The following is a 56,320-nucleotide window of genomic DNA, read 5'->3' as shown; positions in this document are numbered from 1 at the left end:
TTCGGCACCGGGAGGCCGTAGTAGCCCATCCGGAAGATCTGGTACGCCACCGGGAGGAACCCGGCCACGGCGATCACGGCGAGGCGCTGCTTGAGGCCGATCGGCGCGAGCACCATGACCACCAGCACCAGACCGCCCACCACCGCCATCTCGGGGCGCACCAGCCAGGACAGACCGGCGACGAAGGCGGTCGTGAGCGTGATGATCCAGGACCGCCTCACGTCCTTCGGATCGCGCGGATCGCGGTCCTGCTGCGACCAGGCGATCGCCAGCCACCACAGCAGAGCCACCCAGAAGATGGTGAGCGAGACCTCGAGGCCGGACGTCGCGAAGTCCCGCGCGGGTGGAAGCGCCATGTAGACGAGGCCGCCCGCGGGGAGCAGCAGCAGGCCCGAGCCGCGCAGCCCCTTCCATCCGGCACCGCCCTTGTACAGCCGCGCCGTGCCGAGCATGGCCAGCGGGATCGCGGCGACGGACAGCACCAGCGCCACCGTCAGCACCACGTACTCGGTCTGCACACCGCTGATCCAGGAGAAGAACCAGATGATGTAGGTCCAGGCGGCGGAGGTGTTGACCTCGACGCGTTCGCCCATGTTGAAGACGGGACCGTTCCCGGCCAGGAGGTTGCGCACGGTACGCAGCACGATCAGGCCGTCGTCGGCGATCCACCGGCGTTGCCACGCGCCATAGCCGAACAGCACCGCACACGCCGCGACCCCGAGCCACAGGGTGACTCGGGGCAGCGGGAAGGAGCTCGTCGAGGCGGTCCGGCCGACCGCCGAAGCATCAGGCGAAGTAGACCGCGGCAACGACCGTTCCTATCCACATGACTGCGAGGACCTGCAGCACGCGGTCGCCCAGGGCGATCTCCTCGGGCTCGCCGGCCTCGCCACCGTCGACATCGACGGCGTACCGCAGGATGGCGACGGTGAACGGCACCATCGAGAGGGTGTACCAGATGTTGTCCGGGTGCGTGGTCTTGTCGAATGCCCACAGGCCGTAGCAGAGGACCACCGAGGTGGCCGCGAGTGTCCACACGAACCGCAGGTAGGTGGTGGTGTAGTACTCCAGCGACTTGCGGATCTTGGCACCGGTGCGCTCGGCGAGCTGCAGTTCGGCGTACCGCTTGCCGGCCGCCATGAACAGCGAACCGAAGGCCATCACCAACAGGAACCACTGCGAGAGGCCCTTGGGCAGCTCGGCGGCGACCCCACCGGCGACGGCACGCAGGAGGAAACCGGAACTGACGATGCAGATGTCGATCACGGGCTGGTGCTTGAGGCCCAGGCAGTAGCCGAGCTGGATCACCAGGTAGGCACCGATGACGATCGCCAGCTCCTTGTTGGCCAGGAGCGAAACACCGATCGCCCCAGCGGCCAGCAGGAATGCGACGGCGTAGGCGACGTTGACCGGGACCACACCGGCGGCGATGGGACGGTACCGCTTGGTCGGGTGCGCGCGATCAGCCTCGACGTCCAGGGCGTCGTTGATCAGGTAGATCGACGAGGCGGCCAGGCAGAAGGCGATGAAGGCCAGCCCGACGTTCGGGAAGTTGACGAACTCGAGCTGATCGCGGCCCGCGGCGAGCGGTGCGACCACGACCAGGACGTTCTTGACCCACTGCCGGGGTCGCATCGCCTTGATCAATCCGGTGGCGAGGTTCGACGGCACCTTCGGCTCGCCGTGCTCGATCGGCTCCTCGCTCATCAGTTGTCCGACCCCTTCGTCATATTCTTTCCGGCCTTGCGCGCCTCGCGGCGCGTCCACAGTCTCTCACCCTCGATCGCGGCCAGTGCGGTCGCCGCACCGATGGCGGCACCCGCCGCCACGTCGGTCGGGTAGTGCACGCCCAGCACCATGCGCGAGGTGAGCATCGGCGGCACCACGGCCGCGGGCAGCAGCAGGGCGCCTCCCGGTACGCCGGAAGCGCGGCCGAGCAGGATGGATCCGGCGGTCGAGCTGGTGGCGTGCGACGACGGGAAGCTCAGCTTGCTGGGAGTACCCACCCCCACCGCGATCGCCGGGTGATCGGGCCGGCGGCGGCGCACGATCCGCTTGATCACGACGGAAGCGGCATGGGCGACGAACGCGCCGACCCCCGCGGTGACGTACTGCCGACGGCGGTCCTTGCTCAGCAGGGCGCCGAGCGCCGCCAGCCCCATCCACCCGAGGGAGTGCTCGCCGAAATGGCTCAGCCCCCGCGCTGCGGGCAGCACGCCCGGGCGGTCCGCCAACTTCGCCTGCACGGCGACCAGCGCGGCTTCCTCCGGGTTCAGTTCGAACGTCGCCCCCTGTCCGGGCTCGCGGTCGCTCACTTCTGCTCCCCCGCGTTCTCGGGTTCGATTCGCCCCGCTCGCTCCGCTCCCGGCGTCGTGGGCTCGAAGATCTTCGACCACGCCTCGCGGCTGGTCAGGTCGCCGTACGCGGCCCGGTAGCGCTGCTTCATCTCCTCGAAGCGGCGATCGACCTCGCGGTGCACCGTGAGGCTCTCGCGCATCAGCGCGAACATCTTCTCCCGATCGCGCTGGCGATAGACCACGCCGCGACCATCGGCCGTGGTGACGGTGACGCCGTCCACCCGGCCCAAGCTGAACCACCGCGCCTCGAGCGGCGGGTAGTTGGCCTGCGGCACCTCGTGGTTGTGCGGATCGGCAGGGCGCAGGTTGTTGCGCACCGCCGCTGCGAGGGTCTTGACCTTGGTGATCGGGTTCAGCGGGATCTTCGTGCCGAGCGCGGTCGCGGCGCCGGTGGTGCGCGGAAGCTCGGTGGCGCTGGGGAGCACCACGGCATCCGGGTACTCCTTACGCATGGCCGCGACCTTGGGCAGAGCCGTCGGAAGCAGCTCGTACAACGCCTCGGGGCCGCGCAGGAAGTCGCGCATGGCCTCGATCTGAATCGCGACCGTCGAGTACTCCAGGCACAGCAGGTGCTTCATGAGCGCCTTGATCGAGCTGGACATGATGCCGCGGGTGCTGCCCTCGTGGTGCAGCGCCGCGACCACCAGTCGGTTGCGCAGATGGAAGTAGGCCTGCCAATCGATCGCGTCATCCTTATCGGACCAGGCCATGTGCCAGATCGCGATGCCGGGCACCGTCGCCGTGGGGTAGCCGTGTTCGGCGGCCCGCAGGCCGTAGTCCCAGTCGTCCCACTTGATGAACAGCGGCATCGGCAGACCGATCTCTTCGGCGGCGACGCGCGGGATGAGGCACATCCACCAGCCGTTGCCGTCGACATCGATGCGCCGGTGCAGGTTCTTGCTGTTCTCCTTGTCGGAGAGCGGGTACTTCGAGAAGTCGTGGTCGTATTCGACGAAGGGGGCGGCGGTCCACATGAAGGCGCCCCGGTCGATGACCTCGCCCATGCAATGCAGGTGGCTGCGGTCCTGCAGGTTCAGCATCTGGCCGCCGACGAGCATCGGGGTTTTGGCGAAGCGGGCGAATTGCAGTGCGCGCAGGATCGAATCCGGCTCGATGGCGATGTCGTCGTCCATGTACAGCACGTAGGGGCTGTCGGTGAGCCGCAGCGCCTCGTACATGATGCGGCCGTAGCCGCCGGAGCCGCCGAGGTTGCCCTGCTCGAACCGCTGGTACCGGTCACCGAGGGGAGCGATGGCGTCGGCGTAATCCGGGTGGTCGATCACCTTCTTGTTGCCCTGATCGGGCATGAGGACGGCGTCGATCACCTCGTCGACCAGCGGGTCGCTGGTGAGCGCGCGGATCGCGGCCACAGCGTCGTCGGGCCGGTTGAAGGTGGGGATGCCGACGGTGACGCGCTTGTCCGGCAGGCCCTCCTCGGAGACGGTGGCGTACCAGCCTGCGGAGATGATCTCGGTATCGGAATCGGCGGTCACGTCGAACCAGATCCAGCCGCCGTCCTCGAACGGGCCGAGATCGGTGGCGAATTCGGCGACGCCGTAGCCGGTGGCGTCGGTCTCGACGAGGTTGCCGCCCAGAGCGATCCGCGCACCGTCGACCTTGGAGCGGTACAGATCGACCCGGGCCGTGCCCTTGAGCTCGATCCGCAGCACCACGTCTTTCAGGACCGTCCAGCGGCGCCAATACGACGCCGGGAAGGCGTTGAAGTAGGTGGCGAAGCTGACCTCGGACTCTCCGGCGATGTTCAGCGACGTGCGCGTGGGCGCGTGCGAGCGACGTGAGTTGGTCTCGGCCTCTTCGAGATACAGCGAGCGCACGTCGAGCGGCTCACCCGGGCGCGGCAGGATGACGCGCTGCAGAAGGGTTTTCGCCTGAGTATCGGTGGAACTCACTGATTCGCCTCTTCGGTCAGAGCCGCGCCCGTCTCGAGGTGCGGACGCAGGGTGTTGTCGAACATCGACAGTGCGCTGGCGATGGCCATGTGCATATCGAGGTACTGGTACGTGCCCAGACGGCCGCCGAAGAGCACCTTGCGCTCCGCGGCCTCGGTCTTCGCCAGCTCACGGTAGGCCGCCAGCATCTCGCGGTCCGACGGGGTGTTGATCGGGTAATAGGGCTCGTCATCGTCGCCGGCGAACCGGCCGTACTCGCGCATGATGACCGTCTTGTCGGTCGGGTAGTTCTTGCGCTCCGGGTGGAAGTGGCGGAACTCGTGGATGCGGGTGTACTGCACGTCCGCGTCGTTGTAGTTCATGACCGGGGTGCCCTGGAAGTCGCCGGTGGGCAGCACCTCGGTCTCGAAGTCGAGGGTGCGCCAGCCGAGACGGCCCGCGGAGTAGTCGAAGTACTGGTCGAGGGGGCCGGTGTAGACGATCGGGGCGTCCGGCGACGCGGCGGTCAGCTCGTCGCGCACGTCGAACCAGTCGGTGTCGAGTCGCACGTCGATGAGGTCGGAGGCGGCCATGTTCTCGAGCCACTTCGTGTACCCGTCCACGGGTAGACCCTCATAGGTGTCGTTGAAGTAGCGGTTGTCGAAGGTGTAGCGCACCGGCAGGCGGGTGATGTTGCCCGCGGGCAGATTCTTCGGGTCGGTCTCCCACTGCTTGGCCGTGTAGTGCTTGATGAAGGCCTCGTAGAGGGGGCGCCCGATCAGCGAGATCGCCTTCTCCTCGAAGTTCTGCGCATCCTTGGAATCGAATTCCGCGGCCTGCTCCTGGATCAGCGCCTTCGCCTCGTCGGGCGTGAAGTAGCGGCCGAAGAACTGGCTGACGAGGCCGAGGCCCAGCGGGAACTGGTAGGCCTGGCCCTTGTGCATCGCGAACACGCGGTGCTGGTAGCCGGTGAAGTCGGTGAACTTGTTGACGTACTCCCACACCCGCTCGTTGGAGGTGTGGAACAGGTGCGCCCCGTACTTGTGGATCTCGATGCCCGTCTCGGGCTCGGGCTCGGAGTACGCGTTGCCGCCGAGGTGCGAGCGGCGCTCGACGACGAGGACCCGCTTGCCCAGCTCGCTGGCTGCGCGCTCGGCGACGGTCAGGCCGAAGAAGCCTGATCCGACCACGAGGAGGTCATAGGGCTGGGAGGAAGTGTTCGCCACGGGCACTCAGAGTACCGACCGGGAGGGCCTCACGGCGCCACCCGGCCGGTCGCTGTGATCAGGAGGGCGCGCCGGGCACCGTCGGGACGGGCAGCGGCGTGGACCCCGAACCCGCCGGAGCAGCGGGTGCGGAAGCCGCGGGAGCCGGGGCGGCGGGTGCCGCTGCGGGGGCCGACGGTGCGGCCGGCACGGCGGGTGCCGCAGGTGCCGCGGGGGCCGCAGGTGCCGCAGGTGCCGCGGGGGCCGACGGTGCGGCGGGTGCGCCCGGCGTCACCGGCACCGCGGGGACACCCGGCGGGGTGTCGCTCTGTGTGGGGTTGATGCCCAGCACATCGCCCCACCCGGGAATCAGGTTGAGCAGCGGCAGCGGCGGGAGCGACGGTGCTCCACCCGCGGCGAACGCGGTGACCCAGTTCATCAGGGTCGCCGGGGCGGCGATACCCGACGGGACGACCTGCGCACCGTTGGCCGGCGTGTAGTAGATCGTGCCGTTCGCATAGGACTGGAACATCGAGCCGTCCGGGAACGTGATCGGGTTCGCGACCACCGGGCCGAGCGTGCCCTTCTCGCCGCCGGCAGAGCGGTACGCGGCCTCGACCGCGGCCTTGCCGGTGATGGCTCGGCCCTGCAGCGCATCGATACCGGTGCCGGCCGCCGGGGGCGCGGGGATGCCGGGGATCGTCGGCGCAGCGGGGGCGGTCGGTGCCGCCGGAACGGCGGGGGCGGCTCCCCCGGGCGCGGCGGGCACCGTCGGGACGGCGGGCGCGGCCGGAGCAGCGGGGGCGGCAGGCGCCGCCGGGGTGGCCGCGCCGGGTACCGCCGCGGGGGCGGCAGGCGCCGCTGGAGCAGCGGGTGCGGCCGGAACTGCGGGGGCCCCGGAGGGCGAGACCGTCGCCGTGGTCGCACCCGGAGGAGCGATCTGAGACGAGTTCGGCGCCGTCGGCACCGGGTTGAACGGGTCGACCGGGGCCGCGATGATCGGACGGTCCACCACGTTGCCGGGTACCGGCGCGGGGGCGGGGGCCGACGTCGGCGGGTTCTGGGAACCGGCGGCGGGGGCGCTCGGCACCGACGGTGCAGCCGCGGCACCCGGACCGCCCTGGCCGTCGATCACGAACCAGTCCGACCGCAAGCCCAGCTTCTTGCGCACATCCGCGCCCGACGCGGTCACGGTGCGCTCGCTGCCCTTGATCTCGACCTGCGCGACCCGGGGTGCGGCTGCGGACTGCACCTTGGTGATACGGATCGACTCGAGTTTGCCGACCCCGAACTCCGACGCGATCTTCGTGGCGGGCACCGACTGGTTCCAGTTCCGGAACGGGGAGACCACGTCGCCGTCGTCCTTGACCGCGGTGAAGTCGCCGCCCGCGGTGTATCCACCGGTCGAGCTGGAGAACTCCGTGGGCACCGCGAACCCGTCCTTGGCCATCACCAGGCCGGCGGTGGAGCTGACTGCGGCGTCGCTGCGCTTATCCTCCTTGGCGAAACCGCCGTAGACCTGCGAGTCCTGGGTGTCGTTGTACCGGTCGCCGCGCTTGGCGCTCTCGGCCAGCGCGTAGGAGCGTGCGGCGATGGCCTGGGCGCGCAGCGCCTCGGTACCGCCCTGATCGGCCCATTCGACCTTGCTCTCGACGGGGACCACGCTGCGCAGGTAGTCCTCGATGTTGACGGTGTTGAAGACCTTGCCGTCCTGAGTGGAGAGCGCGCCGCGGTAGCTGGCGTTGCTTCCGCAGAATCGCAGGATCTCGTTCTCCGGGCGGCCCGCCGCGGGATTGACCGGACTCACCGTGCCGTCTCCGGCCGGGATCGTCTTGACCACCTTGCCGCCGCACCCCTCGGTGATGACCGCGTTACCACCGTCGATGCGCACGGCCTGGCCGGGCGCCACGTTCTCGTCGCCGACCTTCGCGCCCGCGGGGGCGAAGACGTTGACCGACTTCTGCTGGGTGAGCTGGACCTTGACGGGGAGATTCACATCGACACGGGACAGCACGCTGCCGCCGTAGTAGTGCGCCACGATCTGCTCGGCCTTCCAGCCGGCCTTGGCGTAACCGAAGGCGCCCCACTGGCCCATGCCACGGCCGTGGCCGTTGCCCTGTCCGGTGAAGGTGACGTTGCTGCCGACCGCGAGGGCCGGGTCGTCTGTGCTGGTGGCACCAGTGAACACCAGGGCCGCGCCGCCCACGGCGATCGCCGGGAGCATCGCGATCGCGAGGGTGCGCCGTACGCGGCGGCGACGGGGACCGCCGTCGATCCACACGGGCATGGTTTCTCCTTCAGCTCGACGCGTGTGAGCCACCGTCGGGGTTCTCCGAGGCTCAACGTGAGGTCGAGACTAACACCATTTGCAACATTCGTCACGAGAGCAACTTTTGTCACACCAGTCACATAGAGGGGGTGCGAGTGGCCGTCGCGAGCGGCTGCTCGTCGGGCCGGATCGGGTCTCGACGCTGCGGACAGTCCGGCGTGGCGATGGCGGCACCGTCGTCCCCCACGCCTCCCCCATCCGCGCATCCCCGGCCCCCTCCCCCATCCCACGTCGTTCGCTGCATAGGGGAGGAATCGCTGGGCATGTGGTTCGGCTAGGCGTGGGGGACGACCGGAGCGCTACATCCCGCCACTGAAACTCGCGTCACATACACCGCTCCCGCATCCGGAAGCCGCCGCGCCACCGCTCGTGGCCCGCTTAGACTTCGCGATCGCACACATGCATGGACGGCAACATGACAAGACTTTCTGTCGACGAGTTGCTCGAACTCGGCTATGCGAAGAGACCGTGATCAGTAAGGAGGGGAAGTACGCAATGCCCTGGGAAAGACTAGACGAATTCATCGACACCATGGAATACTGGACCGAGGTTCAAAACTATCTCGAAAGCATTGAAGCTCAGCGTGCCACCGGCACGCGCCTGGTTGCATTCGGCCGCCCCTACCTCAAGGATGAGAACACACTAATACTTCCCAACGGCCCTGCCAGGGACCAGATGGACGACGGAGAGATCCTTCTGTCCATCACCAGAGACGACGACGGTTACAGCCTGCGTCGAACTGGGTACGAGAGAGGTGACACGTTTACCGGACGCCAAGAGTGGAAGGCGTCGAATTTCGACCTCGTGGGAAAGTACGTACTTGTCCGGCAAAACAGTAGGTTCAGGACAAAGATCGGGGTCGGCAGTCCATTTCATCAATGGCTCGACATCGGGCTCGCGTCACAGTGGGAAAAGCGCCACATGAGCCAAGACGAGGTTGGAGTAGATTGGCTGTACAAGTATACAAATTCGTCCTCGCCGAGCGTCTACTACTACGACTACGACAATGGCGACCCACTTACCTTTCCATTCAGTCTAAGCTATCGCGACATAACCGATATCTACATGAAAGGCGTTCCACAACCTCATTGATCGCCGGCTAATCGCTGCGCTGGACAGGAATCGTTAGAACCAACGCTCCAGGATCTGGGCAACGCCATCGTCGAGGTTGGTGGAGGTGACCATATTCGCGGCGTCCAGCGCGACGGGATGCGCGTTCGCCATGGCGACGCCTACACCGGCCCAGCGCAGCATCTCTGCATCGTTGGGCATATCGCCGAAGGCGGCGGTGCGCACATCGTCGGACAGCCCGAGGTGCCGCATGGCGGCACGAATACCGGTGGCCTTGGTGACACCGGGCACGTGGAATTCGATCAGCCCGTTGTTCGTGGCGTACGTGACATCGGCGATGCCGGCCAGGTGAGGCGCGACCCGCGCGTGCATCTCGTCCGAGGTCATGCCCGGCTGCCGGACCAACAGCTTCACCGCGGGATGGCTGAGCACCACGGCGTCCTCAGCGGAGACCGTCTCGGGTTCCAGCCAGGCGTGCTGATACCCCGTCGACGCAGCGAACCGCGGGGTCGCCGCATCGTGCTCTCCCTGCGCCACGCGCTCCGCGGCGAACCCCGCCCCGGGGAGATGCTCGTACACCAGCTCGGCGATGTGGGCCAATAGGTCCGGCGACATGAGCGCCGCCGACACCACCTTCGACGTACCGGTGTCGTAGAGCACCGCACCGTTCGCGCACACGGCCAGCGGCGCGAAGTCCAATTGATCGGCGATCGGATCCACGGCGCGCGGCGGGCGCCCCGTCGCCAAGACGAAATGTCCACCGGCGGCACGGACCGCGTGGAGGGCGGCGTGCGTGCGGGGACTGATCTTCTCGGCCTCGTCGACCAGAGTCCCGTCGACGTCGCTCGCGACCAGGACGGGCCGCTCCCCCAGCTCGGCGTCAGGCATCGTCACCCGAGCCGAGCCGCTCCTCCCGGCGGCGGCGCCGCTCCTCGATATCGGCCGCGTCCAGCGCGTCGGCCTCCTCCAAGGTGGGCGCGCTACCGCCCAGGCGGCGCGGCACCCAGGCTGCGCCCTGCGGATGCGGGCCATACAGGTCTTGCAGTTGGTAGAGCATCGTCTGCATCTCACCCTTGAGCCGGGCGGTGAGCTCGTCGGGCGGACCGACGGGATCGAGCGGATCACAGACGCCGATCAGCACTCGGAACTTGTTCCGGCCCAACTGCTTCGGGAGACCCTTGGTCCAGATCTGCTGCGCGCCCCACACCACGACGGGAACGATCGGGACGTTGGCCTCGATCGCCATGCGCGCGGCACCGGATTTGAAGCCCTTCAGCTCGAAGCTGCGACTGTGCGTGGCCTCGGGGTACACCCCCACCAGCTCGCCCGCCTTGAGCGCGTCCACGGCGGCGGCATAGGCCTCGGCACCTGCTTCCCTATCGACGGGGATGTGCTTGCAGCCGCGCATCAGCGGGCCGGTCTTCGAATTGTCGAAGACCTCCTTCTTCGCCATGAATCGCACCTTGCGATGCCCCGCCTCGTCGGCCGGCTTCCCGGCGAACGGAAAATCGAGGTACCCGGTGTGGTTGATGGCCACCACCGCACCGCCCTCGCGCGGAAACTTCTGGAAGTCCACCTCGGTGAACTGGATGCCCTGGTAGGCCCACATGCCGCGGGCTACCTTGATGATCGTTCCGTAGATGGGTTCCACGCTCGCAAGAGTAGCCGCGGAAGGCCACCCGCGGGCGCGGCCCATTACCCTGTAGCGGTAACTGATGTCAGCGAAAGGCTCCACTGTGCAGGTCACCAGCGTCGGGCACGCGGGTTTCCACATCACCACCACCGCGGGCACCATCCTGTGCGACCCCTGGGTGAACCCTGCCTACTTCGGCTCCTGGTTCCCGTTCCCGGACAACACGCAGCTGGACTGGAAGGCGCTCGGCGACGTCGACTACCTGTACGTCTCCCACCTGCATCGCGATCACTTCGATGCGAAGAATCTGGCGGAGAACATCAACAAGGACGCCACCGTCCTGCTGCCGGACTACCCCGTACCGGATCTCAAGCGTGAGCTGGAGAAACTGGGCTTCACCAGGTTCTTCGAGACCGAGGACTCCGTCAAGCACACGGTGAGCGGCCCCAAGGGCGATCTCGACATCATGATCATCGCCTTGCGCGCGCCCGCCGACGGGCCGATCGGTGACTCGGGGATCGTGGTCGCCGACGGCGAGACGGTGCTGTTCAACATGAACGACGCCCGCCCCGTGGACATGGACGTCCTGGGTGACAACTTCGGCCACATCGACGTGCACCTGCTGCAATACTCAGGCGCCATCTGGTACCCCATGGTCTACGACATGCCGAAGGGCTCCAAGCGCCGTTTCGCCGAGCAGAAGCGCCAGCGCGGCATGGACCGCGCCCGCAGCTACGTCGACCAGGTTGGCGCCACCTGGGTGGTGCCCTCGGCGGGCCCGCCGGCCTTCCTCGACCCCGAGCTGCGCTACCTCAACGACGAGGGCCGCACCGGCGAGGAGACGGTGCTCGGCGACCCGTCGAACATCTTCCCGGACCAGATCACCTTCCTCGAGGAGATGAGCAAGAACGGCAACGACGGGGGCCTGCTGATGATCCCCGGCACCGTCGGCGATTTCCGCGGTACCGAGATGCTCTCGCTCACGCACCCGGTACCCGAGGCCGAGGTGATGGAGATCTTCGAGAACAAGACCGCATACCTCGACGCCTTCGCCGAACGGCAGGCCCCGGTGCTGGCCGCCGAGAAGGCCTCGTGGGCGCCCGACGACGGGGTGCCGCTGCTGGGCGCGCTCAAGGCCAAGTTCGAGCCGATCATGCAGGCCTCGGCCCTGATCAGCGACGGTATCGGCTACGCGGTGGGTCTGGAGATGGGCGACGAGACGGTGGTGCTCGACTTCCCGAACCGCATCGTCCGCGAACCGGCCGAGGGTGACGGCAAGTACCGCTACGGCTTCCGCATCGCGCCCGAGCTGGTGCGCACCGTGCTCCGCGACGACGAACCGGACTGGGTGAACACGATCTTCCTGTCGACCCGGTTCACCACCTGGCGGATCGGCGGCTACAACGAATTCCTGTACACCTTCTTCAAGTGCCTGACCCCTGAGCGGATCGCCTACGCCGACGGCTGGTTCTCCGAGGCCCACGACGATTCCGCGTCCACCGAACTCGACGGCTGGGAGGTGCAGCGCCGCTGCCCGCACCTCAAGGCCGACCTGTCGAAGTTCGGCGTGGTCGAGGGTGGCAAGCTCACCTGCAACCTGCACGGCTGGCAGTGGGACCTGGAATCGGGCCGCTGCCTCACGTCGAGCGGGCACGAACTGCGCGCGAAGAGGTTGACGTGAACTCTCCGAGGTTCCCGCGGAACAACCGCAAGCGAGTGGACGACTACTACGGCGTCCACGACACCGGCATGGCCACGCAGGCCCCGCCGCAGCGGCCCGCAGCTCCTCCGCCGCAGCAGCCCCCGCCGGCAGGTCCCCAGCCGGCAACACCACCGGCCGGCGCACCGTCGCGGGGCCAGCAGGCTCCTCCGCCCACCGCTCCCCAGGCACCGTCGCAGCCCCGGCCCGAGCCCCGTCGGCCCGAACCGGAGCAGCGCAGCAAGCCGGACCCGCTCAACGATCCATTGACCTCGGAGACCTTCCTCGGCGTCCAGCCCGAGTCCGACACCTTCGAGGCGGGCATGTTCGGGTACAGCGCGTCATCGCGGCCGGCGCCGTCCGACGTGCCACCGGAATCGAACGGATTCGACAGCGGCTTCGACCAGTTCGCGCCTCCCCGGTTCGAGCCGCGCGCCGAGAACGGCCGGCAGGAGTCCACCGGATCGGCCGCGGAGCACGAGCCGGTGATCGACCTGGCCGATCACCCGGACGGCTACATCGATGTCGAGGTGGTCGATGTGGTCGAAGTCGACCACGAGCCTCCGCCCGTCCGTGAGACCCTGGCGATCGACGCGTTCCCGTACACCCAGATCGACGAGTCCTACGTGGACCCGACGGTGCTGCCCGAACCGAAGGAGCGCGGTGATATGACCGACTTCAACGAGTCGCTGACGGAGGCGATGAGCATCGAGGGTGCGCTCGGCGTGGCCCTGGTGGATTCGCAGAGCGGCATGGCGCTGGCCACCGCGGGCGACCCGAAGGAGTTCAACCTCGAAGTCGCCGCTGCGGGCAATTCGGCGCTGGTGCAGGCCATGAGCCGCACGCTGGGCGACCTGGACCTCGACGATCACATCGAAGACATCCTCATCACCCTCGGCTCGCAGTATCAGATCGTGCGCCCCATCCGGCAGGGCGCCGAAGGCCTGTTCCTGTACCTGGTGCTGGACCGGGCGCGGGCCAACCTGGCGATGGCTCGATTCCGTCTCACCAAGCTCGAAGAGCAAATCGAAGTCTGATCCTCGTTTGGTAAATCATCGATTTACCATCGATGCGATGACCACCTCTGCATCCACTGCGCTCACGCCCCGGGCGTGGTGGCACCGGCCGCCGGGGTTGCCTCTGGCCTTGGCGAGCCTGATCGCGTGCGGTACGTGGATGGTGGAGGCGAGTACGCCGCAGGACGGGAGTCCGACGCTCGGGGTGGCGATCCTCGCCGGACTGAGCCTGATCGCATTCACCTGGATCGGACGGACGATGATCTCACTCGCACACCGGCCCCGCTGGAGCGTGCGGTACGCGGCGGTACCGCTGATCGGTCTGATCACCCTCGGCCTGGTGTACCTCGACGTCCCCTTCGCTGCGCGCTGGATCCAGGCGAAGCCCGCGTTCGAGCACGCCGCCCACGCTGCGCTCGCTGATGCGCAGCCCACCCCCACGCAATTGCGACTGGGCACTTTCTCCGTCACCCGGTCCACGGTCGAGGGCACCGTCCGATTTCGGTTGGGCACGGGCGCGATCGGCGATACCCACTACATCGTGTTCTCCCCCGCTGGGAGGCCGCACACCTACGGCCCGCCCTCCGAGCACGATCGGGTGGCTCACTTCGATGGTCCGTGGTGGCGGGTCATCGACATGTACTGACCCGCCATCTTCGAGCTACCGTACCTATCATGCAGAACATCGATGCCCCAGTGCGCCCCTGGTGGCAACGACCGCCCGGACTTCCCATGACCCTCGCCGCTACCGCGCTGGTGCTCACCCTGTGCTGGGGGATCTCCCTTCCCGGAGGCGACTTCATGGTGCTGCTGCTGGCGTTCTGACCCACCGTTGCCTTCGCCCTGGTGTGGATCGTCCGGGTCGGTATCGCGCTCGCCCGGCCGATCGGGCCACAGTGGGACTGGCGGTTCCTCGTGATCCCGACGATCAGTGCCCTCGGGCTCACTGCCGCCGTGTTCAATCTGCCCCGGGAGGCCCGCTGGACGTACGCCAAACCGCGCCTGGAGGCCACGTCGGCGGCGATCCGCTCCGGGGCAATGCCGGTGCGGAGCGGGGAGTCGCTGCGGATCGGTAGCTACTCCCTCAGCTACGACGACCGCGCCGACGGCAACATCTGGTTCCGCGTCGTCGACGCCGGGTTCCTCAACTCCGAGTACCTCGTCCACTCCCCTGTGGGGCACGCCGTGCGGCCCGCCGAGGAGCGCCATCGCAACACCGTGGAACACTTCGACGGGCAGTGGTGGCTGGTCAACGAGGTCTTCTGATGTCCGAGCCGGAATTCGACCGGGAACGACGAGCCGCCGCCCGCTCCGTGCGTGAATCACACCTGATGGTCCGGCTCTTCATCGCCCTCGGCGTGCTCACCATCGCCGCGGGTTGTTACTTCACCGTGGTCGACACCATGTTCCTGGCGTCAGCAAGCACCGCCGAGGGGCGCGTGGTGGACTACGAGGAGAGCGCGTCCCCCAAGGAGAACGGGCGAACCGAGTACAGCTACCAGCGCATCGTCGGGTACACCGTGGACGGCGTCGACTACCGCAAGCGGGAATCGGGGGCATCGTCGAGCGAGCCGGCGATCGGTGACGCGGTCACCGTGTACTACGACCCCGACGATCCGCAGCACGCCATGATCGATGCCTTCATGCGGAAGTGGTTGGGCCCCTTGGCGATCATCTTCGGCGTGCTGTGGACCGCACTGTTCGCGGCGATCCAGCGTTGGACCCGCCGCAAGCAGGGCGAGCGGGAGCGGACCGCGTTCCACGGCGCCCGGATCCCGCTGACGGTCACCGATCTCCGCGACAGCGAGTGGCGCGACGACGACGGAAACACGCGCAGGGCCGTGGTCGCCACCATGACGGGAACAGACTCGGGCACCGGCGAGGCCCGGGTATTCACGCGCAGTTACGAGGGCCGGTGGCGGCACCGCCGGGCGCCGGCGCTCGGCGCGCCCTACGTCGCCTTCGTGGACGACTCGGGAGCGATCATCATCCCGGCATGAGGGAACCGGCGGTTTCGAGCGCCGCCCGACGGCCACGATCTATTTGCTATATTGCATTTCGTGACCTCGTCAATGCACTACCCGCCCGGGCTCGCACCCGCTCGTCCGTCGATCACTCGACACCGGCTGTGGGGACTGGACCTGGCGATTGTGATCACCTCCGTCGTGGGCCAGATCTTGTTCTGGGCGGCCTTGCTCACGACGATCGGGCGATCCGACGAGTTGCCCATGGGGACCATCCTCTGCGCCGCGGCCGGGATCGGGCTCGGCGCGATCGCGATCGGGGCCTGGCTGGTGCGCTCGATGCTCCTTCTGACCAATCACACGGTCAGCGTTTGGTACGTGATCGCACCGATCACCGGAATCGTCGGGACGGCGGTCGGCCTTGCGGCAGCCATGGCAGTGATGCCACCGCAGTAGCCCCGGAGTTACGGGCGCAGGACGTCCGTGCCGAGGAACGGCTGCAGGGCGGCGGGGACCCGCACGGAACCGTCGGGCTGCTGGTGGTTCTCCCAGATCGCGACGAGCCAGCGCGTGGTGGCCAGCGTGCCGTTGAGCGTGGCGGCGATCTGCGGCCGACCGTCCTCGTCCCGGTACCGCACGCCGAGGCGGCGGGCCTGGAAGGTGGTGCAGTTCGAGGTCGACGTGAGCTCGCGGTAGCGCTCCTGCGACGGCACCCACGCCTCGCAGTCGAACTTGCGCGCGGCGGAGCTGCCGAGATCGCCTGCGGCCACGTCGATCACCCGGTAGGGCACCTCGACGGCGGCCAGCATCTCCTTCTCGAAATCGAGCAGCCGCTGGTGCTCGGCCTCGGCATCCTCGGGCTTGCAGTAGACGAACATCTCGATCTTGTCGAACTGGTGCACCCGGATGATGCCGCGGGTGTCCTTGCCGTACGAACCCGCCTCGCGGCGGAAGCAACTCGACTGCGCCGCATAACGAATCGGACCATCGTTCAGATCGATGATCTCGCCCATGTGGTACCCCGCCAGCGGAACCTCCGAGGTGCCCACGAGGTACAGGTCGTCGGCCTCGAGCCGGTAGATCTCGTCGGCGTGCGCACCCAGGAAGCCGGTGCCGCCCATGATCTCCGGCTTCACCAGTACCGGCGGGATCATCAGCGTGAAGCCGTGCGCCACGGCCTTCTGCACGGCGAGTTGCAGCAGCGCCATCTGGAACAGCGCGCCGTGACCGGTCATGAAGTAGAACCGCGAGCCCGAGACCTTCGCGCCGCGCTCCATATCGAGCAGTCCCAGCCCCTCGGCGAGCTCGAGATGGTCTTTGGGGTCGGTGATCTCGGGGATCGTGCCCACGTGCTCGAGCACCTCGAAATCGTCCTCGCCGCCGGCGGGCACGCCCTCGATGATCACATTGCCGATCTTGCGTGCCGTCTCGTCGAAGACTTCGTCGGCGCGAGCCTGCTCGGCCTCCGCCTCCTTGACCTTCGCCGCCAGCTCGCCGGCCGCCGCGACGAGCGCGGGGCGCTCCTCGGGTGCGGCTTTGCCGATCGACTTGGAGGACGTCTTGTGCTCGGCACGCAGGTTGTCGGCCGCCAGGACAGCGGCGCGACGGTGCGCGTCGGCCTCCAGCAGGGCGTCCACCAACGCGGCGTCTTCACCACGGGCGCGCTGCGAGGCGCGCACGAGGTCCGGATTCTCGCGGAGCAGCTTGACGTCGATCACCCGACCAGCCTATTACGCCGCCGGTACCGCGCCCCACACGGTATTCGCGCACACGGCCAGGCATGATGGATTCGATGGCCGACGACACCGATACCCAGCCCGAGCCCGTCCAGCCCCCGGACGGGCCGGATCGTCTGGCTTCCGACGACGCCGCTGCCGCGAAGCCCGATCCGCTGGCGGGTCCGGTCGACGCCGACGTGACCGACCTGCGGGCAGGACGGGTGAGCGCGGCGAACCTGCGCGCCGTCCTGATCGCTGTGATCGTGGGAGCCCTCGCGCTCGGTGGCACGCTGTACGCGGCCGGCTACTTCGACCCGGTCTCCGAAGACCACGGGCCGCGACTCGCCGCCAACGGCTCAACCCTCGCACGATCGAAGCCGGGATCCTGCATCACCTGGGACACCGCCGGCGCACTGGCGGCCGTCGACTGCTCGGCGTCGCACAAGTTCGAAGTCGCCGGCGAGCCGGCCAATACCCTGCCACCGGACGCGAAGTACCCGTCGGAGCAGCAGATCGCGGCGCTCCGCGAGCAGGTCTGCACCCCCGTGGTCGCCGAGTACCTGGGGCAACGCCTGGACCCGAAGGGCCGCTACCAGATGGGCCTGCTCACCGCGGGCGAGAAGGCCTGGGAGGGCGGCGACCGCACCATGCGCTGCGGTGTCCAACTGGTCGACGGCTCCGGAGCCGTCGTCGACTCCACCGGCAAGGTGGCCAACCAGGACAAGGCCACCTCCTGGCCGGTGGGCACGTGCATCGGTATCAACGACCGCGGCCAAGCCACCGTCCCCGTCGATTGCAGCGCCCCGCACGCCTTCGAGGTGACCGCCACCGTGGACCTGCGGCAGAAGTTCCCGGATGCGTCCTGGCCGACGCTCGCGCAGCAGGAGGACTACCTGGGCGGCACTTGCCCGGCCCGCACCACCGCGTGGTTCGGTGCGCAGGACGGCCTGCGCAAATCCGGCCTGCAGTTGCAGTGGAACACCCTCTCGCAAGAGGCGTGGACCGCGGGCGCGCGCACCTCGGTGTGCTTCGTCGCCGCGTCCGACGGGAAGAAGTTCATCCCGGTCACGGGCTCCGCGAAATCGCCGAACCTGTTGATCGACGGAAAGAAGCCCGTCATGCCCACCTTCCCGGGTGCCGCTCCGCCGAAGCCGGGGCGCTAACCGTGCACGTCTCCCGTCGTGCCTTCCAGGATTGGGTCTCCGACGCCCTCGATGACGTTCCCCCGCAGCTCGCGGAGGCGATGAACAACGTGGTGGTGCTGGTGCGCGACCGCAACGACGAGGACCCCACCATCCTGGGCCTGTACGAGGGCATCGCACTCACCGAGCGGGACACCAGCACCTACTTCGGCACACTGCCGGACCGGATCTTCATCTACCGCGAGCCGCTGATGGACATGTGCGAGACGGAAGAGCAGCTGCGGCGCGAGATCCGGGTGACGGTGCTGCACGAGATCGGCCATCATTTCGGGATCGACGACCAGCGCCTGCAAGAATTGGGCTGGGCCTAGCCCATCGGGTCCGCGGGCGACGGTGCGTCCGCCCAGCTGACCAGCTCCCATCCGCCGGTCGGTCCCGGCAACGGCCGGAGCACGATTTCGCCCGTGTTGGGTAGGTGATGCTTATGCGCGTATTCCCCGTCGACACCCCCGAGCTGCGCGGCGACCAGCCGAATCGCGGCGCCGTGGCTCACCAGGTAGACGTCGCCCGCGTCGAGGTACTGCGCGCGGACGGCGGCGACCGCGGGCAGGTAGCGGGCGAAGAGATCGTCGGCGGATTCGCCTCCCGGGAGGGCCGCGGCGCGGTCGCCGGAGTGCCAGCGCTCGACCACATCGCGGAACTGCCGCACCGCCTCCTCGTCGGTGCGGCCCTCCAGGTCGCCGGCCTGCACCTCGTGAACGCCGTCGATCACGGTGACGGGTACGTTCCAGCCGGCGCCGATCAGCTCGGCGGTCTGCTGCGCTCGCCGGGCGACGGAGCTGAGCAGCACCGCCGGAACCGTGCCGGGCCGGTCGGCCGCGAACCGTCGGGCCTGGTCGGAGCCCTCCGCGGTGAGTGGCGCACCCGGCGGAAGGGTGTCGAGGGCCTTGGCGACGTTCGCGGTGGTCTGTCCGTGCCGGACCAGGTGCAGCAGCCCCGTCATCGTTCTCCCCTGCGCAGTCGGTCGAACCATTCGGCGGAGTCACCGGGGTCGGTGGGAGCCGTGCCGGGGCCGCCGGGCCGGGGCCAGGAGCCGAGGAAGCGTACGTCGTCGCACACCCGGTGCAGGGCGCGCAATGCCTCGCCGACAGCAGGGTCGTCGATGTGGCCCACACAATCGAAATGGAAGACGTAACTGCCGAAGACGGTCCGTTTGGGGCGCGACTCGATCCGGGTGAGATCGACTCCGCGGAGCGCGAATTCGGCCATGACGAGGGCCAGCGAGCCGGGCCGGCTCGGCACGTCGAGGACGACAGCCGTGCAGTCTTGACCGGTGCGGGCGGGCGCGGGGCCGGGGCGACCGCACAGCACGAATCGGGTACGGGCGTCGGCCACATCGGCGACGCCCGCGGCCAGCTCGGGGACGCCGTGCATCGCGGCCGCGAGTGCGGTGGTGACGGCGACGTCGACGCGGCCTTGCGCGGCGTCGACCGCAGCGGCGGAGTTCGAGGCGGCGGGCACGACGTCGGCCTGCGGCGCATTCGCCGCGAGCCAGCCGCGGACCTGTGCGGAGGCCACCGGGTAGGCGCCGACGGTGCGCGCCTCGGCCAGCGGAACGGTACCGACGATGGAGAAGGACACGGCGAGATCGGTCTCGGCGTAGATCTGCAGCGGATCGCCGCCGAATCCCAGCGTGTCCAGGGTGGGGGTGACAGGCCCTTCGACCGAGGATTCGATGGGGACACAGGCGAGATCGACCACACCGTCGGCGACCAGGCCGAGCGCTGCCACCTGACTGGGCGCGCTGACTCGCTCGGCGCCGGCGAGCGGGACTCCCGGGACATCCATCCGGCCCTGCGCGGCGAGGTCGAGGCACTGCAGCAGCGCCATCTCGGTGAACGTCCCCTCGGGGCCGAAATAGGCGATGCGCGTCACGCACCGAGCCTATCGGAGCGGACCGGTGCGACCGGCGACACAGAGCCGTACCAGCATCTCTTCATTATAGTTATCTCGACGTTGTGGGGGATGGAGGCGAAGCCGCATGGGTGAGTACGACAATCCGCTGGACCGGATCAGTTCCGGTCCCGCGCCGCAGGGGCCGCAGCCGTGGCGGTCGAACCGGCTTCCGACGGGGAGCCCGTACGCGAACGGCCGATACGGCACCGGTCACACGAAGCGTCGCCGCAGTCGCGGCCGCTCGGGGTGGGTCATCCTCGTCGTGGCCGTCGTGTTCATCGCGGGCGCGATCGGGTGGGCGGCGGTCTCCCGACCCGACTCGTCTCCCTCGGCGGTACCACCCCTGACCCGCGGCGCCGATACGGCCGTGCCACCCTCGCCGCCGTCGGTCGATCAGATCACGACCAGTTCGCTGTTCACCACCGCGCTCGTGACGCCGCGCTGCGCGTTGCCTGCCTGGTCGACGGATCCGGCGGCGATCGAAGCCTTCTCCGGCGCAGGCACGCGATGCCTGGAACAGGTGTGGAGACTCCCGCCGAACACGGTGCGCGTCTTCTCCGATCCGAACGGCGTGGCGCCCGGGAACGATTGCCCGGTGGGGTGGACGATTCGCACGGTCTCGTCGTGCGGTTCGGCCACCTTCGTCAACCGCGATGGGATCGTCGCGGCGGCGGGCAATCAGGCCGCGGCGGCATTGCAGTGGCTCTCGCTGTCGGTCGCGAGCCGGGCCGAGTCGCGCAGCGGAGTAGGCACCGATGTCGAGGCTCTGGTCCGCGACGCGGGCGGCGCGCCGAGCCCGCTGGGATCGGAATACCTTCGCCGCGAACACATGCAGACGTTGTGCCTGTCCGGCAGTACCATCGCACGGCTGGTGGGCACGGCGATCACCGAGGGCGATCTGGAGCGGGCCGCGATGGATGCCGCGACCTTCACGATGGTCGCCGACCTACCTGATGCTCCGCAGCTGTCCCGCACGAACACTCGCGCATGGTTCGACCGCGGCTCCCGGTCTCCGAACCAGGGGCCGTGCGGCACGGCCTGGACCGTCCCCGTCGATCAAATCTCCTGACTATCAGCGCAATCCGAGCGCGTGCAGCCGGTCGGTGATGGCCTGCGGGTCCGGGGCGATGAGGTGCCGCAGCCGCTCCCGCAGGGCGTCCTGCGCCATCGGGTTGAGCCCGGCGAGGCGCTGCTCGTCCGGGTCGGCGAGCGCTCCCTCGATGTCGTCGCCCGTGAGCGCGGCAACGGTGGCGCACAGTACGGCGACGGCGGCATCGGGTCCGGTGACCTCGAGCGCGAACCCGGGGCCCGACTCATGTACTCCTCGAACGAGGAATTCGACCAGTTCGCGCGGATCGTCGGGGTGGTAGGCCTGCGTCGTCAACTCCGACGGACCGGCGATCGCCAGGCCGTCGACCAGGGACATCGGCTCGCGCGGCGGCGCCAGCAGCTCCAATTCGATCGCCATCATCCTGACCCTAACTCTTGCCCCGCCTCGCCCGCTCAATTAGGTTAGGGTTACCTTCTACAAACACACCGAGTGAGAGGAGTCGAGATGAGCGCCCCCACGATCGCCGAGCCGACCCCGGCAGAGCGCGTCCGCACCGTCGCCGTCGTGCCCCACGCGGCCGTTCTGGTGGCCGACGGCCACGAACCGATCACCATCGCACTCCACCACGTGCTCGGCGACCGGCTGGTGATCGCCGTCGCCGACGACACCCCCTGGCTCGATGGTGCACGCGCCATGGTGGAGATCAATGACATCTCACCGCTCGCGCTGCGCGAACGCACGCGGTCGCTGGTGTGGCTCTCGGGCAACCTCTCCGAGGTGGCCGACGGTGCCGCCCTCGCCGCGCGGGTAGCGATCGAGAATCCGCTGGAATCACTCCTCGACGTGGGCAATGGCTCCCGCCTGCTGACCATGCCGGTCGAAACCGCGGTGCTCGCGGATACCGCCGGCGCCTCATCGGTGTCGGGTGACGAACTGGCCGCCGCCGATCCGGATCCGTTCGCGGGCTACGAGGCTGCGTGGCTCGCGCACGTCGAGAACGACCACCCGGAGATGGTCGGCCAGCTGGCGCGGCGCATTCCCGGCAAGCTGCGCAACCATCGCATCCGCCTGCTGGGCATCGACCGGTTCGGTATCCGGCTGCGTGCCGAACACCACGAGCTCTCGGATGTGGATGTGCGCCTGAACTTCGCGCAACCCGCCACCGATATGGCCGCCCTGCAGCGGGGCATCCGAATCCTGCTCGGCTGCCCCTTCCTCAACGGCCTGCGCGCTGCGGGCTGAGTCGTTCAGTGCGCCTGCACGGTGATGTCCGTGCCTTTCGGCGTGAGCAGGTAGACCCCCGCAGCCACGGCCAGTAGCAGCACCCCGCCCACCAGACCCGTGGTCTGCAGCGACTCGGTGAACCCGGCAGCGGCGTGTTCTGCCAGCGCCGGCAGCTGCGCCTGCTGCGCGATAGCCATTGCCGCACCGAGCGATTCGCCGGCGGCATCGGCGGTCGCCGCATCCACACCGGGGATCGCCGCGAAATCGGCGTCGGCGGTGTACAGCATCGCGGCGATGCTGCCGAGAACCGCGACACCCAGTACGTTGCCGAGGTCGTACGAGGTCTCTTCGAGTGCGGCGGCATTACCCGCCTTCTCCTCGGGAGTGCCCGACATGACCATCGCGGAGGCCACCGTCATCGATCCCATGCCCATGCCCACCAGCACCAATGGCGCGATCATCGCGGTGTACGTGAGCTGGTCCGCGGCGTCGATCAGCACCATGCCGATGCCGGCCAGAGCAAGCCCACCCGCGAGCACGATCCGCGCGTTCAGCTTACGAGCGAGCCAGGGAGCGGCGATCGACGCGACGGTGGCCGCGACCGCCACCGGGAGCAGCCGGACGCCGGTCTCGATCGGCGAGTAGTTCTCCACCAGTTGCATCCACTGCGCCAGTAGCAGGAGCGCGGCGGCCATGGCGAACATGACACCCAGCGCGGCGAGAATCGCGGCGGTGAACTGGCGACGTTCGAAGAGCCGAACGTCGAGCAGCGGATCCGGGCGGTGCAACGAGCGGTAGACGAAGAGCGACAACGCGATCACCGCGAGCAGCAGCGCCACTAGGGCCGGCGTCGATGCGAAGGTGTGGTCCTTGGCGAACCGCTTGATCGACCACACCAGGGCCACCATGCCGGTGATCGAGAGCAGCGCGCCCACGTAGTCCCAGCGGCCCGGGCTGGGCACCGTCGACTCGGGCAGGATCAGCAGGCCGGCGATCAGCACAGCCGCCATGAACGGCACGTTCACCAGGAAGGCGGCACGCCACGAGAAATTCTCCAGCAGAACACCGCCCGCGATCGGACCGATCGCGGCGCCCAGGCCGGAGACCGCGGCCCACAGGCCGAGCGCCTTCGCCCGCTCGGCGGGATCGGTGAAGATCACCCGCAGCATGGACAGCGTGGTGGGCATGATCATCGCGCCGCCCACACCCAGCAGCGCGCGCAGCGCGATCACCTCTCCGGGCGAATCCGCCCACAGCACGAGTAGCGAGGCCACGCCGAAGACGGCGTAGCCCAGCAGAAGCATTCGCTTGCGGCCGAACCGGTCTCCGAGCGAGGCGGTCGAGACCAGCAGGCCGGCCAGCACCAATGAGTACGCGTCGATGATCCACAGCTGTTGCGCCGCGGTGGGGCGCAGGTCCGCGGAGAGGTCGGGCAGCGCGATGTTGAGGATCGTGAGATCCACGGTGATCACCAGCAGGCTGATCGAGAGCACCGCCGCAGAGGCCCACCGCCGCGCGAAGGGCATCGTGGACGGGTGATCGGTTCTGAGATCGGTCATGTCGCAGTTCCTTTCGTCGCGCCCAGCGGCGCGCTCCAGAGCGCCGCGATGGCGCTTGCGAGGAGGGCATGGTCCAGAGGTCGCTCGGCGATGACCGCGTCCATGGTGGCACCGTCGCTGAAAGTCGCCACAGCACGGGCGTTCTCGACGGGAATGTACCGAGCGAGCGCCTCGACGAGACGGGCGGTCCAGTGTCGCGCCAGCTCTTCCATATCGGGACTCGACGCAGCGGCGCAGGTCATCGCGAAATCGCCGCGAACCAGTTGCGGGTCACTGAGATAGCGATGCAGTGCGCCGGTGTACGCGGCGGATGAGGCCCCGTCACGAACGAACTCCGCCTCCAGATCGGCGAGCCACTGCTCCGCCTCGTCCATCAGGTTGCGCAGCGCAGCCTCGCGGAGGTCGTCGAGGGTGGCGAAGTACTGGGTGGTCGAGCCCAGGGGTACACCGGCACGCGCCGCCACCTTCCGGTGGGTGAGGGCGTCGGCCCCGCTCTCAAGTACGAGTGCCGCCGCCGCGTCGACGATCTCGCGGCGCCGGCGCTCGGGGTCGCGCCGTCGGGGTCCGTCGGACATGGCTACCTCCTTATGTACGTTTGTACATGTACAACTGTACATGAGACACCGGCGTTGTCGATTCTTCACCGTCGTGGCACACGTTTGCAGCCCGAACGGGTTAGATTGGTGCGATGAGCGCCACACCGGACGACCCCACGCCTCAGCAGCACGAGGGCGAGCCGAAGCCCGACCTCGCCTCGCGTACGAAAGCCCACGTCGGCGACGTGACCACCCGCGCCAGGACACACGCCGACGATGCGGCCACCCGCGCCAAGACCAAGGCCGGTGATGCGGCATCCCGCGCCGGTGAGGCGGCGAAGCGGTGGCTGCGCCGCGCGATCGTCGCCGCCATTGTGGTCGCGGTCCTCGTCGCCGCCTACTTCGCGCTCGCCGCGTACCTGCCCCGCAAGTGGGCAGATCTCTTGGTCGGCTGGGTCGGCACCGACGGCGGCACTCTCAAGGGCACCGTCTTCGGGCTGGGCATCGGCTTCCTCTGCGCCGGGCTCCCCCTGCTCCTGCTGTGGTTCGCCGCCAAGCGGGCGGCGAACCACCCGAAGATCGCCACCGTGCTGGGCCTCATCGCAGTGATCGCGACCGTCCCCAATCTCATGACCCTCGCCGTCGCGATCGGTACCGGCAGCGGTGCCAGCTACGCGCGCACCAAGATCGACCAGAACGCCGCCGGATTCCGGTGGGCCACCCTGATCGGTGTCGTGATCGGTGTGATCGCCGCGATCGCGCTCGCGATCTTCCTCGAGGTGCAGCGCCGTAAGCGAGCGAAGAAGAAGCAGCAGAAGGCGCTGGAGAAGGAAGCCAAGGCCGCTCAGAAGCAGGCGGAAAAGGACGCCAAGGCTGCCGAGAAGGCGCTCAAGAGCGGCCACGCAGCGTCCAGCCTCGACGATGAGCCGTCCGCACCGTCCGGCGGCGGTACCGGCCCGAGCGGCACCTAGATCCCGAACAACCCCTCGATCGGCGCCTTGGCGAAGTACACCAGGAAGAGCCCGGCGACGATCCACAGCAGTGGGTGCACCGTCTTGGCCTTACCCTGCGCCACAGCGAGCACGACCCAGGTGATGAAGCCGATCCCGATGCCGTTCGCGATGGAGTACGTGAACGGCATGGTGACCACGGTGAGGAAGGCGGGCAGTGCGATGCCGAACTGGGTCCAGTCGATGTCCTTGAGCTGACCGATCATCATGGCGCCCACGATCACCAGGGCGGGCGAGGCCGCCTCGGACGGCACCACCTCGTACAGCGGCGTGAAGAACATCGCCAGCAGGAACAGCACGCCGGTCACGATGTTCGCCAGGCCGGTGCGCGCGCCCTCGGCGATACCCGCGGCCGACTCCACGAAAACCGTGTTCGACGATGCCGAGGCGCCGCCGCCCACGATCGCGCCGGCGCCTTCGACGGCCAGCGCCTTACCGATGTTGGGGACGCTGCCGTCCGCCTTCATCAGGCCGGCCTCCTTGGTCATGCCGGTAATGGTTCCCATGGCGTCGAAGAAGTTCGACAGCACCAAGGCGAACACGAGCACCGACGCCGCGAGCACGCCGATCCGGGTGAAGGCGCCGAACACATCCACCTCGCCGACGAGCGAGAGGTCGGGCAGGCCACCCAGCGAGGACGGCAGCTCGGGGATGTTCAGGCTCCAGCCGTGCGGATCTTTGATCGACGGTCCGAGGCCCGTCACCTTCTGCACGATGAGAGCGACGATCGTGGTGATCACCACGCCCAGCAAAATCGCGCCGGGTACCTTGCGCACCACCAGGATGCCCATCAACAGCACGCCGAACACGAACACCGCCGTCGGCCACGAGGCGACGGAGTTTCCGATGCCCAGGCTGACCGGCACCGTGGTTCCCGCGGCATCCGGGATGCGCCGCACGAAGCCGGAGTCCACGAAGCCGATGAACGCGATGAAGCAGCCGATGCCCGCGGCGATCGCGGCCTTGAGCTCGGCGGGAATGGCGCGGAAGACCGCGGTGCGGAAGCCGGTGACGCCCAGGATCACGATGATGATGCCGTCGATCACCACCAGGCCCATGGCCTCCGGCCAGGTGACCTGCGGCGCCACGCTCACGGCCAGGAGACTGTTCACGCCCAGGCCCGCGGCAATACCGAACGGGTAGTTCACGATTGCGCCGAAAACGATGCACATCAGGCCCGCGGCGAGAGCCGTGACCGCCGCCACCTGCGCGGTGGGGAGCACATTGCCGAGCACATCGGTGTTCTTGTTGTTGCCGACGATGCCGCCGATGATGATCGGGTTGAGCACCACGATGTAGGCCATCGTGAAGAAGGTGACCAGGCCGCCGCGCACTTCCCGCGAGATCGTCGAGCCGCGCTCGCTGATCTGGAAGTAGCGGTCGAGCGGCCCCAGGCGGGGCTCGGCGGGTGCAGACACGGCGTTCACCTCGGCGTTCGTGAGCGGGACCGGGCAATCGTATAGCCACGTCGCTACAGTGACCCGGTGAGCGCCCCCGAACCCGTTCCCGCGAGCGAGAAGACACCGCTGCGCGCGGAGGTGCTGATCGTTCTGCTCGTGACTTTCGGCTGGTCGGGGATGTATTCGCTGATCCGGCTGATCGGCTACCAACTCGGCCCGGGGGTGGGCGGTACGACGGTGAGCCTCAATCCTTCGCGGAGCCCGCACATCCCGATCGATTTCCTGCTCCAGACGCTCACCGCCGTGCAGTTGTTCGCGTGGGCCTCGCTCGCCCTGTACCTGCTGTGGCGTTCGGGGATCGGGTTCGCCGACCTCGGCTTCGCGCTGCGCGGCTCGCGTCGCGAGTTGCTCAGGAACATCGGTCTGGGCACCGGCCTGGCCGCCCTCATCGGGCTCCCCGGCCTCGTCCTCTACGTGGCCGGACGGACGCTGGGCGTGACCGCGAACGTGCTCCCGGCCGCGGGCGGGGATCCGGGCTGGCGGATGGTGACCTACGTCCTCATCGCGGCGGGGAACGCCGTCGCCGAGGAGGTCGTGGTGGTGGGCTACTTCATGACCCGGCTGCGGCAGCTCGGCGTGGGGCGCGCGGGCACGGTCGCCGCATCCGCGCTGCTCCGCGGCAGCTACCACCTCTACCAGGGCTTCGGTGCGGGCCTGGGCAATGTGGTGATGGGTGTGGTCTTCGGTGCCGCCTACGACCGGTGGCGCAGACTGTGGCCACTGGTCATCGCGCATTTCGTGATCGATGTGGTGGCCTATCTCGGCTATGCACTGCTCAAGGACCACCTCGGCTTCCTGCGCTGACGGCCGCCACGGCGGCTCGGGAAATCACGCGTCCGTGTCGGGGTTCGGTAGCCGCCCGCTCTCAGATACTGCCCGTACAGTCGGAATGCGTGAACGACGAACGACGCCGGGGCGACGAGCGACCGCTCGCCTGGTCCCAGGTGCCCGAGGGGGAACCGTCGGTGACCCGACGCCCCGTCGGCAACCGGCAGGGCCCGCCGCGCCCGCAGCAGCCCGGTCGGCAACCGGGCCAGCGTGGGTCGGGGCCACGCCCCGGTGCCGGCCAGCAGCCCTTCCGACCGCAGAATCCGCCGAACCCGGGCAACCAGCAGCCTCGCCCCACCCGGGTCGAGCGCCCCGCCCCGCAGGGCACGTGGGCACCGCCGCAGACCCCCGAACCGATTCCCGCGAGCACGAGCCGCCGCGCCGGCAGAGTGGGCGAGCGCGGCAGCAGTGGCCGGGTTCCGCCACCCCCGCGCCCTCCTCGCGATCGCTCACGCCGCAGGGCGGCACCGGAGGCGCCGAAGCCCGCCGCACCGCCGAAGGTCAAACGCAAGCGCCGCATACGTCCGCTGCGCTGGCTCACCGCGTTCCTCGTACTGGTGATCGTGGGCACCGCTGCCGCGACCTTCTACTTCGACGGCAAGCTCACACGGATCGACGCGCTCGCCGCCTATGCGGGCCGCATCGCCGACACCCCCGGCACCAACTGGCTGCTGGTCGGCTCGGATGCTCGTGAGGGACTCACGCCCGAACAGCAGAAGGACCTGGCCACCGGCGGCGACCTCGGGGGCGCCCGCACCGACACCATCATGCTGGTGCACATCCCCAAGTCCGGTTCCCCGCTGCTGATCTCGATCCCCCGCGATCTGTACGTACCGGTCCCGGGCCAAGGCAGCTACAAGATCAACGCCGCCTACTTCCTCGGCGGCCCGAAGCTGTTGGTGCAGACCTTCGAATCGAAGGCGAAGGTGCGCGTCGACCACTACGCGGAGATCGGTTTCGGCGGCTTCGCGACCATGGTCGATGCGCTGGGCGGCATCGAGATGTGCCCGAAGTACCCGATCAACGACCCCAAGGCCGGGATCCGGCTGCAGGCCGGCTGCCAGAACCTCAGCGGTGCGCAGGCGCTCGGCTACGTGCGCACCCGTGCCACCCCCAACGCCGACCTCGACCGTGTGGTGCATCAACGCGAGTTCATGACCGCCTTGTTCACCAAGGCGACCTCGCCGACGACGCTGCTCAACCCGTTCGAGATGTGGAGCCTGGCGGATGCGACGGTGGGCGCGCTCACCGTCGACACCGACACCCACCTGTGGGATCTGGGGCGGCTGGCATGGGCACTGAGCAGCTCTCCGGTAACGACCACCACCCCCACCGGCGGCAGCAGCGACACCGACGAGGGCAATGCCCTCATCTGGGGGAAGAACACCACGGAGTTCTTCAGCCTGATCGCCGCCGACCAGCCGGTTCCCGACCGACTCCTCAGCGGGCCTGGGAATTCCGGATAAGGTTGAAGCTATGACCGATGAGCGCGGCCGGATCGGCCGTCCCCCCAAGGTGAACCGCGAGCAGGTCGTCGCCGCGGCAGCGGACATCCTCACCAACGATGGTCCGCTGAAGTTCTCCATGCGCGCCCTGGCATCTCGCCTCGACATCAGCGCAATGGGGATCTACCACTACTTCGACTCGAAGAACGACCTGCTCGGGGCGGTATTGGAGCACCAGGCGTGGAACACGCCGGTACCCGAACTATCCGACGATCCCCGTGAACGGTTGGTGGAACTGCCACTGGCCGTGATCACCCACCTCTCCCGCCATCCGTGGGTGATCGATGTGCTTTCCGCCGACGAGATCATCGACGCCTTCTCCGCCTGGGCCTTCAACGAATTCCTCCTCACCACGGATCGCCTCGGCATCGGCGAGGAGGATTCGCTCCAGCTGTTGTTCGGCATCTGGCGGATCGTGGTCGGTGAGGTGGTGGTGCGCAACAACATCGCGATGCGCAACGAGCGCCCCACCCAGCCGTGGTACGAGCGTGAGGTGCCCGCCCACGTCACCGAACGCGAACGACTGATGCAGGCCCTCGGCAACGTCGACGACGGCATCAACGCCTACGACGTGGAGGTCACCCTCCGTGCGTATCTGGTGGGGCAGCTCGGCCAGCCGGCCTAGATCGATACCTGCCGGTCACGCAGGCCGTCACGTGAGCGTCGCTGTGCCGCAGTGAGTTCGGAATCATCGGCGAGCGCCTCGGCGAGGCGCTTGCCGAGTTCGACGGTGCCCGGCACCCACTCATCCGGATGCGATTCGCGGTCGAGGTCGAAAACCGGGATGAGCAGGCCGTCGGCGCGGAACGAGCCAGCGAATTTCGAACCCTCGCCCAGGGTGAGACCGCCGGCGGCGTGCACACGCGCCAGGGCGGCCATGAGTTCGTCCTCGGGCGCGGGATGCACCCAGCGCAGGTGCGCCTTCGAGCCGGTATCGGCCCACCACGGCGCGCCCACGCCGTCGGCGCCCAGGTCGAGCCGGGCAGCGGGAGTGATCAGCGAGTTGGCGTGGTCCACCAGCTGGCGGGTCTGCGCGTCCGGCTCGCCCGCAAGCCACCAGTTGAAGTCCGTGTGCACCGTGATGTCCAGGGCCGCACCGTCATCGAGCACATCGGTGATGACGCCGCCGGCCGGTTCGGAGAGCACCTCACCGGTATCGGCGTCAGCCGCGAACCGGGCGGCGCCGGCGAGAGCCGCGGCCGGGTCCTCCGGGCGCACGGAGGTCTGTAGCGCCGCATAACCGACGGTGCCCTCGGCCTCGTCGCGCACCAGCGCGAAGGAGGCACCGGGCAGCACCGTCGCGAGCCGGATCTCGCGCGATGAGCCGGACACCGCGAGCGGTGCGGTCGCGCTGGGGACGAACTGGCGCAGCGCGATCAGATCGCATTCCGCGGCGAGGCCTTCGAACGGGCGGCGCGCCGCGGCGGCCGATTCCGCCGAGCGTGCCCGCTGCGCCGCGACCTTCTCGGCCCGGTTCGATCCCTCGCGGGGAGTGGCATTGCGTTCGCGTCTACCCATGCTCCGCAGGGTACCTAGCCGGAGAGCCAGGAGCGGGCGCGGGCCGGGTGATTGGTGGCGATCCACTCCACTCCAAGGCCGTGGCACAGGGCCACGTCGGCCTCGGTGTCGACCGTCCAGCAGTAGGTGAACCGGCCCGCTGCACGCGCCTTGGCCACGGTGTCGGGCCGCTCCCGCAGCGATTCCACCGACGGCCCGATGCCCTGGGCGCGCACTGCCGTGGCCGCACCGCCGCCGAGCAACCGGGAGGCCTCGCCGAGCAAGACGGCGGGGACGCCGGGTGCGTTGCGGCGCACGCGCCACACCGCGGACCCGGAGAAGGAGATCACGGTGACGGGCGCCGACGCGGGATCGTCGGGCCGGGACAGCCCGTGCCGTTGCAGCGTGGCCAGCAGCTTCTGCTCGACCAGGCCACCGAACCGAACGGGGTGTTTGGTCTCGATGAAGAGCTTGCGGTCGGCGGTGCGCGCCAGGTCGATCAACTCGTCCAGAGTGACCACCGGTTCCGGATGGCCGGGCCGTTTCCACGAACCGAAATCCATCGCCTTGAGATCGGCGAGGTCGAGCTCGGAGACGGCGCCGGTGCCATCGGAAGTGCGCTCGACGGTGCGGTCGTGCACACACACCAGGTGGTGGTCGCGGGTGAGCCGGACATCGCATTCGATCGCATCGGCGCCCTCGGCGACCGCCGCCTCGAAGGCGCTCATGGTGTGTTCCGGGTACTCGCCGCTGGCGCCGCGGTGCGCCACGATCCCCGCTACACCGCCAGCCATCGGCCCTCCTCGACCTCGTGTTCAGACCCCGGACCGGCGTCGATCATCCGCACCAACCGCAGCGTGAGCACCAGGAAGGCCGCGCCGAGCACGTACGTGATCGCGGTGTACAGCACCGCGTCGGCGCGATGCTGCAGTCCACCGGAGGCCTGCGCGTACGCCACGCAGCCCACGGTGACGATACTGAGCGCGGCCCAGCCTGCCCACCACCTGCGGATGAATTCCGTGCGGCCATCGGTCGACGGTTCCCGCCCGGCGGCGCGATCCTGCGCGCGCACCAGTTCCAGCGCGAGAACCGGGGCGGCGACCAGGTTCACCACGGGCACCAGGCAGTACACCCACAGCTGCCAGGTGGGTCGCGGATCGAGCGTGCCGAGTCCCTCGTAGGCGGCTGCACGCGCGGCGTGCAACCACCGGGCGAAGGCTACGTACACGCCGATCAGCGCGATCACCGCGAGCCAGCCGAGGGCGAAGACCGAGACGTCGGCACCCCAGGCCAGATACTTCGAGACGGTGCGGGCGCGGTTGATCACCAGGAGGAGATACGCGCCGGCCTCGGCGAGCCCGGCCAGGATCAGGATTCCCGTCGCGCCCTGCAGCACCGAGTAGAGCAGCGAGCTCGCTGCCTCGGCGCGGCCCTCCTCGCGGGTCGGCGCAGGGGCGAACTCTTGGCGCAGACCCCAGCGCGGTACATCGTCGTAGCGGGGCGTGGGCTGCTCGCCCGACGGTGCGCGGCGCGGCTCCGGAAGAGTCTCCGGCGGGCGCCGGGCGAGCCAGCGGATGCGGCGGCCGGGCGGCTGCGTGCGAGAAGCGGGTTGCATCAGACGACTCCCGGGCCGCCGTCCGAGCGGACCACCGGTTTCGCGGCCGCGGCCCAGGCGATCATGCCTCCGTCGACGACCGCGGCCTCGACGCCGACGGTTTCCAGGTAGCGGACGGCGCTCTCGGAGCGGCCGCCGCCGCGGCAGATCACGTACACATCGGAGTCGAGGTCGATCTCCTCGAACCGCAGCGGCAGGTCGGACAGGGGGATGTGCAGGGCGCCGGGGGCGTGCCCGAGCTCCCACTCATCGGGTTCCCGCACGTCGAGCAGGGTGATGGTGGCCACCTCCGGGAGGGCGTCGATCGAGATCAGCCCGTCGTCGGTCGGGAATCCACGCGCGTCCATCATGCGACCAGTCTGGCACGGCCGTAAGCGAAGGCATCGGTTTCATCCACAGTTTCCACAGGCTCATCCACAGCTTGAGGTTGATTCGTAGCGGCGTTCACCAGCGCGGATTCACGACCCTGTGGACCATGTGGAATCACGAACCGTAACTCGCCCACAGGCCTCGGCGGTGCAGGCCGGACAGCGCACCGTCGAGCGCACCCGTGGTGAGGGCGGCCGCGGCGCCCGCGAGCCCACCGTCGGCGATCGACGTTCCACCGCTCAGCAGCCTCGCAAGCAGGGGTTTCGGTGTGTGCATCGTCTCGATCTCGGCTTCCGGGAAGCGGTCGGCGAGGGTGCCGCGCAAGGTGCCCACACCGTCGGCGAGACCGAGCTCGACGGCCTTGGCACCGATCCACACCTCGCCGGTGAAGAGTGCCGGATCGTCACCCAGGCGGGCCCCACGGCGCTCGGTGACCCAGGTGCGGAAGGCGCTGTGGATATCGCCCTGCACGCCGTGCAGCCATTCCACATCCGCCTCCCGCACGTCCTCGAACATGTCGAGTCGGTGCTTGGACTCACCGGCCGTGAACACCCGGCGCTCGAGCCCGATCTTCTCGATCAGGTCCTTGGCGCCGAAGCTCGCGGAGATGACGCCGATGGAGCCGACGATCGAGGTGCTGGTCACGAAGATCTCGTCGGCGGCGCAGGCGAGCCAGTAGCCACCCGACGCGGCGACGTCCTCGCAGAAGGCGAGCACCGGGAGATCGTGTTTCTCGGCGAGCTGCCGGATGCGAGCCCCGATCAGCTCGGACTGTGCGGGCGAGCCGCCGGGGCTGTTGAGCGCGAGAGCGACGGCGACGGCATCGTCGGTCTCGAACGCCTTGCGCAGGACCGTCTCGACGCCGGCGAGATTGAGCACGCCGCGGCTGCTGAGCCCGCCCGACAGGGCAGGTGCGGCGATCGGCCCCTCGAGCCGGACCACGGGCACCACCCCGCCGGCCTGGCCGAGCGCGCTCCGCACGCGGTGGCTGGCGGCCTTGGCCGCGTCCTGCAATTCCGTGACGAGTGCACTCATACCCTCGAAGGTAGCGCCCAGCGCGGGTGAGGTCAGGGCGCGAACGGCGAACCTGGGACGTTGCGGGCGACGCACCAGACGGCGATCGCGACGCCCACCCCGATCCACAGCCACCTGTTCTTCGGTACGGCGGGAACGTCGAATCCCACCGCGCTGCCCAGCCACCGCAACCACAGCCATATCAGGATCCCGGCGATGGGATACACCAACAGGTTCGACGAGAAGGCGCCGGCGAAGTCGAAGTTGGTGAGGTCGTTCACCGCGCGTAACCCGCCGCAGCCCGGGCAGTAGACGCCGGAGATGGCGTACAGCGGGCACACGCCCCAGCTGTATTCGACGTGCGGGTCGCGCAGGTGCAGCGCGAGCACCAGGCCACCGACGCCGGTGGCGGCGAGGATGGGTCCGGCGGCCGCCCGTAGACGGTCGCCGCCGGACACGGTGCCGACGGTCATAGCGTCCAGGCTAGCGTCAGACCGCGGACACCCAGAGCAGGCCGGCCAGCAGGCTGCCCACCGAGATGATCGCGTCGAGAAGCGCATAACCCCAGGCGTTGCGCCGGTTCAGCAGATTGAGCACCGCGTGGGCGCCGAAGGTGGTTCCCACGAGGAGCGAGACCACGAAGGTGATCGCGAAGACGTCGAAGTGTGAGCCGTAGGTGCAGGCCATGGCCGCGCACTCCCGGAACGAGGGGAGCGCCTGCACCGTGAGGTACAGGTTGGTGATGGTGGCACCGATCGAGATGGCGAGGAGGGTGATCGCCACCACGACATCGGTGCGGGTCTGGCGCCCGCCGACGAGGGTCCGAAGCCGGGTCGCCCGACCAGCCTGGGGAGACGCCTCGCGCACCCCGACGCTGAATTCGGTCATGCCAGCAATGATCCGATGCCGGCCCGCGGATTCCAAGCCTTTTCGATAGAGAAGTCGATCGTTTCTATCGCTACCGGTCGTACCGTCCCAGCGTGCGACCGGAAATCGCCCTCGCGGTCTAGTTCGTCACAGCGGCGCACATGAACAATAAACATCGGACATATGACCCCGGACTTTCGCCCCGGCCTCCGATTCGACGATCCGATTTCCTACTCGCGAGTAGGTACGTTATGGTGGTCGCCATCACACTTGTGACCGGATTCACAGCCACGCGCTGGGGAAGGCGAGCAATGACTGTCAAGCACACGAACGCTGGCGCGACCTCGTCTCCCACGCACGCGACCACGGTCCATTTCTCCCGGTCGCTCACCCGCACCAGCCTGACCGTCGCGGTGCTCGCGGCCGCACTGGTGCTCATCCTCCTGCTGCGCTGACTGCGCGCCGCAGAACCTCAACTGCGCTTGATACGCATTCGTCCGTCCTTATTGCGGAACCATTCCAGATAAGAAAGGCTGGAGCGGTACCGAAGGATCACCGAGGGGGCGATCGCTCCCGCAACAGAAGGGAATGCCGTGGCCGTCTACACTCTGCCGGATCTCGACTATGACTACAGTGCGCTGGAGCCGCACATCTCGGGCGAGATCATGGAGCTGCACCACAGCAAGCATCACGCCACCTACGTCGCCGGTGCGAACGCCGCCCTCGAGCAGCTCGCCGAGGCCCGCGAGGACGGCTCCATCGCCACCAAGGCGCCGCTGCTCTCGAAGAACCTCGCCTTCCACCTGGGTGGCCACACCAACCACTCGATCTTCTGGAAGAACCTGTCCCCCAACGGTGGCGACAAGCCGGTAGGCGACCTCGCCGCCGCGATCGACGAGTACTTCGGCGGTTTCGACAAGTTCCAGGCGCACTTCACCGCCGTGGCGAACTCGCTGCAGGGCTCGGGCTGGTCGGTCCTGGCCTACGACCACATCGGTCAGCGCCTGGTGATCCAGCAGCTCACCGACCAGCAGGGCAACATCTCGATCAACCTGACCCCGCTGCTCATGCTGGACATGTGGGAGCACGCCTTCTACCTCCAGTACAAGAACGTCAAGGCCGACTACGTCAAGGCCTGGTGGAACGTGGTGAACTGGGAGGACGTGGCCGCGCGTTACGCCGCCGCGAAGGGCTGATCCCCCGCACCGCCTCCGAAGCCCCGCCCGCGCACCGTCGCCGGCGGGGCTTCGGCGTTCAGGCTCCCGTACCTGTTCCCAGGGGCGCGACTCCCTGACCCAGTACATCGTCACCGTCGACAAGAATCGCGGCTGGCTGATCACCGACGTCGGGGCGCCGGATCGGAAGTAGGCCGCCCGACCTGCGGTTTTCCGGGTACCCGAAAACTCACCACAGGAGCCGCCAACTACCGCTTGCGGTTTCCAAAACTTAAGCAGCGCTTGCAGATTCGGGATTCTCCGACTAATCTGGGAGGCGCACGAAGGGGAGTAGCCCCCAATCGCGCGGTCGACATACTGGCGAATCCGCCCGGCCCGCGAACCGGAACCACCCGAATCGCTGCGCGAGGTCGCGTAGCCGTCACTCCGGTGGGCGAGACCTTTGTGCCATTGCGCGGTCCGACCGTCGGATCCGTGTGGCACAGGTCTTTTCGGGAGGTTCCGCCGTGCTGAATGCATTGCTCGTCAGTTTCGCCGTCGTCTTCGTCGCCGAACTCGGCGACAAGTCCCAACTCATGGCGATGACGTTCGCCGCCAAGTTCAAATGGTGGATCGTGCTGGCCGGCATCACGGTCTCGACCGCGGTCGTCCACATCGCCTCCGTCGGCATCGGATATGCGCTCGGATCCAGCATCCCCACCCAATTGATCACCGCGATCGCGGGCATTTCGATGCTGGTGTTCGCATTCTGGACCTGGCGCGGAGACGCGCTCTCCGACGATGAATCGACGACCGCCGACCGGGTCACCCGCTCGGTGTTCCTCGCCGTCACCTCGGCCTTCTTCCTCGCCGAACTCGGCGACAAGACGATGCTCGCCACCGTCACCCTCACCACGCAGTACAACTGGTTCGGCGTGTGGCTGGGCTCCACCGTGGGCATGGTCGCCGCCGATGCACTGGCGATCGCCGTCGGCGCCGTGCTGGGTTCGAGGCTGCCCGAGCGAGCGGTGGCGATCGGCGCGACGATCCTGTTCTTCGGCTTCGGCGGCTGGCTGCTGTTCGAGGCCTGGCCCGAGCTCGACGGGGTGGCGCGGATCGTGACCGGCGCGGTGGTCGCGGTGACCGTGGCCGCTGGCCTGTTCGTGGTCCGCCGGGCACATCACACCGCTCTCGCCAACCCGGCCACGGCGAAGAACCCCGATTCACTAGTGTGAGGTGCGTCGCGCCCCACGCACCGAGTCGGCGGCGCCAAAGAAGAAGGGAATCGAGCATGGACGTCTCCGGCTCCTCCGTCATCGTCACGGGCGGCGCTTCGGGCCTCGGTGCCGCCACCGCCAAGCGCTTCGCCGAGGCCGGTGCCACCGTCTTCGGCCTCGACCTGCAGCCCTCGATCGATAAAGCCGCCCCGGTCGATAACGTGCACCTCATCGCCACCGACGTGACCAAGGAGGACGAGGTCAAGGCCGCGATCGCCGAGGCCGTGAAGGCGGGTCCGCTGCGCGTGGCCGTCAACTGCGCAGGCGTCGGCTGGGCGCAGCGCATCCTGTCCAAGAAGGGCGTCCACCCGCTCGACCTGTTCCAGACGGTGATCAACATCAACCTGGTCGGCACGTTCAACGTGATGCGCCTGGCCGCCGAACAGATGAGCCAGCAGGAAACCGCCGACGCGCAGGGCTCGCGCGGGCTCGTCGTGAACACCGCCTCCGTGGCGGCGTTCGAGGGCCAGATCGGCCAGATCGCCTACACGGCCTCGAAGGGCGGCGTGCACGCCATGACGATCACCGCGGCGCGCGACCTGGCGCAGTTCGGCATCCGCGTGAACACGATCGCACCGGGCACCATCAACACCCCGATGCTGGCCGGCGTCACCGACGAGTTCAAGAAGACGCTGGAGGCGGGGATCCCGTTCCCGCAGCGCCTGGGCGAGCCCGCCGAGTACGCGCAGCTGGCGTACTTCCTCGCGGAGCACGACTACATCAACGGCGAGACCATCCGCATGGACGGCGCTCTCCGGATGGCTCCGCGCTAACTAGATCTGCAGTTCTTCCGCCGGCGTCGCCCTGACCGCGTCCGAGAGGACGAGGAGTGGGGCGGCGTCGTCGTCGATCGTCGGCCCGTCGGGCGGCAGCACCATGGCCGACGGTGCCGCGGCCCCGTCGGCCTCGGCCCGCAGATCGATCGCGACGAGGAGGTTGTGCACGTTCTCCTCAGGCGTACCGTCACCGAAATCGTCGGGCAGGTACGGGCTCAATTGCACCAGCACGTCCCGGATCTCGACGATGCGCCGCTGGAACTTCAGGTGCGGGTCGCGGCCCGCGCGACCGGCGTCGAGCACCACCTCGGGCACAGCGGTGGTCAGTAGCTCCCACAGCGGTTCGAGCCGCTTGTAGTCTTCGCGGTGCTTCCTGCGCACCGTGAGTTCGACGAAGAAGCCGCGCACACCGGGGTAACTCATACCGAGCACGAACAGCACGATGCCCAGGCCGGTGCACACCTGCGAGACGGTCAGCAGCACCGGCCACGACACCAGTTTCAGCACGCTGGTGATCACGAAGACCACCTGCGTGAGCGAGCCGAGCGCGGTGAAGCCGAGTCCCACCGCCATCATGCGCAGCGAGGTCACGAGGTAGCCGTCGGCGAAGGGCATCAGACGGGTCAGCGAGAGCACGCAGTCGGCCAGTCCGTACATCAGGTAGGCGCCCGCGATGGCGAAGAACACCGCGAACCCGAGTTCCTGCACGGTGAGCGAGTCGAGACTGGCGTCGCGCATCGCGGGTGGGGTGGCCGTCATCGCGACCGACAGTCCGATCACGGCCGCGATCAGCGGAATGGCCTCCATACCAGCCCGCTTCTGCCGCGCCGACTCGGTGGGGCCGTAGAAGAACGCGACGGCGAGCGCCGCGACCCCCAGGGCGAGTCCCACGTAGCCGCCGAGCCGGGAGGCACCCTTCCACAGCGTGCCGTCGACGGTAGAAGCTAGTGGCGATCCGAGCAGCAGTACGGCGAAGGTCAACGCCGCGATGGCCACGGTGACGGCGACCGCCTGTACCCCCGCTTTGGAGCGGTACAGCCGATCGATGCGCCAGCACAACACGATGGTGAAGAATGCGACGCCCAGTACGTTGACGAGCTTCACAGCCACCGGGAGTGGCCCCCCAACGCGCGCTGTATCCCGCGCAGGCTGTCGTGTCTGGCGGTACGGCCCGCCTTGGCTCCGGCCTGCGCGGCCCAGCCGAGAATGATGGAGGCGATCATCTCGGCCTCCCACTCGTTCTCGTCGTCGTAGCAGGTGCGATGCAGCGCTGCGGCGGCTTCCTCAGGCGGCATCTGGGCGGCATCGGGCGCAGCCGAGACATGCTGGTGCCCCGCGATGAGGTGACCGAACTCGTGAATGATGATCTGGTCACGATGCGTCCGGGACGTGTTGGCCTGATAGAAGAAGTAGTCCGCATCGTCGCCGACGAGCCACAGCCCGTTCGGCATGCCGACTGGGAGCGGCTGGCTGATTACCAGGATGTCGCGGCCTCGGCGCCGACCGTACTTCTCGCACAGCTGTACGGCATCGAAGGGCAGGTCGAGATCGAGACTGCGCACTTCGTTCTCGCAGAGACGACGAAGCGCCTTGGCAGTACGCACGCCCCCTCCTTCGTCGTTCGACGGAAGGGCGGCGTCCTCGATGATGCGGAGCGAACTCCGAAGGTTACTGCCCCTCAGCTTCGCGCGAGTCTACGGGAAGCTCGGGCGGATCGGCGGGCAAGCCCTGCTGCACGCGCAAAACCTTGATCAGCTCGTTGACCATGTTCACCGAGTCGGGCGAGAGCCCGGCCAGCCGGAACGCGGCCATCTGCACCTTGGTGTCGGCCTGCAGCCGCATGAGGTGAATCTGGTCACGGGTGCGCTGCGCCGCTTCGTCCTCGAGGAAGTAGTGCACGTCCACGCCGAACGCCGCCGAGATGCCCTCGACGGTGCGGAAGGACGGCGACTTCGCCTTGCCCGAACGGAGCTGGCTCAGGTACGACTCGCCCAGGCGGAAGCCCAGGGCCGTCGAACGCTGAGCGATGGCCTTCGCGGTGAACGCTCGGCCGTTAGGGCCGGGCACCGTACGGAACAGCTCCTCGAGCCGACTTGCGAACAGACCCTGGCCGACCAGAGCCTCGCTGTCGTACTTAGTGTTACCTGCGTCCACTTTGTGCCATCCCTCTCTATTCCGGCACGACCTGCCACCAGTCCGCCGGTGCTGATTGCACGACGTCCAAGCTTGTCTCACACTATAGCGTAGTTTGCCAATACGCACACCCTATTCGGGATCGACTATCGGCTGCGTACGCTTGTGATGTATTCTTACCTACGCGCGCACAGATACAACGGAAGGGGTAGCGTGTCCGCTCCAACGCACCTCTCGGCACGTATCCGTGCCGCCGTGATCGTCTCGCTCGCCGTGGGCACGATGGCAGCCGCTCCGGCCTTCGCCGCACCCGATTCCGACTCCGGTTCCGGCGGCTCATCGTCGAGTGGATCCTCCTCGGTGGAGTCGTCGTCCGACGGCAAATCCATCCATGGCACCTCGTCCAACGGCACCTCCTTCGACTTCTCCATCAAGGACCGGAACAAGGCCGCCGACGGCTCGTCGAAGTCCGATAAGGACAAGGGGAAGGACGGCCGCGATTCCGACGGCTCGACCGGCGGCGCGAAGGACGACAAGGACAAGGACGGCAAGGACAAGGACGACAAGGGCAAGGACAAGCACGGCCTGCCCGGCATCGGCGAGATCCTCGGCGGCATCTTCGGCGGTGCCGGCGGCGGTGCGTCGTCAGGTGCCAGTTCCGCGGGCGGCAGCGCGACCGGTCCGGCCGGCGCCGCCGCCGCCATCGAGAGCCCGGGCACCGGTTCGGGTGGCGCCGCGCTCGAGGGCGCGGGTATCCGCTCCGGCAACCCCGAGCCGCAGGGCGTCGGCGTCCGCGAGGGCGGTGCCAGCGCTGGCGGCGCGGGTGTGCGCAGCGGCAATCCCGCCCCCGCTCCGGCGTCCTCCGCCGGCGGCCGGTCCGTCGACGCGAGCCCGGCGGGCGCTCCCGCCGTGGCGGCACCCGCAGCTCCGGCGGCTCCCGTCGTCGCGGTCCCCGTCATCGCCCCGCCCGTACTGGCCCCGCCCGTACTGGTCGCGGGTCCGCGGGTAGCGCCCGCGGCACCGGTGCCGGCCGCCGCACCGAAGCCCGGCGCCGGCGACGAGGGCAAGGACGCCGCCGATCCCGCCGCGAAAGATCAGCGTGCGGCCGACTCGTCGCGCTCCCAGCCCACGCTTCTCACCGCGGCGTACTCGTCCGCGCAGCGAGTCACTCCGGTGGCCACCGAGACGGCCAAGCAGCTCTCACCTGCCCTGTTCGCCGTACTCGGCGGTGTGGCACTGCTCGGCAGCGGCACGTTCGTCGATTCGCTGCGCCGCGCGCATCTGGGCCAGGCCCAGGCCTGATCGACTGCGCGGCCTGAGCGGCTGCGCCACGGCTAGTGCACGACGGGAAGGTCGTTCACGGCATCACTGGACATGAACGCGCGCAGAGCCGCTGTGGCGCGCACATCGTCCTCGTTGTATTCGAGGATCCGCTGCCGCTGCGTCTCCCGCTCGGCGGCGTCGTAACCAGGGTCCATGCCCACGCCCACCCGGTACCACAGCATCGAGGCCTCGCCCCCGGCTTCCGCATCGCGCCAATGGAATCCGGCCACCGGCGCCACCTTCTTCAGACCGCGTCCCTCCAGCGACAGGAAGGCCTCGCCCACCGCGTCGAACATGTCCACCCACTCCGGCGAGGCGATGAACTCCGCGACGGCGGCGCGGCTGGGCACACCCGGGTCTCCGGCGAAGCGGTCGGCGGACGAGAGCAGCCACTTGTTCTCCGCCTGCTGCGAATAGCAGTACGCCGCAAAGGTCTTCCCCGCCGCGTGCGCCTCGGCGCGGCGGTCCATCAGGTAGGCCCAGAACTCAGCGAAGGAGCGGCCCTCGTCGCGAGTGGGAACCGCCTCCCAGGTGACGAACGGGCGGTAGCCCAGGTCCACACCGTCACGGCGCAGCCAGGTGCCCCACAGGTAGGCCCCGTACTCCTGGTAGCTCTCCATGTCGACATCGACCTCGACATCGGCGCGGCGCACCTTCACCTCGGGGCGCCTGCGCACCAGCACCTGACCACGTTGCCAGGCCCGGGCCATCGCGCGCAGGTCGGCGATCGGCACCGACACCTCGTCGGGCTGCGGACCGGTGTACTCGGCGAGCTGGTCGACGGTGACGATGCCCGCCTCGCGGAGTCCGGGCGCCGACCGGCCGTCCGCCACGAGACTCACATCGCGGGTGGCGGCCAGGGTGCGCTCGCACTCCGGCCACCAGGGACACCGCCGGCACTCCGCGACCCGCACGGGGGCGGTGACGACCGCACCGGAGAGCACGTCCCGACGGTCCGCGAACCGCTCGTCGTAGGCGGGCAGGAGCGGCGCGACATCGTGCACCACGATCCGGTCGCCGCCGATTCCGAGAGAGCCCCCGGACAGCGATGCGGAGGCGTACCCGGCGTCCTGCAGCATCCGGGTCAGATGCGCCAGGCGCATCTGGTCGCCCCGATGTTGGCGGGCGCGGACCGTCTCGTCGGGCACCGGTGCCCAGCGGTCCAGCGGCGACGTGAGCGCCCCGGAACCGGGGTCCGACACCTTGTGGTTGACCACGATCACCGGCAGGTAGCCGTCACGCACCCGGAGCAACAGTTCGCTGTGCCCGCGGCGCCCGTTCGCGGTGGGCAACACGCCGCCCCAGATCCGCTCGGCGCCGGCGCCGAGCGCGGCGAGGGTGCGAGTGACGGCGCCCTCCCCCGGTTCGATCACGGTGAGTGGGCCGAGCGCCGCCAGCCGATCGCGGATCGAGGCCCGGAACACCGCTGCCGCTTCCATCCGCAGGGCCATCGACGGGTCCGGATCGGTCAGCGGTGCCCGAGCGTCGAGTGCCAACCGATGGCGACACCCGGTGAGCGCTCGTGCGCTCACCGGGGGTGCCGTGATGCCCTTGTCGATGTCCACTGCAATGCATTATCGCGGGCGGCACTGACAGCTCCGGTAACGACGCTGTGCAATGCTGTAGGCGAAAGCAGTACTGACCTATAAGGACGTGCACTGATGGGTTTGTTCGGCAAGAAGCAGAAGTCCTCGCGCGCGGAGCGTCGGGCGCAGGCCAAGGCGCTCAAGTCGAAGGCGCGGCTCGAGGCGAAGCTGGCCGCGAAGAACACGGCGAAGAGCGCCAAGCGCTCCGCGAAGAACGCCGTGAAGTCCGAGCGCGGCGCGCAGAAGTCGGATGTGGCGCGGGCGAAAGTGATCGCGCGGATGCAGGGCAAGTCCGACAAGCTCAACCTCAAGATCGCCGAGACGAACGCCCGCGCGGCGGTCGACGGCAAGCTGCTGTCGGAGGCGCGACTGAAGCGTTACGTCTCGACCGCACGCCTGCTGGCGCCCGTCGTGGTGCCGCTCGCCTACCGGGCCGCGCAGGCCGGGCGCAACAAGCTCGACTCGGCGCGGGCCACCCGGCTTGGCGTCCCGGTCGACGAGGTCGCGCAGTTCGCCGGTTTCGGCGGCGGCTTGGCCGCCCGGGTGGCGGCATCACGCCGGTCCCTGGACCAGCTCGCGACCGCACATCCGGACGCCGAGACCAAGGCCTTCGTCGCGGCCGTCGCACAGCGCCTCGACGATCTGTCGGCGGCGATCACCGCGTCCGAGTCCATGCCGCCCGCCCGGCGCCGGCCGGCGCATCAGGCGATCGCGCGCGAGCTCGACGGCATCGACGCCGATCTGCTCAACCGTCTCGGCGTCAGCTCCTAGAACTGCGGGGCGGCCGCGGGGGCGTTACCGTCGTCGAGTGGCTTCGACGATGCGCTTCCGAACGTTGCTCCTCAGTCTTGTCGCGGCCGTCGCCGCGGCACCGGCCCTGCCGGCGAACGCGGCCCCGCCCGCGCCCACGTACGTGGCACTCGGCGATTCGTACTCCTCGCTGCCCGCCGACGCCACCGTCGGCGACTCGCAGCAGGAACGGTCGTGCGGGCGGTCCACGCGGAACTACCCGAAGCTGGTGGCTGATGCACTCGGTGTGCCGCGGGTCCAGTTGCGCGACAACACCTGCGGCGGCGCCGACACCGACGATGCCTTCTCCAGCCAGCGCGCCGGTGACGCGAAGACGGGGTACTACGACGCCGCACCGCAACTCGACGGGATCGTCCCGCAGACCCGATTGGTGACGATCTCGCTGGGCGGCAACGACGGCGACCTCTACTCCAGCATTCTCAAGGCCTGCGCGACGGTGGCCCGCGCCGCCGCACCGCGCTGCACCGCCGATCCCGCGTCGCGTCCGGCGACTCTGTCCGATGCGGCGGTCGCGGACCGCCTGGGGCGCATCACGGCCGCCAACGAGCGGATCATCCGCGCAGTGCGCGAGCGGTCGCCGCAGGCGCGGATCCTGGTGATCGGTTATCCGTCGGTGTTCGGGCCCGACCGCACCTGCGCCGCGATCGCGCCGTACCGGCCGGAGAGCATTCCGTGGATGCGCAGCATCCTCACCGAGCGACTCAACCGGGCGGTGCAGCGAGCCGCCGTCGCCGAGCGGGCCGAGTACATCGACATGGAGCCGGCATCGAAGGGCCGCGACGTGTGCAGCCCGCGGCCGTGGATCAACGGCGTCACCGACGTCCCCCGCGCCGCCGGTATGCACCCGTTCCCCGAGGAGGGCGAAGCGGTGGCGGCGGCGATCACCCGCGCCGTGCGGGCTTCCGGCCCGGCCGTCGGCCGCTGACCGCCGCCGCGGGCCAGGCGACGGTCAGCTCGCCGCCATCGCTGAGCGCGCGCCACCGCGGCGCGAATTCGTCGTAGCGGGCGAAGATCCGCTCGCGCAGTTCGTCGGTGATCTCGGCATCGTCGAGCGAACCCGGCCACGCCGGATCTGGCGCCCGCAGGCCTCGCTCCACCTCCCACAGCGCGACGGTGAGCGAAGCGAGGTACTCCGACCGCGCCATATCGGCCGATTGGGCTGCGCTGGGCTGCTTGCGGTTCCGGGTGGCCCGACGCCGGGCCGCCGGGTCGGCGGGCCAGAACAGGCCGTCGAGGCCGTTGGCGTCGGCGATCCGGCCGTAGACGCCACCGGGCAGCCCCGCCTCGATCTCGACGATCAGATGCGCCGCGTCGTGCGGCACCGTCGGGCTGCCGCCGGGGCCGCCGCGCGGCGCGAGCTCCGGCCCTCTCTCGCGACGCACCCGCACGTCGTACCCGCCGGCGCGCTTGATGAAGGTGACGTCCATACCTTCAGAATCGGACGCCCTCCGCCTCCACCGCAACCGCTTTTCCTCGATTGAACACTGTTACCGCGTCCGCGACCTGGACTTTTCTTCGCGGTAACGGTGTTCAATCGGGGAGGGGTCAGCGACCGATGAACTTGAGGGCCTTGATGATCGGGGGAACCACACCCAGGAAGACGGTGCGCGGGATGCCCTTGATACCGCCGATGCCGATGATCCGCTGCTGCGCGATGGTCTTCGACTCGCAGTACTTGAGCAGGCCCTCGGCGCCGTGCCGGCGGCCCACGCCGGAGATGCCCATGCCACCCATCGGCGCGGCGGTGGAGCCCCATGCCGCGGCGTAGCCCTCGTTGATGTTGACGGTGCCGGCGTTGATCCGGTCGGCGATCTCCTGCGCCTGCTTGGTGCTGCCGGAGAAGACGCTCGCGTTGAGGCCGTACTCGGTGTCGTTGGCGCGCTCGACCGCTTCGTCGACCGAATCCACGGGGTAGATCGAGACCACGGGACCGAAGGTCTCGGAAGCGAAGCAGATCGCCTCCTCCGGCACGTTCTTGAGCACCGTGGGCTCGTAGAAGAAGGGGCCGAGATCGGGGCGGGCCTTACCGCCGGCGAGCACGGTCGCACCCTTGGCGACGGCGTCGTCGACATGCGCGGCCACGGTCTCGATCTGCGACTTGCTGGCGAGCGATCCCATCTCATTGGTGAAGTCGTACCCGGCACCCAGGGCCAGGTTGGCGGTGCGCTCGGCGAAGGCGCGGGCGAACTCGTCGGCGATCTCCCGCTCGACGTAGATCCGCTCGATCGAGATGCACAGCTGGCCCGAGTTGGAGAACGCGGCGCGGGCGGCACCGTCGGCGGTGTGCGCGATGTCGGCGTCCTTGGTGACCACCATCGGGTTCTTGCCGCCGAGTTCGGCGGAGAAGCCGATGAGGCGCTTGCCGCACTGCTCTGCCAGGGTGGCACCGGTCGCCGACGAGCCGGTGAACATGAGGTAGTCGGCGCGCTCGACGATGGCCGTACCCACGACGCCGCCCGGACCGGGCACGACGGCGAACAGGTCGCGCGGGAGGCCGGCCTGATAGAGCAGCTCGACGGCGGCGAGGGCGCAGTACGGAGTCTGGCTGTCGGGCTTGAGCACCACGGCATTGCCTGCGGCCAAGGCCGCGACGCCGTCGGAGACGGCGAGGGTGAGCGGATAGTTCCACGGCGCGATCACACCGACCACGCCCTTGGGCTGGTAGCGCACCCGCGTGTTGGTGAACACCGGCAGCATTCCCGCAGTGTTCTTCTGCTCCAGCAGCTTCGGCGCATTCTTGCCGTACCAGCGGGCGGTCATCGCCACGTCCAGGGTCTCCTCCTGGGCGTACTGGCGCGCTTTGCCGGTTTCCAGCTGCGCCATGTCCATGAGGTCGGCGCGGCGCTCGTTGACCAGGTCGGCGAACTTCAGGAGCACCTTGGCACGGTCCTTCGCGCTGCGCGCCGCCCACTGCTTCTGAGCGCGGCGGGCACGGACGAAGGCCTGCTCCACGTCCTCGACGGTGCCGACGGGAATGGTGGTGACCTTCTCGCCGGTGAACGCCTCGAGCACATCGCGCGACTCGCGCTGCTCGGGGTGATCGATCGCCGCGAGGGCACGGAGACGGTCGAACGTGGCCTGAGTGGGTGCTGGCATGCCGCCAGATTACCCGCTTGTTGATGGTGCCTCAATAGCGGTGACGGTTAGGATCGCCTCATGAGCGACGTTCAGTTCACCCCCACCGCAGACCTCGTCGATGAGATCGGTGAGGAGGTGCGCAGTTGCGATACCCAGTTCCGGCAGTTCGGCGGCCGCCGCGCCTTCGCCGGCGAGGTGGTCACGGTGAAGTGCTTCCAGGACAACGCCCTGCTCAAGTCGGTTCTCGGCGAGCCCGGCGCAGGCCGGGTGCTGGTGATCGACGGTTCCGATGAGAACGGCGTGCCGTCGCTGCACACCGCACTCGTCGGCGACATCATCGCCGAGTTGGGTCGGGGCAACGGGTGGGCGGGCATCGTCGCCTACGGCGCGATCCGCGACGCCGCCGTGATCGGCACCCTCGACATCGGTGTGAAGGCGTTGGGCACCAACCCGCGCAAGTCCACGAAGACCGGTGCCGGCGAGCGCGATGTGCCCCTCAGCTTCGGCGGGGTCACCTTCGCGCCGGGCGATACGCTTTTCAGCGACGACGACGGCATCGTCCTGCGTTGACGGCGACGGCCAGCACGACGATCAGCGAAGTTCAGCCGCACTGATCACGCGCCCTGCACGGGCTGCCACCCAGGCCAGGCCGCCCCGATGTCCCTCCGGCGTCTGATCGGCGACTGCATCGCCGATCACGAACGCCTGGATATCGTTCTGAATCGAATCCGCGGCGGTCAGCAGCACTCCGGTGTTGGCGTAGACACCGGCCAGGACGAGCTGATCGCGCCCCTGGTCGCGCAGGTACTGCAGCAGGTCCGATCGGAAGTACTCGGACAGCTTGTGTTTGGTGAGTACCCGCTCCCCGGGCCGGGGCGCGACAGCGGGCTCGATGCCGCGGTCGGACTCGTCGGCGGTCATCCCGGCGCCGGAGAAGTCGTAGATCAGGCCGCGCTGCTCGCGCGTGGCACCGCCGCGCTGCGCCGAGTAGATCACCGGGACCCCCGACCGCCGCGCCCAGTCCTGTCCGCGCGCGACGTTCCCCAGGAGCTCACCGCGGGTCCGCTCGTCGAAGATCCGCATGAAATAGCGCTGGACATCGTGGACGAGCAGAACCGCGCGGCGCGGATCCAGTTGCCAGGCCACCTTGTTCCTCGGGATCGGTATCTCGCCGATCCGGTACGAGACCGATCCGGGCAGCGCGACCGCGGCATCTGCTGTGCCCGCACGAGCCCCGCCCACGGCGACCGCACCGACGGTGCCCCACGCGGCCGCCTGGAAGAGACGACGGCGCCCGAGCACTTCGGCGGTCGAAACCGCCTCCTGCGGATGCGATTCAGTGACGGAAGGAACTTCGGAAGCTGGATTCTCCATGGCGCGAGGCTATGTCGCAGTGGCGGCACTGCGCACCCGAACGGTTCACACCGCGACGAGCCCGCTACCCGCGCGCGACACGGGCGGAACGCCCGAACACCTCCACCACATCACCCACCGCGAGCTGCCGGCCGCGGCGGGTGTCGACCTCGCCGTTCACACTCACCTCGCCGTCGGCGATCACGCCCTTCGCCTCCGCTCCCGAGTCGATCAGGCCGGCGAGCTTGAGGAACTGCCCCAGCCGGATCACCTCGTCGGAGATCTCCACGTCGATTGCCTCGCTCACTGGTCCATCATGCCGCAGCATGTCACCGGGGTGCCGCTTCGGCGTTCGCGATCGCCGTCGCCAGCATCGCGTCGAGATCCGCGTAGCCGATCTTTCCGGTGGCTTCCACGGTGAAGACCACAGATCGCACCCTTGCCAGGAGCACGCGCGTCACGCCGGCGCCACTGGGCAACGGTTTCCCCGTGGTCGCATCGTCGAGCGACCGGCTGGACGCGACGAAGCGATACGTCTGCACGCCGCTCGTCGTCTGTTCCCGTGTGAACGCGGTGGTCACCCGCTGATTGCGAACCTGCGGATTGGCGAAAGTGGGAAAGGCCCTGTCGTAGGTACCGCAGGTCGACATCCAGCTGGTGGTCAGCGCGACCACGTCCGAGCCCACCCGCTGCCGGTCCACTGTGACCGTGACCCGGCTCCCGTCGGGACCGGTATATCCGACGCTCGCTGCGTAGTACAGATTCCAGTCGGAACCATCGGATGCGCGGGAGAAATTCTTGCCGAACGGCGTGTACAGGCACTGCGGAGGCTTCGTCTCCCCCGCCGTCTGCCCGCGGAGCCCGAGGCCCGAACCGTCTTCAGCCGCCACGTTCGGCGGCTGCGCCCGGCCTTCGGGCGGGAACGTGGAAGACGCCGGAAGAAGTTGCGCCAGTTCAGCATTGCTCCGACCGCCCAGATCCGTGTGGTCGGGCCGGAAACTCGCCCGATACTCGGGACTAAGCCCCGGATACGTCCTCTCTGCGGCGGCGGTACCCGACGAGCCGCTGACCGCAGACGACGGACCCGACGGGGCCGGAGGGTCGGCGGTGGCACACCCCGCCACCGTGACCACCACCCCCGCAACCACCGCACAATGTACGAACCGCATGGTCGTCCTCCCCGCTCACTGGACTACGAAGAGTACTACTCTCGGCTCCGTGTTGTTGGAGCTCGCAAATGTGCGCACCCACGTGGTGATCGACCAACCGACCGGCCCGGTCACCGGGCCTCCTGTCGTGCTGTCGTCGGGCCTCGCGGGCAACTGGTTCGATTGGGATTCGTGCATCGAACTGTTGCGCTCCGAGCGCACCGTGATCCGCTTCGACCGGCCGGGGTACGGGCTCTCCGACCCTTGGCCGGAGGACACCGTCCCCACCCTCGACGGCGAAGTACGCCGCTATCGAGACCTACTGGACGCCTTACAGATCCAGCGTGGGGTGATCTGCGGCCATTCGATGGCGAGCTTCTACGTGGAAGCGTTCGCGCGCGAACACCCCGAGCGCACCGCAGCGGCGGTGATCCTGGACGGCAGCGTGGAGGACTCACCCCGCTGGGTGCTCCCGACAAACCTGCGCGCCGACCTGTTGCTCCGTTCGGCGGATGTGGCAGCGGCGTCGGGCCTGAGCCGGATCGGCCCCGCGGTCCACAAGCTCCTCGTCGATTCCGAACCGCCCGCGGAGCACGCGCAGATCCTGTCCTCGGAGCAGTACCTGCGGGCCGCGATGCTCGAGAACGGTCAGTATCCCGTGCTCGCCCACGAACTGGTCGATCTGCGCACGAAGCAACCGTTACAGCCGGGGCTTCCGGTCACCGTGGCCGCCGCGTACACCGGCCGCCCCACACCCTGGGCGGCGTCCTGGCTACGACAGCAGCGCGGCCTGGCCGACCGGTTGGATGCACGATTCGCCGTGATCGCGCCGAGCGGCCACCACGTGATGGTGGAACAGCCCGCCCAGGTGGCGGCGCTGATCCTGGATGCGGGCGGCGGCTAGCTCGCGCTGAGAATGCGCAGATCCGCAGGGGTGACGAGACGTTCACCGTCTTCCCCGAGGGCAGCGACGCTGCGCCTGCGTAGATTCCGCAGTCGGTAGAGGGTTCGGGTTCCCAGGTTGACGGCCCGGCGGTGCTGCTTCACGACTGTTCTCCGAGAATGGTGTCTATCGATGCGGAACGATTGGTTACAGATACTGTATTGCTCCATCGCGGTCCCGTCCAGTGGGCACGCGCTAGTCGTGACCGGACTTACACCGGCGGCCGGGCGGGCAGCGATCTTCCCGGGACCGACGCGGCGCACACGGTTACGCTAAGCGGGTTCCGTCTCACTGTTGCGTTCGCACATCTCTCGAGGAGTACCGTGTCCGATCTTGACGATCTGCTCAAGTCCATCCCGCTCGCCGATATCGCCGCGCAGCTCGGCGTCTCGCAGGACGTCGCCTCCGCGGCCGTCAACCAGACCGTTCCGACCCTGCTCGCAGGCCTCCAGGCCCAGGACACCACCGAGGCCCCGTCCGATCTCGCCCAGGCCGCGGACAACGGCGACGGCCAGCAGATCGTTTCCAGCCTGTTCGGCGAGAAGACCGACGACGTGGCCGCCGCGGCCGCCGCACCGCTGTCCTCGGGCGTCACCAACGACCTGGTCAAGCAACTGCTCCCGATCCTCGCACCGATCGTGATCAGCTTCGTGATGAAGAAGCTCTCGGGCGGTACCGCTGCGCAGCCGCAGCAGCAGGCGCCGGCAGGCAATGGCGACCTGCTCGGCAGCATCCTCGGCAACATGCTCGGCGGGGGCAACACCGCGGGCGGCGCCGGCAGCGCGGCCGGCAACGTGCTCGGCGGCATCCTCGGCGGTCTGCTCAACCGCAAGTAGCCCACACGGCGAAGGGCCGGCACCCGCTCGGGTGCCGGCCCTTCGTCGTCGGTGTACTACCGCTGCGGGGCGGCGGTGGGCACGATCGGCGCGGGCAGCGCCGACTCGCCCATGAGGAAGCGGTCGACGGCGGCGGCCGCGCTGCGGCCCTCCGCGATCGCCCACACGATCAGCGACTGACCGCGGCCCGCATCGCCCGCCACGAAGACGCCCGGCACGGTCGACTGGAAGTCGTCACCGCGGGCCACGTTGCCGCGCTCGCTGTACTCGACGCCCAGCTTGTCGAGCAGGTCACCCCGCTCGGGACCGACGAAGCCCATGGCGAGCAGTACCAGATCCGCCTCCAGGGTGAAGTCGGTTCCCTCGACCTTCTCGAACCGGCCGCCCTCCATCTTGACCTCGTAGGCCTTGAGCCCGGTCACCGTGCCGTCGTGACCGAGGAACTCCTCGGTGCTGACGGAGAAGACGCGCTCGCCGCCCTCCTCGTGGGCGGAGCTGATGCGATACATCAGCGGGTAGGTCGGCCACGGGGTGGACTCGGCGCGCTCACGCGGCGGGATCGGCATGATCTCGAACTGGTGCACCGTCTCGGCGCCCTGGCGCAGCGACGTGCCGAGGCAGTCCGCACCGGTGTCACCGCCGCCGATGATGACGACCTTCTTGCCCTTCGCGTGCAGCGGGGGCAGGCCGTCGGCATCGACCACATCGTCGCCCACCGCGGCGCGGTTGGCCCAGGGCAGGAACTCCATCGCCTGGTGGATGCCGTCGAGGTCACGGCCGGGGATCGGCAGGTCGCGCCACAGGGTGGCGCCATTGGCCAGGACCACGGCGTCGTAGTCCTCACGCAGCTGCTCGACGGTGACGTCGACACCCACGTTGACACCGGTCTTGAAAATCGTTCCCTCGGCGTTCATCTGGGCGAGGCGGCGGTCGATGTGCCGCTTCTCCATCTTGAACTCGGGGATGCCGTAGCGGAGCAGGCCACCGATCCGGTCGGCGCGCTCGTACACGGTGACGGTGTGTCCGCCGCGGGTGAGCTGCTGCGCCGCAGCCAGTCCCGCAGGCCCCGAGCCCACGACCGCGACCTTCTTACCGGTCAGCTTCGTGGGGTGCTCCGGGGAGACCCAGCCCTCATCGAAGGCGTGATCGATGAGCTCGACCTCGACCTGCTTGATGGTGACCGGATCCTGATTGATCCCGAGCACGCAGGAGGCCTCGCACGGCGCGGGACACAGCCGCCCGGTGAACTCCGGGAAGTTGTTCGTCGCGTGCAGTCGGTCGATGCCATCACGCCACCGGTCCTTGTAGACCAGATCGTTCCACTCGGGGATCAGGTTCCCGAGCGGGCAACCGTTGTGGCAGAACGGGATGCCGCAGTCCATACACCGCGACGCCTGCTTGCGCAGAGTGCCGCCGTCGAAGGGCTTGTACACCTCGTTCCAGTCCAGCAGGCGGAGCGGAACCGGCCGGCGTACCGGCAGTTCGCGCGAATTGTTCTTCAGAAAGCCCTGGGGATCAGCCACGAGCGGCCTCCATCACTGCGTCGTCGATGTTGCGGCCGTCCAGTTCGGCACGCTTGATGGCGGTGAGCACGCGCTTGAAGTCACGCGGCATCACCTTGGCGAAGAGCTGGCGCTCCCGGGCCCAATTGGCCAGGATCCGTTCCGCGATGGCGGAATCGGTGGCCTCGTAGTGCTTGGTCACGGTGGCGCGCACGAACTCGATGTCGGATTCGTCGAGGGATTCCAGCTCCACCAGTTCGGTGTTGAGATCGCGCTCGAACTGGCCGTCGGCGTTGTAGACGTACGCGATGCCGCCGCTCATACCGGCGCCGAAGTTGCGCCCGGTGTCGCCGAGCACGATCACCCGGCCGCCGGTCATGTACTCGCAGCCGTGGTCGCCCACGCCCTCGACCACGGCGATCGCGCCCGAGTTACGCACCGCGAACCGCTCACCCGCCTTACCGCGCAGGAACACCTCGCCGGCGGTGGCACCGAACAGGATCACGTTGCCCGCGATGATGTTCTCCTCGGCGATGAAGCCCTCCGGTGCGTCCTGCGCCGGGCGGACCACGATGCGGCCGCCCGAGAGGCCCTTGCCCACGAAGTCGTTCGCATCGCCCTCGAGCCGCAGCGTGATGCCCTTCGGCACGAAGGCGCCGAAGCTGTTGCCCGCGCTGCCGCGGAAGGTGATGTCGATGGTGTCGTCCGGAAGCCCGTCGGCCCCATGCACCTTGGTGACCTCGTGACCGAGCATCGTGCCCACGGTGCGGTTCACGTTCGAGATCGCCGACTGGATCGACACGGGCGCACCGGTGTCGATGGCCACCCGCGCCTGCGTGATCAGTTGCTGATCGAGCGCCTTCTCCAGACCGTGCTCCTGCGTCTGCGAGCAGTACGGATCCTGGTTCATGAACGGCGAGTCGACCTGCGCCAGGATCGGTGCCAGATCGAGCTTGCCGGCCTTGGCACCGCTCCAATGCTGCTGTGCCGCCTGGGTGTCGAGCACGTGCGACTGGCCAACGGCCTCCTGCAGGGTGCGGAAGCCGAGCTCGGCGAGCAGCTCGCGCACCTCTTCCGCGATGTACAGGAAGAAGTTCTCCACGAACTCCGGCTTGCCGGTGAACCGGCGCCGCAACACCGGGTTCTGGGTGGCAACACCCACGGGACAGGTGTCCAGATGGCACACGCGCATCATGATGCAGCCGGAGACGACCAGCGGCGCGGTGGCGAAGCCGAACTCCTCGCCGCCGAGCAGCGCGGCCACGATGACGTCCCGGCCGGTCTTGAGCTGGCCGTCGACCTGCACCACGATCCGGTCGCGAAGACCGTTGAGCAGCAGCGTCTGCTGAGTCTCCGCAAGGCCGATCTCCCAGGGGGCGCCGGCGTGCTTGACCGAGGTCAGCGGGGTGGCTCCGGTGCCGCCGTCGTGGCCCGAGATGAGCACCACATCGGCGTGCGCCTTGGAGACGCCGGCGGCCACGGTACCTACCCCCAGCTCCGAGACCAGCTTCACGTGGATACGGGCCGACGGGTTCGCGTTCTTCAGGTCGTGGATCAGCTGCGCCAGATCCTCGATCGAGTAGATGTCGTGATGCGGCGGCGGCGAGATCAGACCGACGCCCGGCGTCGAACCGCGCACCTCGGCGACCCAGGGGTACACCTTGTGCGGCGGCAGCTGGCCACCCTCGCCCGGCTTCGCGCCCTGCGCCATCTTGATCTGGATGTCGGTGCAGTTGCTCAGGTAGTGCGAGGTGACGCCGAACCGGCCCGATGCGACCTGCTTGATCGCGGACCGGCGCAGGTCGCCGTTCTCGTCAGGCGTGAACCGCGCCGGATCCTCGCCGCCCTCACCGGAGTTCGAACGGCCGCCGAGTCGGTTCATGGCGATGGCCAGGGTCTCGTGCGCCTCCGCCGAGATGGAGCCGTAGCTCATGGCACCGGTCGAGAAGCGCTTGACGATCTCGCTGGCGGGCTCCACCTCGTCGAGCGGGATCGGCTCCCGGTCGGGCACGAACGTGAACAATCCGCGCAGGGAGGCGAGCCGCGCACTCTGGTCGTCGACCAGCTTCGTGTACTCCTTGAACACCTTGTACTGGCCCGTGCGGGTGGCGTGCTGGAGCTTGAACACCGTGTCCGGGTTGAACAGGTGGTACTCACCCTCGCGGCGCCACTGGTACTCGCCGCCCACCTCGAGCTCGCGGTGCGCCAGCTCCTCGGGACGGTCGTTCATCGCCCGCTTGTGCCGTGCGGCGACGTCGTCGGCGATCTCGTCCAGACCGATGCCGTCGAGCTGGCTCTGCAGGCCGGAGAAGAACTCGTCCACCACATCCTGCGCGATACCGATCACCTGGAACAGCTGTGCGCCGGTGTACGAGGCCAGGGTGGAGATGCCCATCTTCGACATCACCTTGAGCACGCCCTTGCCCGCGGCCTTGACGTAGTTGGCGTTCAGCTTCTCCAGCGGCAAGCCGTTCAGCTCACCGCGCAGGTGCATGTCCTCGATGGTGGCGAAGGCCATGTACGGATTCACCGCGGCGGCACCGCATCCGATGAGCGCGGCCATGTGGTGCACCTCGCGGGCGTCGCCCGACTCCACGATCAGCCCCACCTTGGTGCGGCTGCGCTCACGCACCAGGTGGTGGTGCACGGCCGCGGTCAGTAGCAGCGACGGGATCGGCGCCAGCAGCCGGTCGGAGTTGCGGTCCGACAGGATGATCAGGCGGGCGCCTCCGGCGATCGCCTCGGAGACCTGGGTCCGCACGGTATCGAGTGCCTCGCGCAGGCCCTTGCCGCCCTCGGCCACGGCGTACAGTCCGGGGATCACCACGGAGCGGAACTCCGGCAGCGTGCCGTCATCGTTGACCTTGACCAGCTTGATCAGCTCGTCGTTGTTGAGGATCGGCTGGTCCAGGTGGATCTGGCGGCAGCTCACCGGCGACGGGTTCAGCAGGTCGGATTCGCCGCCGATCGTGCCGCCGAGGCTGGTGACGATCTCCTCGCGGATGGCGTCCAGCGGCGGGTTGGTCACCTGGGCGAACAACTGCTGGAAGTAGTCGAACAGCAAGCGCGGGCGCAGCGACAGCACGGCGACGGGAGTGTCGGTACCCATGGAGCCGATCGCTTCGGCGCCGGTCTTCGCCATCGGCGTCAGGAGCAGGTTGAGCTCCTCGGTGGTGTAGCCGAACATCTGCTGGCGCTGGGTGACCCGGTCGTGCGGCATCACCGGGTGCGGCCGGTCGGGCAGCTCGGACAGGCGCAGCAGACCCTCGTCGAGCCATTCCTGGTAGGGCTCGGCCGCGGCCAGCTCGTCCTTGATCTCCTTATCGGAGACGATGCGGCCCTGCGCGGTGTCGACGAGGAACATACGGCCGGGCTGCAGACGGGTCTTGAAGACCACGTCGCTGTGCGGGATGTCGAGCACGCCGACCTCGGATCCGAGCACCACGAGACCGTCCTTGGTGACCCAGATACGCGACGGACGAAGGCCGTTGCGGTCGAGCACGGCTCCGATCACGGTGCCGTCGGTGAAACACACCGAGGCGGGACCGTCCCAGGGCTCCATCAGCGAGGAGTGGTACTCGTAGAACGCGCGACGCGCCGGGTCCATGTCCTGGTGGCGCTCCCACGCCTCGGGAATCATCATCAGGACCGCGTGCGGCAGGCTTCGCCCGCCGAGGTGCAACAGCTCGAGCACCTCATCGAATCGTGCGGTGTCGGAACCGCCCTGGGTGCAGATCGGGAAGATCTTGTTCTCGGCATCGGCACCGAAGACCGACGGGTCGAGCAGCGCCTCGCGCGCTCGCATCCAATTCTCGTTGCCACCGACGGTGTTGATCTCACCGTTGTGCGCGACGCGACGGTACGGATGGGCCAGCGGCCAGCTCGGG

At 68.5% G+C, this 56,320-nt stretch carries 59 protein-coding genes (2 of these 59 only partly in view); 26 read left to right on the top strand and 33 right to left on the bottom strand.

Annotated elements, in window-relative coordinates; all coding sequences use genetic code 11:
- The 6 genes in view from TPAU_RS00835 to TPAU_RS23055 are tightly spaced (at most 58 nt apart) and all read right to left on the bottom strand, a layout consistent with a single transcriptional unit that may run on beyond the window.
- Window positions 1-809: the 5' end (the start) of an arabinofuranosyltransferase AftB family protein gene (locus TPAU_RS00835; protein WP_013124874.1), read on the bottom strand. The gene continues 1,195 nt to the left of window position 1, outside the view; the window shows 809 of its 2,004 coding nt (coding positions 1-809); its start codon is at window positions 807-809; its stop codon lies beyond the left edge, outside the window.
- Window positions 787-1,707, bottom strand: coding sequence for a decaprenyl-phosphate phosphoribosyltransferase (locus TPAU_RS00830; RefSeq protein WP_013124873.1), 921 nt, complete (start codon window positions 1,705-1,707; stop codon window positions 787-789). The genes TPAU_RS00835 and TPAU_RS00830 overlap by 23 nt, the downstream gene beginning before the upstream one ends.
- Entirely contained in the window at window positions 1,707-2,315 is a 609-nt protein-coding gene (locus TPAU_RS00825; protein ID WP_013124872.1) for a phosphatase PAP2 family protein, read from the bottom strand. The genes TPAU_RS00830 and TPAU_RS00825 overlap by 1 nt, the downstream gene beginning before the upstream one ends.
- A complete protein-coding gene (locus TPAU_RS00820) occupies window positions 2,312-4,267 on the bottom strand; it encodes a glycosyltransferase (protein ID WP_013124871.1) in 1,956 nt (651 codons plus the stop codon). The genes TPAU_RS00825 and TPAU_RS00820 overlap by 4 nt, the downstream gene beginning before the upstream one ends.
- Complete coding sequence (glf, locus tag TPAU_RS00815; protein WP_013124870.1) at window positions 4,264-5,472, bottom strand: UDP-galactopyranose mutase; 1,209 nt, start codon at window positions 5,470-5,472, stop codon at window positions 4,264-4,266. The genes TPAU_RS00820 and glf overlap by 4 nt, the downstream gene beginning before the upstream one ends.
- A gap of 58 nt (window positions 5,473-5,530) precedes the next feature.
- A complete protein-coding gene (locus TPAU_RS23055) occupies window positions 5,531-7,738 on the bottom strand; it encodes a SpoIID/LytB domain-containing protein (protein ID WP_013124869.1) in 2,208 nt (735 codons plus the stop codon).
- 510 nt (window positions 7,739-8,248) lie between these two features.
- On the opposite strand from TPAU_RS23055, the gene TPAU_RS00805 reads away from it, so the two are divergent.
- A complete protein-coding gene (locus TPAU_RS00805; protein WP_041944205.1) occupies window positions 8,249-8,872 on the top strand; it encodes a hypothetical protein in 624 nt (207 codons plus the stop codon).
- Between the two features lie 33 nt (window positions 8,873-8,905).
- Here TPAU_RS00805 and TPAU_RS00800 read toward each other — a convergent pair whose 3' ends face one another.
- Both TPAU_RS00800 and TPAU_RS00795 read right to left on the bottom strand, forming a co-directional pair.
- Window positions 8,906-9,739 (bottom strand): HAD family hydrolase, encoded by an 834-nt coding sequence (locus TPAU_RS00800; protein WP_013124867.1) that lies wholly within the window; start codon window positions 9,737-9,739, stop codon window positions 8,906-8,908.
- Entirely contained in the window at window positions 9,732-10,502 is a 771-nt protein-coding gene (locus TPAU_RS00795) for a lysophospholipid acyltransferase family protein (protein ID WP_013124866.1), read from the bottom strand. The genes TPAU_RS00800 and TPAU_RS00795 overlap by 8 nt, the downstream gene beginning before the upstream one ends.
- Before the next feature lie 85 nt (window positions 10,503-10,587).
- Between TPAU_RS00795 and TPAU_RS00790 the strand changes: the two genes are divergently transcribed.
- From TPAU_RS00790 to TPAU_RS00765, 7 genes are read left to right on the top strand one after another with little or no spacing between them, the layout of a single operon-like run.
- Window positions 10,588-12,165, top strand: coding sequence for an MBL fold metallo-hydrolase (locus TPAU_RS00790; RefSeq protein ID WP_013124865.1), 1,578 nt, complete (start codon window positions 10,588-10,590; stop codon window positions 12,163-12,165).
- Window positions 12,162-13,220 (top strand): roadblock/LC7 domain-containing protein, encoded by a 1,059-nt coding sequence (locus tag TPAU_RS23335; RefSeq protein WP_013124864.1) that lies wholly within the window; start codon window positions 12,162-12,164, stop codon window positions 13,218-13,220. The genes TPAU_RS00790 and TPAU_RS23335 overlap by 4 nt, the downstream gene beginning before the upstream one ends.
- Window positions 13,221-13,257: 37 nt before the next feature.
- Window positions 13,258-13,845, top strand: a complete 588-nt coding sequence (locus TPAU_RS00780) for a hypothetical protein (RefSeq protein WP_013124863.1) — start codon at window positions 13,258-13,260, stop codon at window positions 13,843-13,845.
- A gap of 29 nt (window positions 13,846-13,874) precedes the next feature.
- Window positions 13,875-14,024 carry a hypothetical protein gene (locus tag TPAU_RS23050; protein ID WP_160160288.1) on the top strand — a complete coding sequence of 50 codons (150 nt, stop codon included), beginning with the start codon at window positions 13,875-13,877 and terminating at the stop codon, window positions 14,022-14,024.
- A gap of 21 nt (window positions 14,025-14,045) precedes the next feature.
- Entirely contained in the window at window positions 14,046-14,465 is a 420-nt protein-coding gene (locus TPAU_RS00775) for a hypothetical protein (RefSeq protein WP_013124861.1), read from the top strand.
- Window positions 14,465-15,199, top strand: coding sequence for a DUF3592 domain-containing protein (locus tag TPAU_RS00770; RefSeq protein WP_013124860.1), 735 nt, complete (start codon window positions 14,465-14,467; stop codon window positions 15,197-15,199). The genes TPAU_RS00775 and TPAU_RS00770 overlap by 1 nt, the downstream gene beginning before the upstream one ends.
- A gap of 60 nt (window positions 15,200-15,259) precedes the next feature.
- Window positions 15,260-15,619 (top strand): hypothetical protein, encoded by a 360-nt coding sequence (locus TPAU_RS00765; RefSeq protein WP_147291129.1) that lies wholly within the window; start codon window positions 15,260-15,262, stop codon window positions 15,617-15,619.
- An 8-nt stretch (window positions 15,620-15,627) separates the two neighbouring features.
- On the opposite strand, the gene serS is transcribed toward TPAU_RS00765, so the two are convergent.
- The gene (serS, locus tag TPAU_RS00760; protein ID WP_013124858.1) at window positions 15,628-16,881 is read right to left on the bottom strand and encodes a serine--tRNA ligase; all 1,254 of its coding nucleotides are present in this window, start codon (window positions 16,879-16,881) and stop codon (window positions 15,628-15,630) included.
- Window positions 16,882-16,955: 74 nt separating this feature from the next.
- On the opposite strand from serS, the gene TPAU_RS00755 reads away from it, so the two are divergent.
- Window positions 16,956-18,044: a septum formation family protein gene (locus TPAU_RS00755; RefSeq protein WP_013124857.1), complete on the top strand. Its 1,089-nt coding sequence runs from the start codon at window positions 16,956-16,958 to the stop codon at window positions 18,042-18,044.
- A gap of 2 nt (window positions 18,045-18,046) precedes the next feature.
- Complete coding sequence (locus TPAU_RS00750) at window positions 18,047-18,394, top strand: metallopeptidase family protein (protein WP_013124856.1); 348 nt, start codon at window positions 18,047-18,049, stop codon at window positions 18,392-18,394.
- Here the strand turns inward: TPAU_RS00750 and TPAU_RS00745 are convergent.
- Both TPAU_RS00745 and pheA read right to left on the bottom strand, forming a co-directional pair.
- On the bottom strand, window positions 18,391-19,026 hold the full coding sequence (locus TPAU_RS00745) for a histidine phosphatase family protein (RefSeq protein ID WP_013124855.1): 636 nt from the start codon (window positions 19,024-19,026) through the stop codon (window positions 18,391-18,393). The two genes, TPAU_RS00750 and TPAU_RS00745, sit on opposite strands and share 4 nt — an antisense overlap.
- Window positions 19,023-19,958 carry a prephenate dehydratase gene (gene pheA / locus TPAU_RS00740; RefSeq protein WP_013124854.1) on the bottom strand — a complete coding sequence of 312 codons (936 nt, stop codon included), beginning with the start codon at window positions 19,956-19,958 and terminating at the stop codon, window positions 19,023-19,025. The genes TPAU_RS00745 and pheA overlap by 4 nt, the downstream gene beginning before the upstream one ends.
- A 106-nt stretch (window positions 19,959-20,064) precedes the next feature.
- On the opposite strand from pheA, the gene TPAU_RS21670 reads away from it, so the two are divergent.
- The gene (locus TPAU_RS21670) at window positions 20,065-21,048 is read left to right on the top strand and encodes a hypothetical protein (RefSeq protein WP_013124853.1); all 984 of its coding nucleotides are present in this window, start codon (window positions 20,065-20,067) and stop codon (window positions 21,046-21,048) included.
- 3 nt (window positions 21,049-21,051) lie between these two features.
- On the opposite strand, the gene TPAU_RS21665 is transcribed toward TPAU_RS21670, so the two are convergent.
- Window positions 21,052-21,447: a hypothetical protein gene (locus TPAU_RS21665; protein ID WP_049825734.1), complete on the bottom strand. Its 396-nt coding sequence runs from the start codon at window positions 21,445-21,447 to the stop codon at window positions 21,052-21,054.
- A gap of 87 nt (window positions 21,448-21,534) precedes the next feature.
- Here TPAU_RS21665 and TPAU_RS00720 point away from each other — a divergent pair, with 87 nt between their 5' ends.
- Window positions 21,535-22,272, top strand: a complete 738-nt coding sequence (locus tag TPAU_RS00720) for a DUF2470 domain-containing protein (protein ID WP_013124851.1) — start codon at window positions 21,535-21,537, stop codon at window positions 22,270-22,272.
- A gap of 5 nt (window positions 22,273-22,277) precedes the next feature.
- On the opposite strand, the gene TPAU_RS00715 is transcribed toward TPAU_RS00720, so the two are convergent.
- Together TPAU_RS00715 and TPAU_RS00710 are read right to left on the bottom strand one after the other, a co-directional pair.
- Window positions 22,278-23,813 (bottom strand): MFS transporter, encoded by a 1,536-nt coding sequence (locus TPAU_RS00715; RefSeq protein WP_013124850.1) that lies wholly within the window; start codon window positions 23,811-23,813, stop codon window positions 22,278-22,280.
- On the bottom strand, window positions 23,810-24,388 hold the full coding sequence (locus tag TPAU_RS00710) for a TetR/AcrR family transcriptional regulator (RefSeq protein WP_013124849.1): 579 nt from the start codon (window positions 24,386-24,388) through the stop codon (window positions 23,810-23,812). Before TPAU_RS00710 ends, TPAU_RS00715 begins: the two co-directional genes overlap by 4 nt.
- Window positions 24,389-24,501: 113 nt before the next feature.
- Here TPAU_RS00710 and TPAU_RS21660 point away from each other — a divergent pair, with 113 nt between their 5' ends.
- Entirely contained in the window at window positions 24,502-25,320 is an 819-nt protein-coding gene (locus TPAU_RS21660) for a hypothetical protein (protein ID WP_013124848.1), read from the top strand.
- On the opposite strand, the gene TPAU_RS00700 is transcribed toward TPAU_RS21660, so the two are convergent.
- Window positions 25,317-26,777, bottom strand: coding sequence for an NCS2 family permease (locus TPAU_RS00700; protein ID WP_013124847.1), 1,461 nt, complete (start codon window positions 26,775-26,777; stop codon window positions 25,317-25,319). The two genes, TPAU_RS21660 and TPAU_RS00700, sit on opposite strands and share 4 nt — an antisense overlap.
- A gap of 66 nt (window positions 26,778-26,843) precedes the next feature.
- Between TPAU_RS00700 and TPAU_RS00695 the strand changes: the two genes are divergently transcribed.
- From TPAU_RS00695 to TPAU_RS21655, 3 genes are all read left to right on the top strand, one after another.
- A complete protein-coding gene (locus TPAU_RS00695) occupies window positions 26,844-27,623 on the top strand; it encodes a CPBP family intramembrane glutamic endopeptidase (protein WP_013124846.1) in 780 nt (259 codons plus the stop codon).
- An 89-nt stretch (window positions 27,624-27,712) separates the two neighbouring features.
- Entirely contained in the window at window positions 27,713-29,113 is a 1,401-nt protein-coding gene (locus tag TPAU_RS00690) for an LCP family protein (RefSeq protein ID WP_013124845.1), read from the top strand.
- Between the two features lie 10 nt (window positions 29,114-29,123).
- On the top strand, window positions 29,124-29,777 hold the full coding sequence (locus TPAU_RS21655; protein ID WP_013124844.1) for a TetR/AcrR family transcriptional regulator: 654 nt from the start codon (window positions 29,124-29,126) through the stop codon (window positions 29,775-29,777).
- On the opposite strand, the gene TPAU_RS00680 is transcribed toward TPAU_RS21655, so the two are convergent.
- The 7 genes from TPAU_RS00680 to TPAU_RS00650 all read right to left on the bottom strand — a co-directional run bounded on the left by TPAU_RS00680 (window position 29,774) and on the right by TPAU_RS00650 (window position 34,535).
- Window positions 29,774-30,670, bottom strand: coding sequence for a DUF5926 family protein (locus TPAU_RS00680; protein WP_013124843.1), 897 nt, complete (start codon window positions 30,668-30,670; stop codon window positions 29,774-29,776). The genes TPAU_RS21655 and TPAU_RS00680 overlap by 4 nt on opposite strands.
- Before the next feature lie 14 nt (window positions 30,671-30,684).
- On the bottom strand, window positions 30,685-31,443 hold the full coding sequence (locus tag TPAU_RS00675) for a glycerophosphodiester phosphodiesterase (protein WP_013124842.1): 759 nt from the start codon (window positions 31,441-31,443) through the stop codon (window positions 30,685-30,687).
- On the bottom strand, window positions 31,428-32,264 hold the full coding sequence (locus TPAU_RS00670) for a DUF4328 domain-containing protein (protein ID WP_013124841.1): 837 nt from the start codon (window positions 32,262-32,264) through the stop codon (window positions 31,428-31,430). The genes TPAU_RS00675 and TPAU_RS00670 overlap by 16 nt, the downstream gene beginning before the upstream one ends.
- Window positions 32,264-32,614, bottom strand: a complete 351-nt coding sequence (locus tag TPAU_RS00665; RefSeq protein ID WP_013124840.1) for a rhodanese-like domain-containing protein — start codon at window positions 32,612-32,614, stop codon at window positions 32,264-32,266. The genes TPAU_RS00670 and TPAU_RS00665 overlap by 1 nt, the downstream gene beginning before the upstream one ends.
- A 133-nt stretch (window positions 32,615-32,747) precedes the next feature.
- Window positions 32,748-33,668: a S49 family peptidase gene (locus TPAU_RS00660; protein ID WP_013124839.1), complete on the bottom strand. Its 921-nt coding sequence runs from the start codon at window positions 33,666-33,668 to the stop codon at window positions 32,748-32,750.
- Window positions 33,669-33,700: 32 nt separating this feature from the next.
- Window positions 33,701-34,120, bottom strand: coding sequence for a DUF2752 domain-containing protein (locus tag TPAU_RS00655; RefSeq protein WP_013124838.1), 420 nt, complete (start codon window positions 34,118-34,120; stop codon window positions 33,701-33,703).
- A 16-nt stretch (window positions 34,121-34,136) separates the two neighbouring features.
- Window positions 34,137-34,535, bottom strand: a complete 399-nt coding sequence (locus TPAU_RS00650; protein WP_013124837.1) for a hypothetical protein — start codon at window positions 34,533-34,535, stop codon at window positions 34,137-34,139.
- A 290-nt stretch (window positions 34,536-34,825) separates the two neighbouring features.
- Here TPAU_RS00650 and TPAU_RS23045 point away from each other — a divergent pair, with 290 nt between their 5' ends.
- The 4 genes from TPAU_RS23045 (at window position 34,826) to TPAU_RS00635 (ending at window position 37,718) form a co-directional block, all read left to right on the top strand.
- Complete coding sequence (locus tag TPAU_RS23045) at window positions 34,826-34,969, top strand: hypothetical protein (protein WP_160160287.1); 144 nt, start codon at window positions 34,826-34,828, stop codon at window positions 34,967-34,969.
- A 138-nt stretch (window positions 34,970-35,107) separates the two neighbouring features.
- Window positions 35,108-35,710 carry a superoxide dismutase gene (locus TPAU_RS00645; protein ID WP_013124835.1) on the top strand — a complete coding sequence of 201 codons (603 nt, stop codon included), beginning with the start codon at window positions 35,108-35,110 and terminating at the stop codon, window positions 35,708-35,710.
- Window positions 35,711-36,195: 485 nt separating this feature from the next.
- Window positions 36,196-36,903: a TMEM165/GDT1 family protein gene (locus TPAU_RS00640; protein ID WP_013124834.1), complete on the top strand. Its 708-nt coding sequence runs from the start codon at window positions 36,196-36,198 to the stop codon at window positions 36,901-36,903.
- Window positions 36,904-36,959: 56 nt separating this feature from the next.
- The gene (locus TPAU_RS00635) at window positions 36,960-37,718 is read left to right on the top strand and encodes an SDR family oxidoreductase (RefSeq protein ID WP_013124833.1); all 759 of its coding nucleotides are present in this window, start codon (window positions 36,960-36,962) and stop codon (window positions 37,716-37,718) included.
- Here the strand turns inward: TPAU_RS00635 and TPAU_RS00630 are convergent, their stop codons facing one another.
- The 3 genes from TPAU_RS00630 to TPAU_RS00620 all read right to left on the bottom strand — a co-directional run bounded on the left by TPAU_RS00630 (window position 37,719) and on the right by TPAU_RS00620 (window position 39,875).
- On the bottom strand, window positions 37,719-38,831 hold the full coding sequence (locus TPAU_RS00630) for an MAB_1171c family putative transporter (protein ID WP_041944201.1): 1,113 nt from the start codon (window positions 38,829-38,831) through the stop codon (window positions 37,719-37,721). It abuts the gene before it with no gap.
- On the bottom strand, window positions 38,822-39,325 hold the full coding sequence (locus tag TPAU_RS00625; RefSeq protein ID WP_013124831.1) for a hypothetical protein: 504 nt from the start codon (window positions 39,323-39,325) through the stop codon (window positions 38,822-38,824). The genes TPAU_RS00630 and TPAU_RS00625 overlap by 10 nt, the downstream gene beginning before the upstream one ends.
- Before the next feature lie 64 nt (window positions 39,326-39,389).
- A complete protein-coding gene (locus TPAU_RS00620; protein WP_013124830.1) occupies window positions 39,390-39,875 on the bottom strand; it encodes a helix-turn-helix transcriptional regulator in 486 nt (161 codons plus the stop codon).
- Window positions 39,876-40,067: 192 nt separating this feature from the next.
- Between TPAU_RS00620 and TPAU_RS00615 the strand changes: the two genes are divergently transcribed.
- Window positions 40,068-41,156: a hypothetical protein gene (locus TPAU_RS00615; RefSeq protein ID WP_013124829.1), complete on the top strand. Its 1,089-nt coding sequence runs from the start codon at window positions 40,068-40,070 to the stop codon at window positions 41,154-41,156.
- Between the two features lie 32 nt (window positions 41,157-41,188).
- Here TPAU_RS00615 and TPAU_RS00610 read toward each other — a convergent pair whose 3' ends face one another.
- On the bottom strand, window positions 41,189-42,748 hold the full coding sequence (locus TPAU_RS00610; protein ID WP_425358574.1) for a TM0106 family RecB-like putative nuclease: 1,560 nt from the start codon (window positions 42,746-42,748) through the stop codon (window positions 41,189-41,191).
- Between the two features lie 90 nt (window positions 42,749-42,838).
- On the opposite strand from TPAU_RS00610, the gene TPAU_RS00605 reads away from it, so the two are divergent.
- The gene (locus tag TPAU_RS00605) at window positions 42,839-43,534 is read left to right on the top strand and encodes a DUF6474 family protein (RefSeq protein WP_013124827.1); all 696 of its coding nucleotides are present in this window, start codon (window positions 42,839-42,841) and stop codon (window positions 43,532-43,534) included.
- A gap of 37 nt (window positions 43,535-43,571) precedes the next feature.
- A complete protein-coding gene (locus TPAU_RS00600; RefSeq protein ID WP_115329736.1) occupies window positions 43,572-44,498 on the top strand; it encodes an SGNH/GDSL hydrolase family protein in 927 nt (308 codons plus the stop codon).
- Here TPAU_RS00600 and TPAU_RS00595 read toward each other — a convergent pair.
- Complete coding sequence (locus tag TPAU_RS00595) at window positions 44,455-45,000, bottom strand: hypothetical protein (protein ID WP_013124825.1); 546 nt, start codon at window positions 44,998-45,000, stop codon at window positions 44,455-44,457. The genes TPAU_RS00600 and TPAU_RS00595 overlap by 44 nt on opposite strands.
- 118 nt (window positions 45,001-45,118) lie before the next feature.
- Window positions 45,119-46,669, bottom strand: a complete 1,551-nt coding sequence (locus tag TPAU_RS00590) for a succinic semialdehyde dehydrogenase (RefSeq protein ID WP_013124824.1) — start codon at window positions 46,667-46,669, stop codon at window positions 45,119-45,121.
- A gap of 60 nt (window positions 46,670-46,729) precedes the next feature.
- Here TPAU_RS00590 and rraA point away from each other — a divergent pair, with 60 nt between their 5' ends.
- Window positions 46,730-47,221 (top strand): ribonuclease E activity regulator RraA, encoded by a 492-nt coding sequence (gene rraA, locus TPAU_RS00585; RefSeq protein ID WP_013124823.1) that lies wholly within the window; start codon window positions 46,730-46,732, stop codon window positions 47,219-47,221.
- A 21-nt stretch (window positions 47,222-47,242) separates the two neighbouring features.
- Here the strand turns inward: rraA and TPAU_RS00580 are convergent, their stop codons facing one another.
- The 3 genes from TPAU_RS00580 to TPAU_RS00570 form a co-directional block, all read right to left on the bottom strand.
- Window positions 47,243-48,025: an isochorismatase family protein gene (locus TPAU_RS00580; RefSeq protein WP_013124822.1), complete on the bottom strand. Its 783-nt coding sequence runs from the start codon at window positions 48,023-48,025 to the stop codon at window positions 47,243-47,245.
- A 64-nt stretch (window positions 48,026-48,089) separates the two neighbouring features.
- On the bottom strand, window positions 48,090-48,332 hold the full coding sequence (locus TPAU_RS00575; protein ID WP_013124821.1) for an RNA-binding S4 domain-containing protein: 243 nt from the start codon (window positions 48,330-48,332) through the stop codon (window positions 48,090-48,092).
- 1 nt (window position 48,333) lies between these two features.
- Window positions 48,334-49,140, bottom strand: coding sequence for a hypothetical protein (locus tag TPAU_RS00570; RefSeq protein ID WP_187290998.1), 807 nt, complete (start codon window positions 49,138-49,140; stop codon window positions 48,334-48,336).
- An 82-nt stretch (window positions 49,141-49,222) separates the two neighbouring features.
- Here TPAU_RS00570 and TPAU_RS00565 point away from each other — a divergent pair, with 82 nt between their 5' ends.
- The gene (locus tag TPAU_RS00565; protein WP_041944200.1) at window positions 49,223-50,056 is read left to right on the top strand and encodes an alpha/beta fold hydrolase; all 834 of its coding nucleotides are present in this window, start codon (window positions 49,223-49,225) and stop codon (window positions 50,054-50,056) included.
- 362 nt (window positions 50,057-50,418) lie between these two features.
- Window positions 50,419-50,931, top strand: a complete 513-nt coding sequence (locus tag TPAU_RS00560; RefSeq protein ID WP_013124818.1) for a DUF937 domain-containing protein — start codon at window positions 50,419-50,421, stop codon at window positions 50,929-50,931.
- Between the two features lie 56 nt (window positions 50,932-50,987).
- On the opposite strand, the gene TPAU_RS00555 is transcribed toward TPAU_RS00560, so the two are convergent.
- The gene (locus TPAU_RS00555) at window positions 50,988-52,454 is read right to left on the bottom strand and encodes a glutamate synthase subunit beta (RefSeq protein WP_013124817.1); all 1,467 of its coding nucleotides are present in this window, start codon (window positions 52,452-52,454) and stop codon (window positions 50,988-50,990) included.
- Window positions 52,447-56,320, bottom strand: partial view of a glutamate synthase large subunit gene (gene gltB / locus TPAU_RS00550; RefSeq protein ID WP_013124816.1) — the 3' portion only. It continues 734 nt past the right edge of the window; only the last 3,874 of its 4,608 coding nucleotides appear in the window; the start codon falls outside the window, past its right edge — the gene reads right to left on this strand; its stop codon occupies window positions 52,447-52,449. The genes TPAU_RS00555 and gltB overlap by 8 nt, the downstream gene beginning before the upstream one ends.

Origin of the sequence: Tsukamurella paurometabola DSM 20162, from assembly GCF_000092225.1 — a bacterium.
In the GTDB taxonomy this organism is placed as follows: Bacteria; Actinomycetota; Actinomycetes; order Mycobacteriales; family Mycobacteriaceae; genus Tsukamurella; species Tsukamurella paurometabola.
Note: the sequence above shows the minus strand (reverse complement) of the source record. Positions and strands in the feature narration are given on the sequence as shown.

Excerpts from the sequence above, each read along its gene's own strand:
- TPAU_RS00830 (WP_013124873.1), bottom strand. The coding sequence starts at position 1,707 with ATGAGCGAGGAGCCGATCGAGCACGGCGAGCCGAAGGTGCCGTCGAAC.
- TPAU_RS23055 (WP_013124869.1), bottom strand. The coding sequence starts at position 7,738 with ATGCCCGTGTGGATCGACGGCGGTCCCCGTCGCCGCCGCGTACGGCGC.
- TPAU_RS00800 (WP_013124867.1), bottom strand. The coding sequence starts at position 9,739 with ATGCCTGACGCCGAGCTGGGGGAGCGGCCCGTCCTGGTCGCGAGCGAC.
- TPAU_RS00780 (WP_013124863.1), top strand. The coding sequence starts at position 13,258 with ATGACCACCTCTGCATCCACTGCGCTCACGCCCCGGGCGTGGTGGCAC.
- TPAU_RS23050 (WP_160160288.1), top strand. The coding sequence starts at position 13,875 with ATGCAGAACATCGATGCCCCAGTGCGCCCCTGGTGGCAACGACCGCCC.
- TPAU_RS00770 (WP_013124860.1), top strand. The coding sequence starts at position 14,465 with ATGTCCGAGCCGGAATTCGACCGGGAACGACGAGCCGCCGCCCGCTCC.
- TPAU_RS00755 (WP_013124857.1), top strand. The coding sequence starts at position 16,956 with ATGGCCGACGACACCGATACCCAGCCCGAGCCCGTCCAGCCCCCGGAC.
- TPAU_RS00745 (WP_013124855.1), bottom strand. The coding sequence starts at position 19,026 with ATGACGGGGCTGCTGCACCTGGTCCGGCACGGACAGACCACCGCGAAC.
- TPAU_RS21670 (WP_013124853.1), top strand. The coding sequence starts at position 20,065 with ATGGGTGAGTACGACAATCCGCTGGACCGGATCAGTTCCGGTCCCGCG.
- TPAU_RS21665 (WP_049825734.1), bottom strand. The coding sequence starts at position 21,447 with ATGGCGATCGAATTGGAGCTGCTGGCGCCGCCGCGCGAGCCGATGTCC.
- TPAU_RS00720 (WP_013124851.1), top strand. The coding sequence starts at position 21,535 with ATGAGCGCCCCCACGATCGCCGAGCCGACCCCGGCAGAGCGCGTCCGC.
- TPAU_RS00715 (WP_013124850.1), bottom strand. The coding sequence starts at position 23,813 with ATGACCGATCTCAGAACCGATCACCCGTCCACGATGCCCTTCGCGCGG.
- TPAU_RS00710 (WP_013124849.1), bottom strand. The coding sequence starts at position 24,388 with ATGTCCGACGGACCCCGACGGCGCGACCCCGAGCGCCGGCGCCGCGAG.
- TPAU_RS21660 (WP_013124848.1), top strand. The coding sequence starts at position 24,502 with ATGAGCGCCACACCGGACGACCCCACGCCTCAGCAGCACGAGGGCGAG.
- TPAU_RS21655 (WP_013124844.1), top strand. The coding sequence starts at position 29,124 with ATGACCGATGAGCGCGGCCGGATCGGCCGTCCCCCCAAGGTGAACCGC.
- TPAU_RS00680 (WP_013124843.1), bottom strand. The coding sequence starts at position 30,670 with ATGGGTAGACGCGAACGCAATGCCACTCCCCGCGAGGGATCGAACCGG.
- TPAU_RS00675 (WP_013124842.1), bottom strand. The coding sequence starts at position 31,443 with ATGGCTGGCGGTGTAGCGGGGATCGTGGCGCACCGCGGCGCCAGCGGC.
- TPAU_RS00670 (WP_013124841.1), bottom strand. The coding sequence starts at position 32,264 with ATGCAACCCGCTTCTCGCACGCAGCCGCCCGGCCGCCGCATCCGCTGG.
- TPAU_RS00665 (WP_013124840.1), bottom strand. The coding sequence starts at position 32,614 with ATGATGGACGCGCGTGGATTCCCGACCGACGACGGGCTGATCTCGATC.
- TPAU_RS00660 (WP_013124839.1), bottom strand. The coding sequence starts at position 33,668 with ATGAGTGCACTCGTCACGGAATTGCAGGACGCGGCCAAGGCCGCCAGC.
- TPAU_RS00655 (WP_013124838.1), bottom strand. The coding sequence starts at position 34,120 with ATGACCGTCGGCACCGTGTCCGGCGGCGACCGTCTACGGGCGGCCGCC.
- TPAU_RS00650 (WP_013124837.1), bottom strand. The coding sequence starts at position 34,535 with ATGACCGAATTCAGCGTCGGGGTGCGCGAGGCGTCTCCCCAGGCTGGT.
- TPAU_RS23045 (WP_160160287.1), top strand. The coding sequence starts at position 34,826 with ATGACTGTCAAGCACACGAACGCTGGCGCGACCTCGTCTCCCACGCAC.
- TPAU_RS00635 (WP_013124833.1), top strand. The coding sequence starts at position 36,960 with ATGGACGTCTCCGGCTCCTCCGTCATCGTCACGGGCGGCGCTTCGGGC.
- TPAU_RS00605 (WP_013124827.1), top strand. The coding sequence starts at position 42,839 with ATGGGTTTGTTCGGCAAGAAGCAGAAGTCCTCGCGCGCGGAGCGTCGG.
- TPAU_RS00595 (WP_013124825.1), bottom strand. The coding sequence starts at position 45,000 with ATGGACGTCACCTTCATCAAGCGCGCCGGCGGGTACGACGTGCGGGTG.
- TPAU_RS00590 (WP_013124824.1), bottom strand. The coding sequence starts at position 46,669 with ATGCCAGCACCCACTCAGGCCACGTTCGACCGTCTCCGTGCCCTCGCG.
- rraA (WP_013124823.1), top strand. The coding sequence starts at position 46,730 with ATGAGCGACGTTCAGTTCACCCCCACCGCAGACCTCGTCGATGAGATC.
- TPAU_RS00580 (WP_013124822.1), bottom strand. The coding sequence starts at position 48,025 with ATGGAGAATCCAGCTTCCGAAGTTCCTTCCGTCACTGAATCGCATCCG.
- TPAU_RS00575 (WP_013124821.1), bottom strand. The coding sequence starts at position 48,332 with ATGCTGCGGCATGATGGACCAGTGAGCGAGGCAATCGACGTGGAGATC.